This window comes from Catellatospora sp. NPDC049133, from assembly GCF_040648455.1.
Classification (GTDB): domain Bacteria; phylum Actinomycetota; class Actinomycetes; order Mycobacteriales; family Micromonosporaceae; genus Catellatospora; species Catellatospora aurea.
The window spans coordinates 160172-217442 of sequence record NZ_JBEZDT010000011.1 but is presented as its reverse complement, the minus strand read 5'-3'; the positions used below and the strand labels follow the sequence as shown (position 1 = coordinate 217442).

The 57271-nt window shown below is 71.4% G+C and carries 53 protein-coding genes and 2 riboswitches (2 of these 55 cut by a window edge); of the genes, 30 read left to right on the top strand and 23 right to left on the bottom strand.

The features are described from left to right. From nagA to AB0B35_RS15390, 3 genes are all read right to left on the bottom strand, one after another. Positions 1–853: the 5' portion of an N-acetylglucosamine-6-phosphate deacetylase gene (gene nagA, locus AB0B35_RS15400; protein WP_361045501.1), read on the bottom strand. Its footprint begins 233 nt before the window's first position; the window shows 853 of its 1086 coding nt (coding positions 1–853); it begins with the start codon at positions 851–853; the stop codon falls past the left edge of the window. Further along, the gene (locus AB0B35_RS15395) at positions 853–1794 is read right to left on the bottom strand and encodes an ROK family protein (protein WP_361045420.1); all 942 of its coding nucleotides are present in this window, start codon (positions 1792–1794) and stop codon (positions 853–855) included. Before AB0B35_RS15395 ends, nagA begins: the two co-directional genes overlap by 1 nt. A gap of 164 nt (positions 1795–1958) precedes the next feature. After that, a complete protein-coding gene (locus tag AB0B35_RS15390) occupies positions 1959–2870 on the bottom strand; it encodes a sugar isomerase (RefSeq protein ID WP_361045418.1) in 912 nt (303 codons plus the stop codon). Positions 2871–3058: 188 nt separating this feature from the next. On the opposite strand from AB0B35_RS15390, the gene AB0B35_RS15385 reads away from it, so the two are divergent. The 11 genes from AB0B35_RS15385 to AB0B35_RS15335 all read left to right on the top strand — a co-directional run bounded on the left by AB0B35_RS15385 (position 3059) and on the right by AB0B35_RS15335 (position 15561). Further along, positions 3059–3844 (top strand): DeoR/GlpR family DNA-binding transcription regulator, encoded by a 786-nt coding sequence (locus AB0B35_RS15385; protein ID WP_360531006.1) that lies wholly within the window; start codon positions 3059–3061, stop codon positions 3842–3844. Positions 3845–4063: 219 nt separating this feature from the next. Beyond that, a complete protein-coding gene (locus AB0B35_RS15380) occupies positions 4064–5056 on the top strand; it encodes an ABC transporter ATP-binding protein (RefSeq protein WP_360531009.1) in 993 nt (330 codons plus the stop codon). Between the two features lie 64 nt (positions 5057–5120). Next, positions 5121–6107, top strand: a complete 987-nt coding sequence (locus AB0B35_RS15375; protein WP_361045416.1) for an ABC transporter permease subunit — start codon at positions 5121–5123, stop codon at positions 6105–6107. A gap of 153 nt (positions 6108–6260) precedes the next feature. Beyond that, the gene (locus AB0B35_RS15370) at positions 6261–6659 is read left to right on the top strand and encodes a DUF3263 domain-containing protein (RefSeq protein ID WP_361045413.1); all 399 of its coding nucleotides are present in this window, start codon (positions 6261–6263) and stop codon (positions 6657–6659) included. 99 nt (positions 6660–6758) lie between these two features. After that, positions 6759–9590 carry an alpha/beta fold hydrolase gene (locus AB0B35_RS15365; protein ID WP_361045410.1) on the top strand — a complete coding sequence of 944 codons (2832 nt, stop codon included), beginning with the start codon at positions 6759–6761 and terminating at the stop codon, positions 9588–9590. A gap of 46 nt (positions 9591–9636) precedes the next feature. After that, positions 9637–10530, top strand: coding sequence for an ABC transporter permease subunit (locus AB0B35_RS15360; protein WP_361045407.1), 894 nt, complete (start codon positions 9637–9639; stop codon positions 10528–10530). Between the two features lie 252 nt (positions 10531–10782). After that, positions 10783–11067: a hypothetical protein gene (locus tag AB0B35_RS15355; RefSeq protein WP_361045404.1), complete on the top strand. Its 285-nt coding sequence runs from the start codon at positions 10783–10785 to the stop codon at positions 11065–11067. Position 11068: 1 nt separating this feature from the next. Continuing rightward, positions 11069–11806: a hypothetical protein gene (locus AB0B35_RS15350; protein WP_361045401.1), complete on the top strand. Its 738-nt coding sequence runs from the start codon at positions 11069–11071 to the stop codon at positions 11804–11806. A gap of 220 nt (positions 11807–12026) precedes the next feature. Continuing rightward, positions 12027–12140: riboswitch (SAM riboswitch) on the top strand. 10 nt (positions 12141–12150) lie between these two features. Continuing rightward, positions 12151–13431, top strand: a complete 1281-nt coding sequence (gene thrC, locus AB0B35_RS15345; protein ID WP_361045398.1) for a threonine synthase — start codon at positions 12151–12153, stop codon at positions 13429–13431. Positions 13432–13651: 220 nt separating this feature from the next. After that, positions 13652–14695 (top strand): GNAT family N-acetyltransferase, encoded by a 1044-nt coding sequence (locus AB0B35_RS15340; RefSeq protein ID WP_361045395.1) that lies wholly within the window; start codon positions 13652–13654, stop codon positions 14693–14695. 74 nt (positions 14696–14769) lie between these two features. Further along, complete coding sequence (locus AB0B35_RS15335) at positions 14770–15561, top strand: hypothetical protein (protein WP_361045392.1); 792 nt, start codon at positions 14770–14772, stop codon at positions 15559–15561. 4 nt (positions 15562–15565) lie between these two features. Here the strand turns inward: AB0B35_RS15335 and AB0B35_RS15330 are convergent, their stop codons facing one another. Further along, positions 15566–16294 carry a TetR family transcriptional regulator gene (locus AB0B35_RS15330; RefSeq protein ID WP_361045389.1) on the bottom strand — a complete coding sequence of 243 codons (729 nt, stop codon included), beginning with the start codon at positions 16292–16294 and terminating at the stop codon, positions 15566–15568. A 21-nt stretch (positions 16295–16315) separates the two neighbouring features. Beyond that, the gene (locus AB0B35_RS15325; RefSeq protein WP_361045386.1) at positions 16316–16765 is read right to left on the bottom strand and encodes a hypothetical protein; all 450 of its coding nucleotides are present in this window, start codon (positions 16763–16765) and stop codon (positions 16316–16318) included. A 98-nt stretch (positions 16766–16863) separates the two neighbouring features. Between AB0B35_RS15325 and paaN the strand changes: the two genes are divergently transcribed. Beyond that, on the top strand, positions 16864–18528 hold the full coding sequence (gene paaN / locus AB0B35_RS15320; protein WP_361045498.1) for a phenylacetic acid degradation protein PaaN: 1665 nt from the start codon (positions 16864–16866) through the stop codon (positions 18526–18528). A 90-nt stretch (positions 18529–18618) separates the two neighbouring features. Here paaN and AB0B35_RS15315 read toward each other — a convergent pair whose 3' ends face one another. Next, entirely contained in the window at positions 18619–19389 is a 771-nt protein-coding gene (locus AB0B35_RS15315) for a hypothetical protein (RefSeq protein ID WP_361045384.1), read from the bottom strand. 322 nt (positions 19390–19711) lie between these two features. Here AB0B35_RS15315 and AB0B35_RS15310 point away from each other — a divergent pair, with 322 nt between their 5' ends. From AB0B35_RS15310 to groL, 4 genes are all read left to right on the top strand, one after another. After that, the gene (locus tag AB0B35_RS15310) at positions 19712–19915 is read left to right on the top strand and encodes a cold-shock protein (protein WP_033342363.1); all 204 of its coding nucleotides are present in this window, start codon (positions 19712–19714) and stop codon (positions 19913–19915) included. 161 nt (positions 19916–20076) lie between these two features. Next, positions 20077–21066 carry a hypothetical protein gene (locus AB0B35_RS15305; protein ID WP_361045381.1) on the top strand — a complete coding sequence of 330 codons (990 nt, stop codon included), beginning with the start codon at positions 20077–20079 and terminating at the stop codon, positions 21064–21066. Then, positions 21063–21926 (top strand): hypothetical protein, encoded by an 864-nt coding sequence (locus AB0B35_RS15300; RefSeq protein WP_361045379.1) that lies wholly within the window; start codon positions 21063–21065, stop codon positions 21924–21926. The genes AB0B35_RS15305 and AB0B35_RS15300 overlap by 4 nt, the downstream gene beginning before the upstream one ends. Before the next feature lie 188 nt (positions 21927–22114). Next, complete coding sequence (groL, locus tag AB0B35_RS15295; protein ID WP_191843964.1) at positions 22115–23737, top strand: chaperonin GroEL; 1623 nt, start codon at positions 22115–22117, stop codon at positions 23735–23737. Between the two features lie 330 nt (positions 23738–24067). On the opposite strand, the gene AB0B35_RS15290 is transcribed toward groL, so the two are convergent. From AB0B35_RS15290 to AB0B35_RS15280, 3 genes are read right to left on the bottom strand one after another with little or no spacing between them, the layout of a single operon-like run. Next, positions 24068–25489: a sugar porter family MFS transporter gene (locus tag AB0B35_RS15290; protein ID WP_360531057.1), complete on the bottom strand. Its 1422-nt coding sequence runs from the start codon at positions 25487–25489 to the stop codon at positions 24068–24070. Between the two features lie 57 nt (positions 25490–25546). Next, positions 25547–26440: a GNAT family N-acetyltransferase gene (locus AB0B35_RS15285; protein ID WP_361045376.1), complete on the bottom strand. Its 894-nt coding sequence runs from the start codon at positions 26438–26440 to the stop codon at positions 25547–25549. Between the two features lie 11 nt (positions 26441–26451). Next, entirely contained in the window at positions 26452–29043 is a 2592-nt protein-coding gene (locus tag AB0B35_RS15280; protein WP_361045373.1) for a S8 family serine peptidase, read from the bottom strand. A 70-nt stretch (positions 29044–29113) separates the two neighbouring features. Between AB0B35_RS15280 and AB0B35_RS15275 the strand changes: the two genes are divergently transcribed. Then, positions 29114–30853, top strand: coding sequence for a glycerol-3-phosphate dehydrogenase/oxidase (locus AB0B35_RS15275; RefSeq protein ID WP_361045371.1), 1740 nt, complete (start codon positions 29114–29116; stop codon positions 30851–30853). A 241-nt stretch (positions 30854–31094) separates the two neighbouring features. Here AB0B35_RS15275 and AB0B35_RS15270 read toward each other — a convergent pair whose 3' ends face one another. Further along, a complete protein-coding gene (locus AB0B35_RS15270; protein ID WP_361045367.1) occupies positions 31095–32483 on the bottom strand; it encodes an FAD-linked oxidase C-terminal domain-containing protein in 1389 nt (462 codons plus the stop codon). A 22-nt stretch (positions 32484–32505) separates the two neighbouring features. Here AB0B35_RS15270 and AB0B35_RS15265 point away from each other — a divergent pair, with 22 nt between their 5' ends. After that, positions 32506–32775: a DUF4031 domain-containing protein gene (locus tag AB0B35_RS15265; RefSeq protein ID WP_361045365.1), complete on the top strand. Its 270-nt coding sequence runs from the start codon at positions 32506–32508 to the stop codon at positions 32773–32775. Positions 32776–32961: 186 nt separating this feature from the next. Here AB0B35_RS15265 and AB0B35_RS15260 read toward each other — a convergent pair whose 3' ends face one another. After that, positions 32962–33594: a metal-dependent phosphohydrolase gene (locus tag AB0B35_RS15260; RefSeq protein ID WP_361045362.1), complete on the bottom strand. Its 633-nt coding sequence runs from the start codon at positions 33592–33594 to the stop codon at positions 32962–32964. 57 nt (positions 33595–33651) lie between these two features. Here AB0B35_RS15260 and AB0B35_RS15255 point away from each other — a divergent pair, with 57 nt between their 5' ends. After that, positions 33652–34809 carry an FUSC family protein gene (locus AB0B35_RS15255; protein WP_361045359.1) on the top strand — a complete coding sequence of 386 codons (1158 nt, stop codon included), beginning with the start codon at positions 33652–33654 and terminating at the stop codon, positions 34807–34809. A gap of 47 nt (positions 34810–34856) precedes the next feature. Continuing rightward, positions 34857–36470 carry a hypothetical protein gene (locus tag AB0B35_RS15250; protein WP_361045356.1) on the top strand — a complete coding sequence of 538 codons (1614 nt, stop codon included), beginning with the start codon at positions 34857–34859 and terminating at the stop codon, positions 36468–36470. A 68-nt stretch (positions 36471–36538) separates the two neighbouring features. On the opposite strand, the gene AB0B35_RS15245 is transcribed toward AB0B35_RS15250, so the two are convergent. Then, positions 36539–37813: an aminotransferase class V-fold PLP-dependent enzyme gene (locus AB0B35_RS15245; RefSeq protein ID WP_361045353.1), complete on the bottom strand. Its 1275-nt coding sequence runs from the start codon at positions 37811–37813 to the stop codon at positions 36539–36541. 99 nt (positions 37814–37912) lie between these two features. Further along, a riboswitch (SAM riboswitch) is annotated at positions 37913–38029 on the bottom strand. A gap of 83 nt (positions 38030–38112) precedes the next feature. Here AB0B35_RS15245 and AB0B35_RS15240 point away from each other — a divergent pair. After that, positions 38113–39606 (top strand): PrsW family intramembrane metalloprotease, encoded by a 1494-nt coding sequence (locus AB0B35_RS15240; RefSeq protein ID WP_361045350.1) that lies wholly within the window; start codon positions 38113–38115, stop codon positions 39604–39606. 63 nt (positions 39607–39669) lie between these two features. On the opposite strand, the gene AB0B35_RS15235 is transcribed toward AB0B35_RS15240, so the two are convergent. Further along, a complete protein-coding gene (locus tag AB0B35_RS15235) occupies positions 39670–40929 on the bottom strand; it encodes an AI-2E family transporter (RefSeq protein WP_361045348.1) in 1260 nt (419 codons plus the stop codon). A gap of 87 nt (positions 40930–41016) precedes the next feature. Between AB0B35_RS15235 and AB0B35_RS15230 the strand changes: the two genes are divergently transcribed. After that, positions 41017–41352 (top strand): co-chaperone GroES, encoded by a 336-nt coding sequence (locus AB0B35_RS15230; protein ID WP_360531399.1) that lies wholly within the window; start codon positions 41017–41019, stop codon positions 41350–41352. A gap of 204 nt (positions 41353–41556) precedes the next feature. Next, a complete protein-coding gene (locus AB0B35_RS15225) occupies positions 41557–42744 on the top strand; it encodes a DUF5685 family protein (RefSeq protein WP_361045345.1) in 1188 nt (395 codons plus the stop codon). Between the two features lie 130 nt (positions 42745–42874). Here the strand turns inward: AB0B35_RS15225 and AB0B35_RS15220 are convergent, their stop codons facing one another. Next, positions 42875–44785 carry an ATP-dependent DNA helicase gene (locus tag AB0B35_RS15220; RefSeq protein ID WP_361045496.1) on the bottom strand — a complete coding sequence of 637 codons (1911 nt, stop codon included), beginning with the start codon at positions 44783–44785 and terminating at the stop codon, positions 42875–42877. A gap of 253 nt (positions 44786–45038) precedes the next feature. Here AB0B35_RS15220 and AB0B35_RS15215 point away from each other — a divergent pair, with 253 nt between their 5' ends. The 4 genes from AB0B35_RS15215 to AB0B35_RS15200 all read left to right on the top strand — a co-directional run bounded on the left by AB0B35_RS15215 (position 45039) and on the right by AB0B35_RS15200 (position 48631). Then, positions 45039–45530 (top strand): DUF402 domain-containing protein, encoded by a 492-nt coding sequence (locus tag AB0B35_RS15215; RefSeq protein WP_361045343.1) that lies wholly within the window; start codon positions 45039–45041, stop codon positions 45528–45530. Between the two features lie 455 nt (positions 45531–45985). After that, positions 45986–46801: a PPK2 family polyphosphate kinase gene (locus tag AB0B35_RS15210; protein ID WP_361045341.1), complete on the top strand. Its 816-nt coding sequence runs from the start codon at positions 45986–45988 to the stop codon at positions 46799–46801. A gap of 117 nt (positions 46802–46918) precedes the next feature. After that, positions 46919–47545 (top strand): DUF47 family protein, encoded by a 627-nt coding sequence (locus AB0B35_RS15205; protein ID WP_203697357.1) that lies wholly within the window; start codon positions 46919–46921, stop codon positions 47543–47545. A gap of 33 nt (positions 47546–47578) precedes the next feature. After that, positions 47579–48631: an inorganic phosphate transporter gene (locus AB0B35_RS15200; RefSeq protein WP_361045338.1), complete on the top strand. Its 1053-nt coding sequence runs from the start codon at positions 47579–47581 to the stop codon at positions 48629–48631. Positions 48632–48733: 102 nt separating this feature from the next. On the opposite strand, the gene AB0B35_RS15195 is transcribed toward AB0B35_RS15200, so the two are convergent. From AB0B35_RS15195 to mtfM, 3 genes are all read right to left on the bottom strand, one after another. Then, positions 48734–49699, bottom strand: coding sequence for a Gfo/Idh/MocA family oxidoreductase (locus AB0B35_RS15195; RefSeq protein WP_361045335.1), 966 nt, complete (start codon positions 49697–49699; stop codon positions 48734–48736). A gap of 117 nt (positions 49700–49816) precedes the next feature. Beyond that, a complete protein-coding gene (locus AB0B35_RS15190) occupies positions 49817–50410 on the bottom strand; it encodes an FABP family protein (protein WP_361045332.1) in 594 nt (197 codons plus the stop codon). Between the two features lie 61 nt (positions 50411–50471). After that, a complete protein-coding gene (gene mtfM / locus AB0B35_RS15185; protein ID WP_269059029.1) occupies positions 50472–50576 on the bottom strand; it encodes a small membrane protein MtfM in 105 nt (34 codons plus the stop codon). 40 nt (positions 50577–50616) lie between these two features. Between mtfM and AB0B35_RS15180 the strand changes: the two genes are divergently transcribed. Next, positions 50617–50988, top strand: coding sequence for a DsrE family protein (locus AB0B35_RS15180; protein ID WP_239167851.1), 372 nt, complete (start codon positions 50617–50619; stop codon positions 50986–50988). A gap of 101 nt (positions 50989–51089) precedes the next feature. Here AB0B35_RS15180 and AB0B35_RS15175 read toward each other — a convergent pair whose 3' ends face one another. From AB0B35_RS15175 to AB0B35_RS15150, 6 genes are all read right to left on the bottom strand, one after another. Beyond that, complete coding sequence (locus tag AB0B35_RS15175) at positions 51090–51608, bottom strand: hypothetical protein (protein ID WP_361045330.1); 519 nt, start codon at positions 51606–51608, stop codon at positions 51090–51092. Positions 51609–51817: 209 nt separating this feature from the next. Then, positions 51818–52150 (bottom strand): DUF1416 domain-containing protein, encoded by a 333-nt coding sequence (locus AB0B35_RS15170; RefSeq protein WP_203697347.1) that lies wholly within the window; start codon positions 52148–52150, stop codon positions 51818–51820. Between the two features lie 5 nt (positions 52151–52155). Next, on the bottom strand, positions 52156–53004 hold the full coding sequence (locus AB0B35_RS15165) for a sulfurtransferase (protein WP_361045327.1): 849 nt from the start codon (positions 53002–53004) through the stop codon (positions 52156–52158). 248 nt (positions 53005–53252) lie between these two features. Beyond that, a complete protein-coding gene (locus AB0B35_RS15160) occupies positions 53253–53330 on the bottom strand; it encodes an Ms5788A family Cys-rich leader peptide (RefSeq protein WP_330164811.1) in 78 nt (25 codons plus the stop codon). A 105-nt stretch (positions 53331–53435) separates the two neighbouring features. Then, entirely contained in the window at positions 53436–54143 is a 708-nt protein-coding gene (locus AB0B35_RS15155; protein ID WP_361045324.1) for a DUF2993 domain-containing protein, read from the bottom strand. Beyond that, complete coding sequence (locus tag AB0B35_RS15150; protein WP_361045321.1) at positions 54140–55126, bottom strand: hypothetical protein; 987 nt, start codon at positions 55124–55126, stop codon at positions 54140–54142. The genes AB0B35_RS15155 and AB0B35_RS15150 overlap by 4 nt, the downstream gene beginning before the upstream one ends. A 396-nt stretch (positions 55127–55522) precedes the next feature. On the opposite strand from AB0B35_RS15150, the gene AB0B35_RS15145 reads away from it, so the two are divergent. Together AB0B35_RS15145 and mshD are read left to right on the top strand one after the other, a co-directional pair. Next, the gene (locus tag AB0B35_RS15145; RefSeq protein WP_360531128.1) at positions 55523–56266 is read left to right on the top strand and encodes a response regulator transcription factor; all 744 of its coding nucleotides are present in this window, start codon (positions 55523–55525) and stop codon (positions 56264–56266) included. Between the two features lie 123 nt (positions 56267–56389). After that, on the top strand, positions 56390–57271 hold the 5' portion of the coding sequence (gene mshD, locus AB0B35_RS15140) for a mycothiol synthase (RefSeq protein ID WP_361045319.1). 60 nt of this gene lie beyond the right edge of the window; the window shows 882 of its 942 coding nt (coding positions 1–882); it begins with the start codon at positions 56390–56392; its stop codon lies off the right edge, out of view.

The following is a 57271-nucleotide window of genomic DNA, read 5'->3' as shown; positions in this document are numbered from 1 at the left end:
CCAGCCGGGCCACCCGCTCGGCGACGGTCACGGCCAGGCCGCCAAGGTCGTACTCGCCGTCGGGCATACCCGCCGCGGTCATCGCGTCGGTGATCAGCGCGGCCCGCGTGCTGCCCGCGCTGTGCGCGGCGAAGGCCAGGGTGCCGTCGTGCAGGTGTACGCCGTCGGCGACCAGTTCGCAGACGACCGTGGGGGAGTCCAGCAGCGCCACGATCGGGCCCGGCTCGCGGTGGTGCACCGGGCGCATGCCGTTGAACAGGTGCGTGCCGACCGTCGCGCCGGCCTCGACCGCGGCCATGACCTCGGCGTACGACCCGTCGGTGTGCCCGACCGCGGCGACCACGCCGTGCTCGGCCAGCAGCCGGATCGCGTCGAGCGCGCCCGGCCGCTCCGGTGCGATGGTGACCATGCGCAGCACGCCGTCGGCGAGCTTGATGATCTCGGTCAGCTCGTCGAGCGACGGGTCGCGCAGGAACTCGGGGTTCTGCGCGCCGCAGCGCGCGTGCGACAGGTACGGCCCCTCGAAGTGCACGCCGGCCAGTACGCCCTCGGCCACCAGCGGCGCGTACGCGAGAACCGCGTCGCGCATCAGCTCGAACGGCGACGAGACCAGGCTCGCCAGCAGCGTGGTCGTGCCATGGCCCAGGTGGAACGCGGCCGCCTTCCGGGCCGCCGCGGCGTCGCCGGTGGTGAAGGTGAACCCGCCGCCGCCGTGGTTGTGGATGTCCACGAACCCGGGCAGGATCCACCGGTCCGCGGCGGGTGTGCCGGCCTCGATGGAAGCGATGCGATCTCCGTCCAGGTGGAGGGCGCCCTCGACGACACCCTCGGGGGTGACGATCCGTCCGTTGATCACGGTTTCTCCTCGGTGCGCTCGATCAGGTCCAGGGCGATCAGGCCCGCGCCGAGGCAGCCGGACTCGTCGCCCAGTTCGGCGCGCACGATCTCCGGCACGCGGTGGAAGGTGACCTTCTTGCCCAGGGCGTCGCGCAGCGGGGCCAGCAGGGCCTCGCCGGACTCGGCCAGGCCGCCGCCGATGACGACCAGTTCCGGGTCATACAGGGCCTGGCCGGTGAGCAGCCCGTCGGCCAGCGCGTCGACGGTCTCCGCCCATACCTGGTCGGCGTGGGGGTCGGTGGTCAGCCGCGCGGCGACCTGCGCCGCGGTGGCGGGGCTGCCGGCGAGTTCGGTGTAGCGGCGCTCGACGGCGCTGGCCGAGGCGAGCGCCTCCAGGCAGCCGCGCAGGCCGCAGCCGCACAGCGGGCCGCCGGGGCGTACCACGATGTGGCCGATCTCCCCGGCCGCGCCGTGCGCGCCCGCCATGACCGTGCCGTCGACCACGTGCGCGGCGGCGATGCCGGTGCCGATCGGCACCACCAGCACGTGCCGGCGACCACGGCCCGCGCCCAGCCGGGCCTCGGCCAGGCCGCTGGCCCGCACGTCGTGGCCGACCGCGGTGGGCAAACCGGTCCGATCGGCGATCTCACGGCGCAGCGGCACGTCCCGGAAGCCGATGTTCGACGAGTAGGTCGCGATGCCGTTGGCCTCGTCGATGATGCCCGGCACGACCACGCCCGCGCCGACGGGCCGCCAGCCGCGCTCGGCGGCGGTCGCGGCCAGTCCCGCGGCGACGTCGAGGATGGTGCCGAGCACCGCCTGCGGCCCGCGCTCGCGGCCGGTGGCGTGGCGCTCGGTGTGGCGTACCCGGTGGGCGACGTCGACCAGGGCGCACTTCATGCCCGTGCCGCCCACGTCGATGGAGACGACGACGTCGTCAGGCTGGTGCGCGGTCATGCCTTCTCCTCGCTGCGCTCGTCGGCGGCATCGCCGATGCCCGCTGATTCGCTCGCAAGCTCGCTCATGCCTTCTCCTCGCTGCGCTCGTCGGCGGCATCGCCGATGCCTGCTGATTCGCTCGCAAGCTCGCTCATGCCTTACCCCCGGAGTCCGGACGCCCGCTCATGACAGCACTACCGAGCGGGTCAGGTGGCGCGGGGTGTCGGGGTTGAGGCCCTTGTGCTCGGCCAGGGCGACGGCGAAGCGCTGAGCGACGATCAGGTGCGCGACCGGGTCGATCGCCGGGTCGTGCACGAAGGTCGCGCCGGTCGCCTCGACGTCCTCGCGCAGGCCGGGCGGGACCTCGCCGAAGGCCCAGACCGCGCGACCGGTGGTGCTGATCGAGATGGGGCCGTGCCGGAAGTCCATCGCCGGGTACGCCTCGGTCCAGAACGTCGCCGCCTCGCGGCACTTGAGTGCGGCCTCCTGGGCCAGGCCGTTGGTCCAGCCCCGGCCGACGAAGGTGACCTGCTCGATGGTCGCCGGGTCGAGCGGCAGCGGCAGTTCGAGCGCGCGCTGCGCGTCGTCGGCGGCCTTGGCGAGATCCTCGCCGAGCGACGCGCGCAGCAGGGTGAGCGCGCTGGTCGCGAAGCGGGTCTGCACCACGGAGCGCTCGTCGGCCCAGGGCAGGGCGATCACGTCGCGGGCCAGGCCTACCGCCGGAGTGTCCACGTCGCCGACCAGCACCGTGGACCGGTCGCCGGCCTTGCGCAGGATGTCGAGGACCTCGGTGGTGGTGCCGGACCGGGTGATCGCGATGATCCGGTCGTACGGCCGGTCGATCGGACTGCCATTCCGGTTCCCGGCCAACCGAGTTGCCGGGAACTCGCTGCCCGCGAAGGCGTCGGTCTCGCCCTGTCCGGCGGCCTCGCGCAGCGCGGCGTACGCCATCGCCATGAACCAGGAGGTGCCGCAGCCGACGACGGCGACGCGCTCGCCCGGCCGGGGCAGTGCCCCGGTCGCCTCGGCGGCCTGTGCCGCGGCCCGTCGCCAGAGCTCAGGCTGGCTGTCGATCTCTTCGGCGACGTACGTCATGGGGTGGGCCCTCCAAGCAGGCGTGCGCGTAACGGCTCGAAAGTAAGGGTTTTCGCGCGCTATTCTGCGCGACGCCTCGGACGATGGCAACTCAAGCGTCACATACGCGCAGCACATCGCGTTGCATGGGCGGGTTTCGCGCACTAGTGTGCACGCATCCGCTCAGAAATCGCGCAAACGGAGGATCGGTGGACCGGTACGCCCGCTGGAACGCGCTGCTGGAACTGCTCACCGATTCCGGCCGGGTGACCGTCGAGGAGGCCGCCGAGCGGCTCGACGTCTCCCAGGCCACCATCCGCCGCGACTTCGACCAGCTCGCCCAGCAGCAGATGATCACGCGTACCCGGGGCGGGGCCGTCGCCAGCGGCGTATCCTACGACCTGCCGCTGCGCTACAAGACCGCCAAGCACTCGGCCGAGAAGCAGCGCATCGGCGCCGCCGCGGCCTCGCTGGTGCAGCCAGGCATGGTCGTCGGCCTCAACGGCGGCACGACCACCACCGAGGTCGCCCGTGCCCTGGCCGTGCGCCCCGAGTTGAACTCGGTCTCCGAGGGCGCGCAGCTCACCGTCGTCACCAACGCGCTCAACATCGCCAACGAGCTGCTGGTCCGCTCCCGCATGAAGATCGTGGTGACGGGGGGTGTGGTCCGTCCGCAGTCGTTCGAGCTGGTCGGCCCGCTCGGCGGCGGCATCCTGCGCGAGGTCACCCTCGACCTGGTGCTGCTCGGCGTCAACGCGATCGACGTGACCCTCGGCGCGGCCGCCCACCACGAGGGCGAGGCGGCGATGAACTCGCTGATGGTGGCCCGCGCCAAGCGCGTAGCGATCATCGCAGACTCGTCCAAGCTGGGCAGCCACGCGTTCGCCCGCATCTGCCCGGTCGAGCGCATCGAAACCCTGGTCACCGACTCCAACGCCGACCCGGCCGCCGTCTCCGCCTTCCGCGACGCCGGCCTCAACGTCATCGTCGCCTGACCCTCCCGCCCGCCCGCCGCGCCCCGTTGATCGTCGGACTTGCCTGGCAGGTGTGCGTATCTTGAGGCCGCATTCGCCCATGTGCCAGGCAAATCGGAGGACCTTCGGTGACCGTCGCGGCACGGGGTGGGGTTGTGAAGAATCGGGGGAGATCAGGGCTGCGTGGGGGGTGCATACGCCGTAGGGTGCGGGGGTCACTGAATACCTAGGAGGTCGCCCGTGACCGCTGTCTTGGAGATCCAAGGCCTGCGCAAGACGTACCGAGCCCGGGGTGGTCCCCGTCGGGCGCTGGACGGCTTCGAGATGTATGTGGAGGCCGGACAGGTACACGGCTTCCTGGGGCCTAACGGCTCCGGCAAGACCACCACCCTGCGCACGCTGCTCGGGCTGATCAAGCCGGACAGCGGCGAGATGCGCATCCTCGGTCACGAGCTGCCGCGGCACCTGCCGAGCGTGGTCGGCCAGGTCGGCGCGATCGTGGAGAGCCCGCAGTTCTTCGCCCACTTCACCGCGCGCGACACGCTCTCCCTGCTGGCCGACGCGGGCGGCCTGCCCAAGGAGCGCGTCGACTGGGCGCTGGAGCTGGTCGGCCTGCGCGAGCGGGCCAAGGAGCGCGTCAAGACGTACTCGCTGGGTATGAAGCAGCGGCTGGCCGTCGCGTCGGCGCTGCTCAAGCAGCCGAAGCTGCTGATCCTCGACGAGCCCGCCAACGGCCTGGACCCGGGCGGCATCCGCGAGATGCGCGACATGATGGCCACACTGTCGGCCGGTGGCATGACCGTGGTGCTGTCCAGCCACATCCTCGGCGAGATCCAGCTGATCTGCGACAGCGTCACCATCATCTCGCTGGGCCGCCGGGTCGCGGCGGGCCCGGTTGCCGAGGTGCTGCAGGCGCACTCGTCCGGTCAGGTGAAGGTCGCCCTGGAGACGCCCGCGGACCTGTCCGCGGCCGCCCAGGTGCTGATCGCGGCGGGCTTCCAGCTGCAGGCGAACGCGGACCACCTCACCCTGTCCGGGGTGGACAAGCCGGCCCTGATCGCACGGCTGCTGGCGGAGCGCCAGCTGTACGTCAGCGAGCTGACCCCGGTCACCGCGGACCTCGAAAGCGTGTTCCTGGAGCTGACCGGCACCGCCCCGGTGCCCGGCCAGGTCCGCTCGGTCGATCAGAGCGTGCGGCCGGAGCTCACGCCGCAGAACGGGGTGGGGGCATGAGCGAGCTCCGCGAGCGAATCAGTGGGCTCGGCGATGCCGCCGACGAGCGCAGCGAGGAGAAGGCATGAGCCTGGTACGTGCTGAGCGGCGGCGGTTCTTCAAGCGCCGGCTGACCCGCTGGGTGTTCCCGATCGGCCTGCTGCTGCTGGTGACGATCGCGTCGATCCTGTTCGCGTTCCACTCCAAGCCGACCGCCGAGGCCCGCGCCAAGGGCGAGGCGGCGGCCGAGGCGATGTACCAGGAGCAAGTGGGCCACTACGAGCAGTACAAGAGCCAGTGCGGCGAGAAGTGCCCCGACGACGGCTGGGCCGGACCGCAGCGGTCCGACTTCCGGGCCGAGGACTTCATGCCGCCGTCGTTCGACTTCAAGGCGATGTACGGCGAGCTGTTCCTGGTCTGGGCCGCCATCATGGCGATGATCGCGTTCCTGCTGGGGGCGTCGTTCGTCGGGGCGGAGTGGGCGTCCGGCTCGATGATGAACCTGCTCACCTGGCAGCCGAAACGGATGAAGGTGCTCGGCACCAAGCTGGGCGTGATGCTGCTGTCGGTGACCGCGCTGTCCATCCTGGCGCTGGGCGTCTGGACCGGCATCCTGTGGGCGGCCGGTGAACTGCGCGGCACCACGGAGGGTCTGACCCCGGGGGTCTGGCAGTCGTTCGGCCTGACCGCACTGCGCGGAATGGGCATGATCCTGGCGTTCGCGGCGCTCGGCTTCGGGCTGGCCTCGATCGGCCGGCACACCGGTCTCGCGCTGGGCGCGGCGCTGGCCGTGGTGATCGTCGGACAGGTCGGTCTGAGCATCCTGTTCCAGATGGTCCGGGTGCCGTTCTGGGAGCAGTACCTGGTGCCGGTGCACATCTTCGCGTGGATGAGCAAAGAGGTGAAGCTGACGGACTTCAGTTCGCCGGAGACCGTCTGCGACAACGCGGGCAACTGCAACCCGCCGGAGCTGCTGATCACCTGGCAGGACAGCGGTTCGATCGCGCTGGGCCTGGTCGTGGTGGTGCTGCTGCTCGCCTTCTGGCAGATGCGCCGCCGCGACATCAGCTGACCCGCGGAACGAGGCATACGGCCGGGCGGCCGGGGTATCGACACCCCAGCCGCCCGGTCACTTTTGTGGCACAGCAACCCTGATCACAGATCTTTCGTTGATCTCGACAGCGCACCTAGACTCGTGGGACGTGGCCCGCGGGGAGGGGACAAAATGGAGCAGATCAGACAGCGTTCGCGAGCCGACGGCAGCGACCTCGAAGAACTGCCCCTCATCCCGATTCCCCGGCGCGACCCGTCCGTCGACCTCACCTCGCCCGCCGAGCGCGACGACGAGATCGACTCCGACCTGCCCGCGGCGGCCCTGGTCACCGAGGAGGAGGCGCTCTCCGAGCGCGAGCGGCACATCCTCGCCTTCGAGCAGCGGTGGTGGCGGCACGCCGGGGCCAAGGAGCAGGCGATCCGCGACCAGTTCGAGGTCTCCGCGACGCGTTACTACCAGCTGCTGAACGCGCTGCTCGACAACCCGGCCGCGCTGGCGCACGACCCGGTGCTCGTCGGCCGCCTGCGGCGGCTGCGCGGCAGCCGGGCCCGCACCCGCAGCACACGGTAGAAGGCTGAACGCCACCCGCACGCCGGCTGAAAGAACTCTCAGCTTGTGTGGGGGTTGTCCCCGATGGGTCCCCGGGTGACTCGTCGTACTGTGGCGGTCATGCGCGCGCTCGCGGCCCGGGTACGGGCAAAGCTCAACAGACGGTGGATCGCCGGAGGCGTCGGCCTGGTGGTGCTCGCCGGGCTGGCGGCCTGGGCGGTGTCGCCCGCCGACCCCGCCTATCGCACGGTCGACGAGCGGGTGGCGGTGCGTACCGGCCCGCTCGGCGACTCCGACGTCACCCTCGACACCCGGCTCTACCTGCCCGACGGCGCGTCCGCCGGGAAGAAGGTGCCGGCACTGCTGCTGGCCCACGGGTTCGGCGGGACCAAGGAGAGCGTCGCCCTCGACGCGCAGGACCTGGCCGGGCTCGGGTACGCGGTGCTCACCTGGACCGCGCAGGGCTTCGGCGCGAGCACCGGGCAGATCCACCTGAACTCCCCGGACTACGAGGTCCGCGACGCCCAGCGGCTGCTGGACCACCTCGCCAAGCGCGACGACATCCAACTCGACGCCGCCGGCGACCCGCGGGTCGGCGTGCTCGGCGGCTCGTACGGCGGCGCGCTGTCGCTGCTGCTCGCGGCCCAGGACAAGCGGGTCGACGCGATCGTCCCGATGATCACGTGGAACGACCTCGGCAAGTCGCTGTTCGCGCAGTCAGCGGCGACCACCGACGACGGCGTGTTCAAGCAGGCGTGGGCCGGTGTCTTCTTCAGCTCCGGCCTGTCCGGCGGCCGCGGCGGCGGTGGCGCCGGCGCCCTTGACCTGGAGTCGCTCGGCGCGGGCGGCGGAGCGCAGGGCGACGGCGCGGGTGCACCGGCGAACGTCAACCCGCAGTGCGGCCGCTGGGCCGCCGACATCTGCGAGACCTACCTGCGGGTGGCCGCGGCCGGGCGGCTCGACGCGGCGTCGCGCGAGCAGCTCGCCCAGCGCAGCCCCGCCGGCGTGCTCAACCAGATCAAGGCTCCGACGCTGCTCATCCAGGGCCTGGCCGACTCGCTGTTCCCGCTGAGCGAGGCCGACGCCAACGCGCGCGGCATCGCCGCGAACGGCACGCCGGTCCGCGTCGCCTGGTTCACCGGCGGCCACGACGGCGGCGACGGCCCGCAGTCCGACTCCGACCGGCTGAAGTTCCTGACCGCGCAGTGGTTCGACCACTACCTCAAGGGAAACGGCGCGGCCCCGGCGAACAGCTTCACGTACTCGCGGATCACCGGGCTCGACGCGGTCGACCGGGGCACCATGGCCACCGGCTACCAGGTCACCGACTACCCGGGGCTGACCGGCGGCGGCACCGTGCAGGTGCCGGTGAGCGGCGGTCCGCGTACCGTCGCGAACCCGCCCAACGGCACCCCGGCCGCGCTGTCCTCACTACCCGGCACGGGTTCGGGCGCGCTGTCGAGCTTCGTCAACGGCGTGGTCAGCGACCTGCCCGGCCAGCACGCGCGCTTCGACTCCGCGCCCCTGGAGCAGTCGGTGAGCGTGGTCGGCACGCCGACCGTCACCATCCGGGCGGCGTCGCCGACGGGCGAGGCGGTGCTGTTCGTCAAGCTGTACGACGTCGACCCGAACGGCTCCGCGGCGCTGAGCATGGGGCTGATCGCGCCGGTGCGGCTCACCGGGCTGCCCAAGAGCATCGACCAGGCGCAGCCGGTGCAGGTGACCCTGCCGGGCATCGTGCGCGAGTTCGAGGCCGGGCACCGCGTGCGCGTCACCATCGCCACCGCCGACCAGTCCTACCTGGGCCTGGCCGCGCCGATGGACTACACGGTGGCCGTCGGACCGGCTTCCGGCGGCGGGGCGGTCACCCTGCCCACGGTTCCCGGCACCCCCATCGCGACCGCCGACGCGCTCTGGCTGTACGTGCTGCTCGGCCTGCTCGGGCTGCTGGCCGTCGGCCTGGCGATCGTGATCTTCGTGGCCCGGCGGCGGCACCGGAAGGTGGACCACTCGGTCTCCGCAGAGCACGCTGACACCCCGCTCTGGGTGCGCGGCCTGCGCAAGACGTACGGCGACTTCGTGGCCGTCGACAGCATCGACTTCACCGTCGAGCGCGGGCAGGTGGTCGGTCTGCTCGGCCCGAACGGCGCGGGCAAGACCACCAGCCTGCGCGTGCTGATGGGGCTCACCCAGGCCACCGCGGGCGAGGTGCTGATCTTCGGGCACCGGCTGGCCCCGGGCGCGCCGGTGCTGTCCCGGATCGGCGCGCTCGTCGAGGGCCCCGGCTTCCTGCCGCACCTGTCCGGCGAGCAGAACCTCGCCGCGTACTGGCGGGCCACCGGGCGGCCGTGGGAGGAGGCCCGGTTCGAGGAGGCGCTGGCCATCGCGGGTCTCGGCGACGCGGTCAAGCGCAAGGTCAAGAACTACAGCCACGGTATGAAGCAGCGCCTCGCCGTCGCCCAGGCCATGCTCGGTCTGCCGGAACTGCTGGTGCTCGACGAGCCCACGGACGGGCTCGACCCGCCGCAGATCGCCGAGATGCGCCGGGTGCTGCAGCGATACGCCTCCGACGGCCGGGCGGTGCTGGTCTCCAGCCACCTGCTCGCCGAGGTGGAGCAGACCTGCACCCACGCGGTCGTGGTGCACAAGGGACGGGTCGTTGCCTCCGGCCGGGTCGACGAGATCGTCGGGGACAGCCCGACGACGCTGCTCGACGTGACTGACATCGACCTGGCCAGCAAGACCCTCGACCGCATCGACGGCGTCACCGGGTACGCGGTCGACGGCGAGCGCACCCTCATCGTCGACCTCGGCGACGTCAGCCGCACCGATGCGGTGTCCGCGCTGGTCCGGGCCGGGGTCGGCATCGACCGGGTCACCCCCCGGCGACGCCTGGAGGACGCGTTCCTGGCCCTGGTCGGCGACTCGACAGCGGGAAGTGGTGACCGATGAGCGAGTTCGAGACCCGTGCCGCCGACGAGCGTAGCGAGGAGAAGGCATGAGTACGGAAGTCGTGGAGCGGGGTGCGGCACAGGCCGACGGGGCGGCTGCGGGATACCGCGCGGGTCGCACGCTGACCTATGCCACCGAGTTCGCGCGGCAGTGGCGGCGCAAGCGCACGCAGCTCGCGCTGGGTTTCATGGTGGTGCTGCCGATCATCCTGCTGGTCGCGTTCGAGCTGGGCGGGTCCGACGACGACGGCCGCTCGGGCCGGGGACAGTTCTCGCAGCTGTCCGACGCGGCGATCTCCGGCGGGTTGAACTTCGCCATGTTCGCGCTGTTCGTCTCGGCGAGCTTCCTGCTGGTCGTGGTCGTGGCGCTGTTCCACGGTGACACGGTCGCTGCCGAGGCGAGCTGGGGCAGCCTGCGCTACCTGCTGGCGGTGCCGGTGCCACGAGCCCGCCTGCTCGGCATCAAGCTGGCGGTCGCGCTGAGCTACTCGGCGCTGGCGATCCTGACCCTGCTCGGCACGGCCCTGCTGCTGGGCACGCTGCGCTACGGCTGGCACCCGCTCCAGTCGGGCATCGCCGCCGAGATCCCGCCCGGCGAGGGCATCCTGCGCCTGCTCGCCACCGCCGGCTTCCTCGGCATCAACATGCTGGTCGTAGCCGGCCTGGCCTTCCTGCTCTCGGTCCTCACCGACGCCCCGCTCGGCGCCGTCGGCGGCGCGGTCCTCCTGTACATCGTCTCCTCGATCCTGGACCAGATCACCGCCCTGGGCGAGCTGCGCAACTTCCTGCCGACGCACTTCGCCCAGGCATATCTGGGCCTGCTCACCACACCGATGCAGTTCGACGACATCATCAAGGGCACCATCTCGGCGGTCTGCTACTTCACCGCCTTCTGCGCCCTGGCCTTCTACCGCTTCTCCCGCAAGGACGTGGTCTCCTAGACCGGCTCCGCGCGTCGCCCTGCCCGTGCCGCAGGGCGGCTCGCGGGACGGGGCACGTCGATTTGTCATAGACGTTGGCCTATCTCATCGAAAATCCGTGCGCCGGAGTCGATGTGATAGGCCAACGTCCATTGAGCAAGGGGTTCGGGCGGGACGCGTGGCGCGCGTGGCGCGGCCTGCGCGGACGGATCCTGACGTTGCGCTTACATGGCGGGTGCGCCGGTCTGACGTGGCGTGGGCAGAGTGCCCCTCATGAGACGTGCCATCGCCATGACGGCCCTTGCGGTCGCCCTCGGGGTGGCGCTGACCGGGTGCCGCGGGGGCGGCAACCGGGACGCGCTGCCGCCGGCCGGGACGGACACCGGGAGCAGCACCGTCGCCACCACCCCCGCGCCCGCGCCGAAGACCGCCGCCCCGGTGGACGCGGCCGCCGCCGTGAACCAGGCCGACAAGGACCTGGCGGAACTCGACACGTTGCTGGCGGAACTGGACGGGCAGCTGAAGAAGGCAGAGGAGAGCCCGAACGATGAGGACTGACATGCTGATCCGACGCGGCCTGCTGTTCGCCGCCACCACCCTGACCGCCGCCGCGCTCGCCGCCGCCGCAGGGGTGCCCGCGCAGGGCGCGCCTGCCGTCGCCGGGGTTGCCGTGCAGGCGGCGGACCAGGCCGCGAACCTGGCCAACGCGAAGAAGCTGACGACCGTGCGCATCGACGGCCGGCTCGCCCTGCTGCGCGCCGAGGGGGTCGCGATCCGCAACGCGGCGCGCCTGACCGACGCCCACCAGGCGGCGCTGCAGAAGACCATCGACGCGGACATCGCCGGTCTCACCGAACTGCGCGCCAAGGTCGCTGCCGAGACGACGACCGAGGCCGTTCGCGCCGACGCGCGCAGCATGGTCGAGGACTACCGCGTGTACCTGCTGGTGCGCCCCCAGGTCCACCTGACCGTCGCGGCCGACGTGGAATCGGCCGCGCTGGCCCGCCTGCGTACCCTGCACGACAAGCTCGCCCAGGCCGTCGCGGCGGCCAAGTCCGCGGGCAAGGACGTCGGCGACGCCGAGGCGAAGCTGGCTCACCTGAAGTCCGAGCTCGACGCGACGGAGTCCGCCCTGTCCGGCCTCGCCGACGACCTGCTCGCCGTCCAGCCCGGCCCCGACGCCGCCGCCATCAAGGCCAAGACCGCCGCCGCCCGCGCCGACGTCCGCACGGCCCGCACCCACCTACGCGCCGCCGTAGCAGACGCCAAATCCCTCCGCACCCTCCTCCAGCCCTAGAACGAAGGAAGGGCACCTTCCCATCGCCATACGTAGAGGAAGGGCACCTTCTTAACCGCCGGAAGGCGGTGAGCTGGACTTCCGCGGGCCCGGACCGGTCTCCCCACCGGCTCGGGCCCGCGGCGTCTCGGCGGCGAGGGGGTGTGAGGCGTGCATCTCATCCGCTGGGAACGCTGGAAACGGCGATCTCGGTTCTGCTTAACTGCAAGGACAACTGAATACCTCATCCAGAGGAGCTGAGGGACACGGCCCGACGACGCTCCGGCAACCACCATCGATGGCAGGTGCCAACTCCGTCCGGCGGGCCAGATCGGTGACGCCGGGAAGATGAGAGGAAACATCTCATGACGTCTGCCGTCATCGCGCCCCTCGGTGTCGATTCCCCCGCTCGCGGCCTGGAGTGCCGCGGCTGTGGCGCCCGCTTCCCGCTCGCCGCCCAGCACGCCTGTTACGAGTGTTTCGGCCCGCTTGAGGTCTGGTACGACGCGGACTCGCTGGCCAAGGTCACCCGCGCCCAGATCGAGGCGGGCCCGCAGAACATCTGGCGATACGCCGGGCTGCTGCCGGTCGGCCAGCAGGCCGCCGACCGGGTCACCCTGAACCCGGGCCTGACCCCGCTGGTACGCGCCGACGCGCTCGCCGCCGAGATCGGCCTGCGGGCTCCGCTGTGGGTGAAGGACGACTCGGCCAACCCCACGCACTCGTTCAAGGACCGCGTGGTGTCGGTGGCGCTGACCGCCGCGAAGGCGCTCGGCTTCACCCGCTACGCCTGCGCCTCCACCGGAAACCTGGCCAACTCGGTCGCCGCGCACGCCGCCCGCGCCGGTGTGCCCTCGATCGTGTTCATCCCGCACGACCTGGAGCCGGGCAAGATCATCACCACCGCGGTGTACGGCGGTGACCTCGTCGCCATCGAGGGCTCCTATGACGACGTCAACCGGCTGTGCTCGGAGCTGGTGGAGACCGACGAGTTCGAGGACACGGCGTTCGTCAACGTCAACGTGCGGCCGTTCTACGCCGAGGGCTCCAAGACGCTGGGATACGAGGTCGCCGAGCAGCTCGGCTGGCGCATCCCGGCCCAGGTGGTCATCCCGATGGCCTCCGGCGAGCTGCTCACCAAGGTCGACAAGGCGTTCGAGGAGCTGGTCTCGGCGGGCCTGGCCGTCGCTCCCGAGGGCGGCTGGAAGGTGTTCGGCGCGCAGTCGCTGGGCTGCAACCCGATCGCGACCGCGCTGCACGCGGGCACCGACGTGATCACCCCCGTGAAGCCGACCGGCATCGCGAAGTCGCTGAACATCGGCGACCCGGCCGCCGGCCTGTACGCGCTGGAGGCGGTGCGCCGTACCGGCGGCTGGATGGACTACGCCTCCGACGACGAGATCCGTGACGCGATCCGGCTGCTGGCGCGTACCACCGGCGTCTTCGCCGAGACCGCGGGCGGCGTGACCACCGCGGTGACCGCGAAGCTGGTCGCCTCCGGCAAGCTCGACCCGGACCTGGAGACGGTCGTCTTCAACACCGGCGAGGGCCTGAAGACGCTGGACGCGGTCGCCGAACTGGTCGGCCCGACGTACCGGGTGAAGCCGTCGCTGAAGGCCGCCCGTGAGGCCGGTCTGCTGGGCTGATCCCCGACTCTCCGTCAAGGCGCCCCTGCTGCTCACGCGGCTGGGGCGCCTTTTCGCGTTCGCCGCCACGCCCGGCGCCCGGCCGCGTTCACGTTTGCGCAGGCCACGCCAAGTGTCGTGTTAAGAAGGTGCCCTTCCTCTACCGATAACGATGTGAAGGTGCCCTTCCTTCGGAAAAAAGGGGGTGCGGGAGGGGGTGGGGGAGGGGGACGCTGGCGGGATGAGTCTGCATATCGGTCCCGTCAGCGTTGACGATCCTGCGTCCGTCGATGCGTGGGTGCGGGTGATGGACGAGGTGCGGGTGCACGAGTTCGCGCATTTTCCGCGGGTGACGCGGCGAGCGGGGGAGGCGATGCTGCGGCACCCGTTCCCGGCGCGGGGGATCGAGCATCACGTGGCGTGGCTGGACGGGGAGCCGGTGGCGCGGCTGGAGACGTCGTGGATGACGGAGGAGAACCTCAAGGTTCTGTTCTTCACGTTGGAGGTCGTGCCGCGTTTTCGCCGGCGGGGCGTGGGGCGGGCGCTGTACGGCAGGGTGCTGGAGTGTGCGGCGGAGCAGGGGCGCACGGTGCTGCTGACCGGGAGTTCGCTGTCGAAGGACGGGCTGCCCGCGCCGGATGAGGCACCGGCGGGGTTCGCGGCGGCGCTCGGGTTCGCGAGCACGTTGCCGGAGGTGCAGCGGCGGCTGGTGGTCGCGAATGTCGACGAGGACGTGCTGACGGGCATGGCGGCGGCGGCGCGGGGCAAGGCGGCCGGATACCGGGTGGTGCAGTGGCGGGACGGCGCTCCGGCGGAGTTGGCCGAGCGGGTCGCCTATCTCGACTCGCGGCTGATATCCGACGCGCCGATGGGTGACATGCAGGTCGAGCCGGAGCAGCCGGACGTGGCGCGGATGCGCCAGATCGAGGCGGTGCTCGCGGGGCGCGGGCGGCGGCTGTACCACACCGGGGCGGTGCACGAGGACACCGGCGACCTGGTCGCGTGGACCACCATCTCCACGGGGACGGAGACGCCGGGGCACGCCTGGCAGCAGATCACCATCGTGGACCCGAAGCACCGGGGGCACCGGCTGGGCGCGCTGGTGAAGGTGGCGAACCTGCGCCACTTCCGGGCCGCGGAGCCCGAGGTGACCGTCATCGACACGTTCAACGCGGCGGAGAACAGTTTCATGATCTCCATCAACGAGCAGATGGGCTTCCGGCGGATCGCCGCTTTCCAGAACTGGCAGCGTGAGCTGGAGGGCTCGGCCGAACCGGCAGCCTAAAACGGGCCATTTGCCTAAAACGGACTGGCCGTATGCCCGGCACCCCGGGGGTGTCGTGATCGTTGATCAGGGACATGAGGCCCCGATTGCTCGTGTCCCTGATCGCAGCCCTCACCATCGTGCCGGCGACCCTGGTCGCCACCCCCGCCGTGGCGCTCGCTCCGCCGGGCGGCGGCACCCTCACCGCGAAGGTCTTCGCGACCCGGGAGGGCCTGGTCGGTTGGAAGACCGCCAACGGCCACAAAATCACCAAGCGGGACTGGTTCGCGGCACTGCCCTCGTGGCGCGGGCTGTCCGACCGCGGCGAGGGCGACAAGAGCGTACGGGTCTGCCACGACGGCAACGACCGGTGCGTGTTCCTGCCGGTGTGGGACGTCGGCCCGTGGAACACCAAGGACGACTACTGGGACGACGACCGGCACATGTGGGAGAAGCTGCCGCGCGGCAAGCCCCAGGCGCAGGCGGCGTACCAGGACGACCACAACGACGGCGAGGACGAGTTCGGCCGCGAGGTGCTCAACCCGGCCGGCATCGACATCGCCGACGGCGCGTTCTGGGACGGCCTCGACCTCGACGACAACGACTGGGTGCACGTCACCTTCCTGTGGACGGGCGAGGGCGACCGGGGCGTCGTCGACACCGACGACGGCGAGTGGCTGCGCGTGCGCTCGGCGCCGAAGGTCAAGGCCGCTCTGCGCGGCGGTGCGGGCGAATACGCCCAGGTGCCGATCCGGTGCCAGGTCAAGGGCGACAAGGTCAAGGGGACGGTACGCACCACCGACCTGTGGAACCGGGTCGGCGACGGCATCTACCTGTCCCACGCGTACGTCCGGCTGCTCGACGGGGCCAAGCCGCGCAAGTGCTGAAGCCTCAGCGGGCGGCGTGCGGCCAGAGGGTCTCCAACAGGGCCAGGCCGCGGGTGGTCAGCGGCTTGAAGATCTTCATACGGGACGCGCCGACCAGGTACTCCAGGTAGGGCACGGCCAGGTCCACCACGGCCCGGGTGCGGCGCTGGCCCGGCGTGGTGTCGTGCACCCAGTACACGACCAGGCCGAGCTGGGCCAGCCACAGCAGTTGCGGCAGCCGCGCCCGCAGCTGCGGGTCCATCTTCGTCTCCGTGCTGTCGACCAGCCGGTGGAAGATGCTGGTCGCCAGCTCGCGGGCCCGCGTCGACTCCTCGCTGAACGGGCTCACCGGCGAACCGGGCACCGCCGCGATGCCGATGAACCGGCCCGCGAACGCGTGGTGCGGAGCCCAGACCTCGATGCCCTCGCGCAGGATGGCGGCCAGCCGGTCGCCGAACGAGGTGCCGCTGCTCAGGATCGGTTCGACCCGGGCCAGGTGCTCGCGTTGGAGCTCCAGGTAGAACTCGGAGACCAGGGCCTCCTTGGCGGGGAAGTAGTAGTAGGCGTTGCCGACCGAGACCCCGGCGTCGGCGGCGATCGCCCGCATGGTCGTCTTCTCGTACCCGGCCTCGCCGAACAGGCGGATCGCGCTGGTCACGATGGCCTGGCGGGTCTGCTCGCCCCGGGACGTGTCAGCGGCCCGTCCCCGGGCCGCCGGAGCGGCGGGGGACGAGCCGTTGTCGGTGTGCGTCACGCTGCCCACGCTAGCGGCGGCTCAGGCGGCGGGGGTCAGATGGCGCGGGTCGGCCTGCCGGTCCGCCGGGGTGTCGGCGGGCTGCCGGGTCAGCGCGGCGGCGGGTACGGCGTACACCCTGGTCGGTTGCCCTTGCATCGGCCGGCGCAGTCGGCCGAGCAGCAGCACGGTGCCGAGGTGCACCAGTACCAGGGCGAGGGTGATGATGCCGATTTTGGTGGCGAGCGTCTCGACCGCGTCGACGGGGCCGGTCACCTCGTCGTAGGTCTTCATGGCGATCGCCATGTAGCCGAGGTTGAGCAGGTAGAAGCCGACGACCAGGAACTTCGTGACGGCGGCGGCGAGCTCCCCGGTGGGCAGCACGTCGCGCAGGAACGCCTGCCCGTGCCGCTGCAGGGTGTGGCCGACCCAGAGGGTCAGCGCGAGGGTGACGACCGCGTAGGCCAGGTATACGGCCAGCTTCGGGTCCATGTCCCAACTCCGATTTGAACGTGTTCAACTTTCGGACTTCCTCATGCTGACACAAGACTTGAACGTGTTCAACTGTGGCTCCGCTCACCCCGTCGGGCATGATGAGGGGCATGACTGTCACCATCACGGACCTCTTCGCCACCCATGAGGAGCTGCTGAACAGCGCGCTGCGGGCGATCACCGAGCGCGGCTACTGGTCGGCGTACCCGGAGTCGCCGAGCCCCAAGGTGTACGGCGAGACCGCCGCCGCCGACGGCAAGGCCGCCTTCACCGCCCTGCTGGGCAAGGACTTCCCGCTGGACCAGCCCGCCGACGAGTGGGTCAGCCCGGAGCGCTCGCCGTTCGGCATCCCGCTCGGGGTGCGATACCCCCGCACCGGCCCGGACGCCCTCATCGCCGCCGCCAAGGCCGCGCTGCCCTCGTGGCGCGACGCCGGGCCGCGCGTGCGCGCCGGGGTGTGCCTGGAGATCCTCGCCCGGCTGCACAAGCGCGTGTTCGAGCTGGCCAACGCGGTGCACGCGACCACCGGCCAGGCGTTCGTGATGGCCTTCCAGGCCGGCGGCCCGCACGCGCTCGACCGCGCGCTGGAGGCGGTCGCCTACGGCTACGCCGAGCAGACCCGGCAGGTCGGGTCCGTGGTGTGGACCAAGAAGGCCGACACGCTGGCCAAGACTTACCACCTGGTGCCGCGCGGCATCGGCCTGGTCATCGGCTGCAACACCTTCCCGACCTGGAACTCCTGGCCGGGCCTGTTCGCCTCGCTGATCACCGGCAACCCGGTGCTGGTCAAGCCGCACCCGGGCGCGGTGCTGCCGCTGGCCATCACCGTGCAGGTCGCCCGCGAGGTGCTCGCCGAGGCCGGGCTCGACCCGAACACGGTGCAGCTCGCCGTCGACACCCGCGAGGCGCCGATCGCCAAGGACCTGGCCCTGCGGCCCGAGATCCGGCTCATCGACTTCACCGGCTCCACCGCCTTCGGCGACTGGCTGGAGGCCAACGCCCGGCAGGCGCAGGTGTACACCGAGAAGGCCGGTGTGAACACCGTCGTCGTCGACTCGACCGACGACTTCGCCGGCATGTGCCGCAACCTGGGCTTCTCGCTCACCCTCTACAGCGGTCAGATGTGCACCACCCCGCAGAACCTCCTCATCCCGGCCGGCGGGATCGAGACCGAGGCCGGGCACAAGAGCTTCGACGAGGTCGTCGACGGCATCGCCGGCGCGGTCCGCGCGATCACCGCCGACCCGGCCAAGGCCGTCGAGTTCACCGGCGCGATCGTCAACGACGACGTGGTGGACCGCATCGCGGCCGCCCGCAAGATGGGCGACGTGGTGCTCGACTCGGCCGAGCTGGCCCACCCGGCGTACGCCGACGCGGTGGTCCGCACGCCGATGATCGTGAAGGTGACCGACGGTTACGGCAGCGAGTGCTTCGGCCCGGTGACCTTCGCGGTGCCGACCGAGTCGACCGCGCAGAGCATCGACATCTTCCGGGAGACCGTCGGCGAGAAGGGCGCCATCACCGCGGCGGTGTACAGCACCGACGAGTCCGTGCTCGACGCGGTCGAGCAGGCGGCGATGGAGGTGGGCGTGCACCTGTCGGCGAACCTGACCGGCGGCATCTTCGTCAACCAGTCGGCGGCGTTCTCCGACTTCCACGCCTCCGGCGCGAACCCGGCCGCCAACGCGGCGCTGACCGACGGCGCGTTCGTGGCGAGCCGCTTCCGCATCGTGCAGTCCCGCCGCCCGGTCGCCGCGGCCTAGCGCGCCGGACGCGCAGCTCAGCGCGCTGGACAGTTAAGAAGGGCACCTTCTACAACGCGGAGCGTTGTGAAGGTGCCCTTCCTTTCACTCTCAGGGGAGGGCGGGTTTGAGCTGTTCGGCGACGGACGCGCAGAGGTCGCGGCCGTGGTCGAAGCCGTAGCGGGCCGGGTAGCGCAGCAGCACGCTCATGCTCCAGTGGTCGGTGACCGCCAGGCAGGCCATGTGCCACAGCTTGTCCTCGGTGCGCAGCAGCCAGCCGTTCTTGATGGCGATGGTGGCCGCGACCTCCGGCGGGAACGCGGCCCGCGGCCCGAAGTCACCGACCCCGCGCACCAGGCGCATCTGGGTGAGCAGCCAGTCCGTCCAGTGCGGCCCCGCGGCTCGGCCGTCGGCCAGGCAGACCCCGAGCCGCGCCACGTCGCGCGCGGACACCTCGGTGTTCGACCAGTAGCCGTCGATCTTGTACGGCTTCGACTCGGTCAGCCCGCAGATCTGCACCATGCGCTCGATGCCCGCCCGGCCGCCGTTGCGCTCGTAGAACTCGTACGCGGCCTTGTTGTCCGAGTCGCGGATCATGATGATCAGCCGGTTCAGGCTGCGCTCGTCCGGGTAGTCGGTGCGGCGCAGGAAGTCGGCGGCGAGCCAGACCTTCACCAGGGACATGGTGTCGCTCGGGGCGTCCAGGTTGGAGGAGCCCGCGATCTCGCCGGTGCGCCGGTCCAGCATCGCCCAACTGGCGAAGCCCTCGGTGTCCAGCCGTACGGGGGGAAGTTCCAGCCGGGCGGGTGACGCTGATTCGCGGTCGCGGGAGGCTCCCGGACGCGGCGCCGCGTTCGTTCCGTAGTGCAGTGCCCATTGCATGACCGCACCCGTGACGAGTAAGGCGACGGCGCACAAGGAGGTGGCGATGACGGGCATGAAGGCGGCCGGAATGCGGCGCGAACGGATGCGGCGGCGGTTGTCCACGTTCCACCCAACCCCCGGGTGGCCCGCCCGGTCACGCGATAGAGCGCGCTCATGGTCAGATTGCCGACTGTCGAACTGTAATGGGAGCATTACAGGTCCGTTTTGGGGCTGTGCGAGGGTACCGGTGCTCGTGTAGCGTGCGAGGACGGCTGACAACACCAGCCGGGGGTGGCCCGCTACAGGACCGCCCAGCTTTACAGAAGTGAGGAAGTGCACCGTGGCACAGGGCACCGTCAAGTGGTTCAACAGCGAGAAGGGCTACGGCTTCATCGCGGTCGACGGAGGGCAGGACGTATTCGTCCACTTCTCCGCGATCGAGATGGACGGCTACAAGGCGCTCGACGACGGTCAGCGCGTTGAGTTCGAAATCGCCCAGGGCCAGAAGGGCCCCCAGGCTGAGAAGGTCCGGGTCATCGCCTGACCGCTTGGCCATCAAAGCTTGAGTAATACGGAAAGGGCTCTGATCCCACAGGATCGGGGCCCTTCCAGCTTTTCCGGATACGGCGTCGGGCCGCAGGGGACAGCGGCGTGGGCGCGGGCGTGCCACACTGGGCGGCCCCTCCCTCCGACCTGGAGCAGCACATGTCCGAGCCCACCCCGAACCCCTACGACGCCGGCGAGCCGCTGCCGTCCGAGCAGGGTTTCCGGCCGCCCGACGAGGCATACCGCGCGGCGACGCCGGACTTCGGTCCGGAGCACGACCCGCTGGTCAACCCGGCCGTGCAGGGGTTCAGCGGGTGGACCTACCGGGTGGGCGGCGTGCTGCGGCGCGGGTGGTCGCAGCTGCTCGTCATCTTCGCGCTGACCCACCTGCTGCCGACCGTCGTGTTCGGCGTGCTGCTGGTCGCCGGTGTGATCGCGGGCGGCGGCTTCGACCTGAGCATCCTCGGCCGCTCGGACATGGCCGAGGAGCTGATCGCCACGCTGCTGGCGACCGTGGCGGCGTACGTGGTGGTCGTGCTGCTGCTGCAGATGCTCGGCTACGCCGCGGCCACCCACCTGGCCGTCCGGCAGGCGGCCGGGCTGCCGGTGACGGTCGGCGAGGCGATGCGCTACGGGCTGCGCCGGATGCTCGGCCTCACCCTCTGGCACGTGCTGGCCTACCTGCTCGTCGGCCTCGGCGTCGTCGCCGTCGCCGCGTGCTGCGTCCAGATCGCCTCGCTGATCGGGGTGATCCCGGTGCTGCTCGTCGGCGGATACCTGATGCTGGTGATCGCACTGCTCGGCCCGGCGTTCCTGTTCGAGCGCGGCAGCCCGCTGCGCCGGTCCAGCACGCTGCTGCACAACGCGTTCTGGCCGACCACCGGACGGCTGCTACTGCTCGGCCTCACCCTGTTCGCCGGCTCTGTCATCGAGCGGATGCTCAGCGCGATCGGCACCGCGGTCGTGCCTCCGGGCGACACCGCCGTGGCCGTCGCGGTGACCGGCGGCGTCACCCTGCTCGCCGCCGTCATCGAGATCCCGCTGACGATGGTGCTGTTCAGTGGCATCCTCATCACGTACGCCGAGCGTCGCGGCGCAGAGGACACCGTCTCCACCCGACGCCTGGTCGACGAGCTGGCCGCGCGGTGATCGAGCAGACCCCGGCCCGGCCTTCCTGGCTTCGCGAGACGCTGGCCCTGCTGCGGGCCTGCTGGTGGCGAGTGCTCGCGATCAGCGTGGTCACCGAGGGGGTCGCCCTGCTCGCCGTCGGCGGGCTGCTGCTGTCCGGCACCTTCGGACCCAGCCCGGGGCTGGGTCTTGACGAACCCGTCTATATCGTCGGCGTCTACGTGCTGCCCGCCGTGCTGTCGGGTGTGTGCACCGCCTGGGCGTGGGCGGCGGGGGTCGAGGTGCTCCGCGGGGCCGGCGAGGGCCGCCGGGTGCGGGTCGGCGTGGCGCTGGGACTGGGGGTGCGGCGGGGCGGCCGACTGGCTCTGTGGCTGGCCGGAGTCGGCCTGATCCGTGCCGCGGCCAGCTTCTACGTTTTCTACGGGTTCACGGACTACCCGTACTCGATCTCGTCGGTCGAGACCCTTTCCACCGTGATGACCGTCGGCGGCTGGTATCTGTCCTTCGCCACCGCGCTGCTGCCGCTGGTCGTGCTTTTCGAACGGCGTGGGCCAATGCGGGCATGGCTGCTGGCGCACAGCCGCGCGGCCACGATCGGGCAGATCGTGGCGGTGCTGGCGTTCGGTTGGGCCGCCGACGAACTGGCCGACCTCGTGCTGACGCAGGCGCTCCAGGCCGACGTGCTGTACGCGTTGCCGTGGAGCCTGCAGCTGACGACGAATTCGGTTCTCGGCGTGCTGACGTCGGCCGTGACGATGACCGCGCTCACGGTCGCCTACCTGCACCGGGTGGCCGTGCCCGGCATGCCCGGCGGGCCGTCGGCCGATCCCGCGCCGGACGGCGCCGAGCCGGTGGTCATCGAACTCGGCCGCACCTGGTGAACCATCTGTGATCATCCCGTGTTCGCTTGCACTCGGGGGGCGAGAGTGCTAAACAGGTGATTGGCACTCTCCTCGTGTGAGTGCCAATACGAGACCAGAAGTCGGAGTTGCGGGGCTGCCGAATGGTGGCAGCCGGTCGTCGCGGGCCAGCTCTCCGACCTCGGATTGTCCAGGAGGACAACGCCGTTATGGCCAAGATTATCGCGTTCGACGAGGAGGCTCGCCGCGGCCTCGAGCGGGGAATGAACGTCCTCGCTGACGCCGTAAAGGTGACGCTCGGCCCCAAGGGCCGCAACGTCGTGCTCGAGAAGAAGTGGGGTGCCCCCACCATCACCAACGATGGTGTGAGCATCGCCAAGGAGATCGAGCTCGAGGACCCGTACGAGAAGATCGGCGCTGAGCTGGTCAAGGAGGTCGCCAAGAAGACCGACGACGTCGCCGGTGACGGCACGACGACGGCGACCGTCCTGGCCCAGGCGCTGGTTCGCGAGGGCCTGCGCAACGTTGCCGCCGGTGCGAACCCGATGGCCCTGAAGCGGGGCATCGAGGCCGCCGTCGCGTCGGTGGCGGAGGAGCTCTCCAAGCTGGCCAAGGACGTCGAGACGAAGGAGCAGATCGCCTCCACCGCCTCGATCTCCGCCGCTGACCCGACCGTCGGCGAGATCATCGCCGAGGCGATGGACAAGGTCGGCAAGGAAGGCGTCATCACCGTCGAGGAGAGCAACACCTTCGGGCTGGAGCTGGAGCTCACCGAGGGTATGCGCTTCGACAAGGGCTTCAACTCGGCCTACTTCATCACCGACCCTGAGCGCATGGAGGCGGTCCTGGAGGACCCCTACCTGCTCATCGTCAACGGCAAGATCAGCAACGTCAAGGACATGCTGCCGATCCTCGAGAAGGTCATGCAGAGCGGCAAGCCGCTGCTGATCATCGCCGAGGACGTCGAGGGCGAGGCCCTGGCGACCCTGATCGTCAACAAGATCCGTGGCACCTTCAAGTCCGTCGCCGTCAAGGCGCCGGGCTTCGGCGACCGCCGCAAGGCCATGCTGCAGGACATCGCGATCCTGACCGGTGGCCAGGTCGTGTCCGAGGAGGTCGGCCTCAAGCTCGACAGCACCGGTCTCGACATGCTGGGCCGCGCCCGCAAGGTCGTGGTCACCAAGGACGAGACCACGATCGTCGACGGCTCCGGTGACGCCGACCAGATCAACGGCCGGGTGAACCAGATCCGTGCCGAGATCGAGAAGTCGGACTCCGACTACGACCGTGAGAAGCTGCAGGAGCGCCTGGCCAAGCTGGCCGGCGGTGTCGCGGTCATCAAGGTCGGCGCGGCCACCGAGGTCGAGCTCAAGGAGCGCAAGCACCGCATCGAGGACGCCGTTCGCAACGCGAAGGCGGCCGTCGAGGAGGGCATCGTCGCCGGTGGCGGCGTCGCGCTCGTGCAGGCCGGCAAGACCGCGTTCGAGAAGCTGGACCTCTCGGGCGACGAGGCCACCGGTGCCAACATCGTCAAGGTCGCGCTCGACGCCCCGCTGCGGCAGATCGCCGTCAACGCGGGCCTCGAGGGTGGCGTCGTGGTGGAGAAGGTGCGCAACCTGGAGCCCGGCTGGGGCCTCAACGCTGCGACCGGCGAGTACGTCGACCTGCTGAAGGCCGGCATCCTCGACCCCGCCAAGGTGACCCGTTCGGCGCTGCAGAACGCGGCCTCGATCGCGGCCCTGTTCCTCACCACCGAGGCCGTCGTGGCCGACAAGCCGGAGAAGGCCGCCGCTGCGCCGGCCGGCCCCGGCGGTGGCGAGATGGACTTCTGATCCGTCAGGATCAGAAGCGGTATCAGGGCTGATCCGTCCGGATCAGATCCACCGCAACACCTGAACACGACGAAGGCCCCCGAGCTCCGGCTCGGGGGCCTTCCCGTCTCGCCCCGCCCCGCCCCGCCCCGCGCCCAGCCCCGCCGCCGCGCTGTGCCGCGCCCTCCCACGCGCTGTGCCGCGCTGTGCCGCGCTGTGCCGCGCCGCCATGATCGTTCAACTTGCCAGGCAGGTGGGCGAAAGCGGGCTCAAGATACGCACAGGTGCCAGGCAAGTCGAACGATCATGGTGAGTGGGCGGACCGAACCGGCCGCGCCGGCCGTGGGCGGGTCACATGGCTTCGAGTTCGCGGCCCTTGGTTTCGCGGACGGCCTTCCAGACGAAGACGAAGGCGAGCAGGGCGAACAGGGCGTACAGGCCGTAGGCGAAGGTCAGGCCGATGTTCGACAGGGCCGGGAACGTGGTGCTGATCAGCCAGTTCGCGATCCACTGCGCGGCGGCGGCGACGGCCAGCGCGGTGGCGCGGATCTTGTTGTTGAACATCTCGCCCAGCAGGACCCAGACCACCGGGCCCCAGCTCATGCCGAAGGCGACCACGTACAGGTTGGCGGCGACGAGGGCGACCTTGCCGATCGCGGGGCTGAGCGTGGTCAGCGTCTCGCCGTTGGGCCCGACCGTCTGGGCGGCGGTGGAGAAGCACCAGGCCATCGTGCCGAGGGTGAGCACCATGCCGGCCGCGCCGACGAGCAGCAGCGGCTTGCGGCCGACCTTGTCGACCAGGGCGATCGCGATGAGCGTGGTGACGATGTTGGTGATGCTGGTGATGACCGTGATCAGCAGTGCGTCGGACTCGCTGAAACCCACCGACGCCCACAGCGCCGACGAGTAGTAGAAGATCACGTTGATGCCGACGAACTGCTGGAACACCGAGAGCAGGATGCCGACCCAGACGATGGGCAGCAGCCCGAACTTGGGGCCCTTGAGCACGTTCAGATGGACCTTTTCGGTGGTGCCCGCCACCGTGCGCTTGATGTCGGTGATGCGTTTCTCGACGTCGCCGCCGATCAGCCGCTTGATCACGTCGCGGGCCTCGGCCAGGCGGCCGCGGCGTACCAGGTAGCGGGGTGACTCCGGAATCTGCAGCGCCAGCACCCCGTAGATCACCGCGGGCACGGCGGCCGAGGCGAACATCCAGCGCCAGGCCGCGCCGCCCCACGGCACCGCCTCCATCGCACCGCCCGCCACGTCGGCCAGCAGGTAGTCGACCAGCAGGGCGACGAAGATGCCGCTGACGATGGCGAGCTGTTGCAGCGAGCCGAGCCGGCCGCGGATGTGCGCGGGCGAGACCTCGGCGATGTACGCGGGCGCGATGACGCTGGCCGCGCCAACGCCGAGACCGCCGACGATCCGCCAGAACGTCAGGTCGACGGGGCTGAAGGCGAGGCCGGAGCCGATCGAGCTGGCGATGAAGAGCGCCGCGGCGATCAGCATCACCCGCACCCGGCCGAGCCGGTCGGCCAGGGGGCCGGCGAACCAGGCGCCGACGGCACAGCCCAGCAGAGCCGCCGACACGACGAAGCCGAGCGCCACCGAGCCCAGGTGGAAGGTGTTGCGCAGAGCGTCGACGGTGCCGTTGATGACCGCGGTGTCGTACCCGAAGAGGAAACCGCCCACCGCCGCCGCGGCGGCGACCATGATCGCCGCGCCCTTGGTCTCATGGGGTTCGGCTATGGGGCTGGTCGGGGCTGCCACATCCTCATGGTGCCCCGAAACCACCAGTTCTAATCTGAAATGCGAAAAAAGCCCAACTCATAGCGGTTTGTGAAAGAGGAAGAAGACCCGCTCGATAACGGCTGCGGCCGCTCCCGAGTAGAACGGGACCGGTCCCACCCAGCCGATCTGCGCCCGGGTGATGCCGCGGTCGGCCTGGTCGCGCAGGCACCGTCGCAGCAGGACGCCGCCGATGCCCAGGCCCGCCGCGGCGGGCAGGGTGCCCATCGGGCCGAACCAGCTCGGGCGGCAGCCGCCCCACGCGGCGAACGCGATCGGCTGCCCGTCGCGGATGGCGATGTGGCAGCCACCGGTCCCGCCGACGGCCCGTTCCACCTCGGCGACCCAGGCCGGGCCCCACTCGGCGGCGATCAGCGGCCGCAGCTCCCGCAGGTCGTCGGTCGTCGCCGCGCGTACGACGACGTGCGCGGCGGCGAGCCGTTCCTGCGCGGTCCGGGTCTCCCGCAGCGCCGGCGAGCCCTCGGCCAGGTCCACGGTCATGTTCCAGGCCGTACGGTCGTGGGCGTACCCGAGCGCCGTCAGCGCGCACACGGCCGGGGTGTACCGCACGTCCACGCCGGGCCACGCGTGCGTGGGCGGGTTGCCGGCGACCCGTACCGCAGTGAGCCCACGCGCCCGCAGCTGCCCCTCGACGGCGCCGACCAGCTCGCGGGCCAGGCCCTGCCGCCGGAACGCGGGGTCCACGACCAGCAGGTCCAGGTGGCCGACCGCCGGGTCCTTGCGGCCCGTCGACGCCAGCGCCACCCCCACGACGTCGCCGTCGATCGCGTCGCCGTCGATTGCGACGAAGCCCGCCGAGCCGCTCAGCAATTCGACGATGTCGGCCGCCTCGGCCGCGTCCTCGGGCAGCAGCGACCGGTCGAGAAGATCGACCACGGCGGCCCGGTGCAGCGGCTCGTAAGGGGTGATCATGGAGGGGAAGCCTACCTGGCGGAGGCGACGACCGCCTCCGCCGCGTTGACGATGCCCGCCCCCGCTTGGGCGGCCTCGGTGGCGCAGGCGGGCGCGGCGTTGGCCAGCAGCGCGGGCTGCGCGGTGTCGCGCAGCAGCTGCTGGGTGCGGGCCAGGTCGCCGACCAGCTCGGGCCGGGCCGACCACAGCAGCGCGATCACCCCGGCGACGTGCGGTGTCGCCATCGAGGTACCGCTGAGCTCGGCGTACGTGTCGCCGGGCATCGCCGACAGCACCGCCTCGCCGGGCCCGGCCAGGTCCGGTTTCGGGCCGACCGGTCCCCGGCTGGAGAACGAGGTGATCCGGCGGGTCCGGTCCACCGCGGCGATGGTGATCGCCGCCGGGTCCGTGGCCGGCGGGGTGTCCAGCGAACCGCACTGCGGCCCGGTGTTGCCGGCCGCCGCGACGAACGCGATCCCGGCCGCGGCCAGGGCGGACGTCGCGGGCTGCAGCACCGTGGCGTCGCAGCCCTCCAGCGGCGGGCAGCTCCAGGAGTTGCTGAGCACGTGCGGGGCGCGGGCCGGGCGGCCGTCGGTGAACGGGTTCCCGCCGTGCGGGTACGGCGCGAGCATGAACTGCATGCAGTCCAGGTAGAGGGACGGACTGCTCATGTTGCGTTCCAGGTTGACGCAGCCGATCCACTGGGCGTCCGGGGCCACGCCGACCAGGTCGCGCCCCACCGCGGTGGCGGTGGTGTGCGTGCCGTGGCCGTTGTGGTCGATCGGCGTGCGGCTGCCCGACCAGGGATCCAGCCAGGAGTCGTCGCCGCTGCGGAAGTTCGCCGCCAGCGCGGGATGCGAGCCGTCCACCCCGGAATCGGAAGACCCGACGACGATGCCCTTGCCCGTCACGCCGCGCTGCCACAGGTCCGGCGCGCCGACCATCTTCAGGTTCCACTGCGCGGTGGTCGGCGCCTGGCGCACGGGGCCGCGCTGGATGGGGATCTCGGCGGGCAGCGGGCGCAGCCGCTGGTCGGTCAGCACCCGGTCCACGTCGGACCGGGACTCCAGCCAGACCCGCGCCTCCGGGCCGCCGTTCACCAGGATCGCGTTGACCAGGTAGTACGGCTGGTAGGACAGGTTCCAGCGGTCCAGCTCGGTGCGCAGCGCGCCCTGGGTGCGGTCGGCGTGCTCGACGAGCCGCCGGTAGACGGCGTCCACCCGCTGATCGCGCCCGGTGCCGAGGCCGGTCGTGGTGGGCAGCCCGGCCAGCGGGGCCTGCTCCTTCATCACCACGAACAGCTGGTCGCCGAAGAAGCCCGGCTGACCCGCGGTCAGGTAGTAGACCCCCGCGCCGAGGGCGACCGCGGCGGCCAGCCCAGCCGCCAGCGCCCTTCCGCCGGTACGCGGCACGACCTGCGCGCGCTCGCGGACAACCGGGGCGGGAGTGCCCGGCCACGGCTGCTGCGCACCGGGCCAGGTGGTCCCGGCCGGCCGGGCGCCGGGCCACTGGTTCGGCGGGCCGAGTGTCTCCGGCGCGGCGGCCGGGTCGCGCACGGTGCGCAGCAGGCCGACGCCGTACGCGACGCCGAGCGCCAGCGCGACCAGCCAGGCGATCAGGGCGGCCAGCACGGCGTAGTACGGCACGTCGCGGCCGATCAGGCCGAGGTTCATCTCGTCGGGGTCGACGTAGCCCAGCGGCCCGAACGCGGCGAGCGCGACCATGATCAGCGTGGTCCAGCCGCGCGGCGAGCCGGGCACGAGCGCGGCGATCGCGAACCCGAGCGGCGGCAGCACCAGCAGGAGCAGCACCTGCGCCCCGGCCGCTCCGGCACCGCCCGCGAGCAGCGCCAGCACCACCCCGGCCACCAGGCCGCCGGACAGCACCAGGGTCGGCCGCCCGCGGTCGGTGAAGTGCCGCCACAGGCCCGGTCCCAGGATCGCCATGGCCAGCGCGCCCGTGGCGAGCGCCGCCAGCGCGGCGGCGATGGACTCGGTGAACCCGCCCAGCGCTCCCGCCCACAGGTACGGCACCAGTACCAGCACACCGGCGAGCACCGCCCAGCCGAGCGCCGCGGGGTCGCCCGCCGCGGGTGCCGCGCCACCGGGGCGGTCCGTGCCGGGGCTGTCCTCGCGGGGGCTCTCCTCGCTGGGGTCGTCCTCGCCGGCCGAGGCGTCTGCCACGGCGTCGGGTGCGGCGGTGGGTGCGGCTGGGCGGGTGGCGCGGCGGTAGAGCAGGAACGCGGCCGCGCCGGCGAGCACCGCGTACGACAGCAGGTAGAGCTCGTTGGCGGTGGCCGGGATCAGGCGCAGCGCGCTGCCCCCGCCGAGCGCCAGCGCGCCCAGGAAGAAGGCGCGGCCGGTCGCCCGTACCGGCTCGTGTTTGGGCAGCAGGGCCAGCAGCAGCGCAGGCAGGCCGACCAGCAGCGCGACGACGAGACCCGCCAGCGGCCAGAGGAAGCCGGGCAGCTGCATACCGAGCTGGAGCAGCACCTGCGCGGCGAGCACGAGGCCGTACTGGGAGAGCACGGCGACGACGACCGCCCACACTCCGACCAGGACGGCAGCGACGATCGCGCCGACCGGCGAGCGCGGTGCGGCATCCGCGTGCGCGGACGGGGGCACGGTCGGAACATGAGGTGGAACACCCTGGCTGTCACCGTGTGGGAGCACAGCCGCACGGTACCTTGGTGGAATGCGTGACCGCAGCGTGTCCCGCTTCGCCGCAGGTGCTCTGTCCCCGGAGCGCCGCGCAGCCGACCTGCGCAGGCTTCGCGACGAAGAGTTCGATGTCCTGGTCGTCGGGGGCGGGGTGACCGGCGTCGGCGCGGCGCTGGACGCCGCCTCGCGCGGCCTGCGCGTGGCCCTGATCGAGGCGAGCGACCTCGCCGCGGGCACGTCCTCGCGCTCGTCCAAGCTCATCCACGGTGGCCTGCGCTACCTGGAGCAGCTGGAGTTCCCGTTGGTGCACGAGGCGCTGCGGGAACGCGGCCTGCTCGCCACCCGGCTGGCCCCGCACCTGGTGCGGCCGGTGCCGTTCCTGGTGCCGCTGCCGGCCGAGACGCGCGGCGTCGCCGGGGTGGCCAAGCGGGCCTGGCACCGGCTCTACTACGGGGCCGGCGTGGCGCTGTACGACGCCTTCGCGGGCCTGGTCGGGGGCGGGCGGGGCATGCCGCTGCACAAGCACCTGACCCAGCACGGCGCGCGCCGGCTGTTCCCGTCGCTGCGCGAGGAAGGCCTGGCCGGGGCGATCCGCTACTACGACGGGCAGGTCGACGACGCCCGGTTCGTGGTGACGGTGGCCCGCACCGCGGCCAGCCTCGGCGCGGCCGTGGTGACCGGGGCCAAGGCCGTCGGCCTGCTGCGGCAGGCGCGCCAGGTGACGGGTGTACGGGTCAGCGCCGACGGCGAGGAGTTCGACGTACGCGCGAAGACCGTCGTCGCCGCGACCGGCGTGTGGAGCGACGACGTGTCGTCGTGGCTGCCCGACGCGCGGGTCGGCTTCCGGGTGCGGGCCTCCAAGGGCGTGCACCTGGTGGTGCCGCGCTCGGCGATCACCGGTGAGGTCGGCCTGATCCTGCGTACCGCGTCCAGCGTGCTGTTCGTCATCCCGTGGGGCGGGCACTGGATCATCGGCACCACCGACACCGACTGGGAACTGGACCGCGCCCACCCCGCCGCGTCGGCAAAGGACATCGACTACCTGCTGTCGCACGTCAACGAGGTGCTCGACCGGCCGCTGGCGCGCGGCGACATCGAGGGCGTGTACGCGGGACTGCGCCCGCTGCTGCGGGGCGAGTCCGACTCGACGTCGGCGCTGTCCCGCGAGCACGCCGTGGTCGAGCCGCTGCTCGGGCTGCTGCTCGTCGCGGGCGGCAAGTTCACCACGTACCGGGTGATGGCCCAGGACGTGATCGACAAGGCGGTGCGGCGGCTCGGCGACGTGCGGCACAGCGGCACCGCCGACCTGCCGCTGCTCGGCGCGGACGGCTACGAGGCGATGTGGCGCGACCGCGCCGACCTGGCCCGCCGCCACGAGCTGAGCGTCGGCGCGGTGGAGCACCTGCTGGAGCGCTACGGCACGCTCACCACCGAGCTGCTCGCCCTGATCGACGCGGACCGGTCGCTGGCCGACCCGCTGCCCGGCGCGCCCGAGCACCTGTCGGCCGAGGTCGTCTACGCGGCCCGCCACGAGGGCGCCCGGCACGTCGTGGACGTGCTCGCCCGGCGTACCCGCATCTCCATCGAGACCGCCCACCGCGGCGTCCAGACCGCCCGGCGTACCGCCGAACTCATGGCCCCCGCCCTCGGCTGGTCCCCCGCCACCACCGAAGCCGAGATCACCACCTACCTGGCCCGCGTGGACGCCGAACGCGAATCCCAGCGCATGCCCGACGACGCCGCCGCCAACACCACCCGCCTCACCGCCGTCTGAGGCGAAGGAAGGGCACCTTCCCATCGCTCTGGGTAGAGGAAGGGCACCTTCTTAACGTGGCACGGCCGCGAGCTGCGGTGCGTAGGAGCGCCGCACGGCCGCGGGGCGACAGCGGGCCATGATCACTGTTTCTGGTCATGATCTGCGGTGGGACCGCGGCTTCTGACCGGAAACGGCGATCATGGCACGCCGGGCCGCGGATCGCGATCTGAACACGGGACCCGCGGGCAGGTGTTCTGGGTCAGCGCAGGACCTTGCCTGGGTTCAGGAGGTTGGCGGGGTCCAGGGCGGACTTGACGGCACGCTGGACGTCGACACCGACCTCGCCCAGCTCGGTGGCGAGCCAGTCGCGTTTGAGCAGGCCGACGCCGTGCTCGCCGGTGCAGGTGCCGCCCAGGGCCAGGCCGCGTTCCATGATCTCGTCGAATACCCGCTGGCCCGCCGCGACACTGGCCGGGTCGGCGCGGTCGACGACGATGTTCGGGTGCAGGTTGCCGTCGCCCGCGTGGCCGACGACGCCGACCGGCACGTCGTGCTTGGCGGCGATCTCCACGATGTCGTCGAGCAGCTCCGCCAGCCGGGTACGCGGCACCGCGATGTCGTCGATGATCAGCCCGCCGTGCTCGTACAGCGAAAGGGCCAGGTGCTCCATCGCCGGGTGCGCGAGCCGCCGCGCCTGCAGCAGCTCGGCGGCCTCCATCGCGTCCGTGGCCTGCCACACCTCGCCCGCACCGGCCTGCCGGGCCAGCTCGGCGATCGCCTCCAGGTCGGCGACGGCCCGCGACCCGGTGTCCACCGCGGCCAGCAGCAGCGCGGCGGCGGTGGTGTCCAGCCCCATCGGCCGGTACGCCTCCAGCGCCTCCAGGTGCACCCGGTCCAGCAGCTCCAGCAGGCTCGGGGCGAGCCCCGCCGCGAAGATCCGGTTCACCGCGTCGCCGGCGGCGGCCGTGGTCGGGAAGACCGCGACCATGGTGAGCGACTCCTCGGCGGCCGGGCGCAGCGCCACGGTGATCTCGGTGATGATCCCGAGGGTGCCCTCGGAGCCGACGAAAAGCCTGGTCAGGTCGTATCCGGCGACCCCCTTCGGGGTGCGGCGACCGGTGCGCAGCACCCGGCCGTCGGCGAGCACGACCTCCAGGCCGAGCACGTACTCGGTGGTGACGCCGTACTTCACGCAGCACATGCCGCCCGCGTTGGTGGCGACGTTGCCGCCGATGGTGCTCGACTCCCACGAGCCCGGATCCGGCGGGTAGCGCAGGCCTTCGGCGAGCGCGGCGCGGGCCAGCACCGCGTTGACGACTCCCGGTTGGACGGTGGCGATCCGGTTGGCGGTGTCGAGGTCGACGATGCGGTTCATGGCCAGCATCGACACGACCAGGCAGCCGTCGATCGCGTTCGCGCCGCCGGCGAGCCCGGTCCGCGCGCCCTGCGGCACCACCGGCACCCCGTGCCGCGCGGCGATCGCGACCGCGGCGGCGACGTGCGCGGTCTCCTCCGGGCGTACGACCGCCAGCGGCGTACCCGCCTCGCAGAGGTCGGCCTCGTCACGCCGGTACGAGATCAGCAGGTCGTGATCGGTGATCACGCGGTCGGGGCCCAGAGCAGCCGTCAGCTCGTCGAGGAAGGTCACGTTCGCACGCTAGCGTGGACGCGTGATCCATGTCGACAGCCCGGTCTGGCCCGCGCACGGCCGGCTGTGGGCGCATCTGGTCAGCGACGTGTCCCTCGCGGAGCTGCACGCGTTCGCCGAACTGCTCGGCGCGCCCCGCCGCGGCTTCGACCGCGACCACTACGACATCCCCGCCGAGCGCGTCCCGGTTGCCCTCTGGCTAGGCGCCCACTACGCGACCTCCCGCGACATAGCCCGCCTGCTCCGCGCCGCCGGCCTCCGCATCCCCAAACACCTCACCCGCCCCCACTGACTCGCCCCACCGCCCCGCCCCACCAACGGGTTGATCATGAACTTATGGCACGGCTCGACGGCGTGTCCTTGCCTCAACTTCATGATCAAAGCGAGTCCCTCGCGCCTGCCGCCGCCTCGCCGGTCGGATGGGTGATCATGAGGTTGTGCCCATGACATGCCGGCGACCCGTGCCATAAGTTCATGATCAACCCGTTGGTGGGGGTGGAGTGGGGGTGAGGGAGGAGAGTTCGCGGTGGAGGTTGGTGCGGGCTGGGGATTCGAGGGCGGGGGTGTGGTGGTAGAGGGTGGGGAGGGCGAGCAGGGACTGGAGGACGGTGCTGCGGCCGATGCGCCAGAGGTCGTCGGGGACGTGGGAGTACTCGGCTCGGACGGCGGCCACGTAGCGGACGTAGTCGGGCCAGGGGGCGGCGAGGATGGCGAGGTCGGCGTCGGCCAGCAGGGCGCCGTTGCGGTCGCCGGGGGCGACGGCGTGGCCGGCGGTGAGGCGGATCAGGCGGCTGACCTCCTCGATGACCGCGACCGGCACCTCGCATTCGGTCAGCAGTTCGGCGGTCAGCACGGCGCTGCGTTCCTCGTTGTCGGCTGCCGTCGGATCGTAGACCGCGTCGTGGCCCCAGACCGCCAGCGCGACCACCGGCTCGTCGCCGACCAGTTCCAAGCAGGCCGCCAGGTGCTCCACCGTGTGGTAGTACCGCTGCGGCTCGGACCAGCGGCTGATCAGCTCGGTGCCGACCTCGGTCAGCACGCTGTCCGGGGCGGTGGCTCCGGCGGCCCGCGCGGCGGCGGCGAACCGGTCGGTGGTGAGCAGACTGGTCATGGCCAAATCTTGGCGCATCCGTCGGGCGCGCGGTGCCGGGTGCGCCACAGTTAGGTGGTGGACGCCGCCGAGCTGGGCCGACGCACGCGGATCACGCTGCGCGACCGGGTGCGGCGGGTGCGGGGCAGCCTCATCCTGTCCGTGCAGGCATCGGTCGCGGCGGGGCTCGCCTGGTACGTGGCGCACGTCCTGCTCGGCCACTACCAGCCTTTCTTCGCGCCCATCGCGGCAGTGGTCACGTTGGCGATCTCGGTGGGGCAGCGGATGCGGCGCGCGGCGGAGATCGTGGCCGGTAACGCGGTCGGCATCCTGCTCGGCGAGCTGCTCATCCTGGTCATCGGCCGGGGCGCCTGGCAGGTGTCGCTGGTGGTGCTGCTCGCCATCAACCTGGCCATCTTCATCGGCGGCTCGGCCTCGCTGGTGACCCAGGCGGCCTCGTCCGGCATCCTGGTCGCCACGCTGCTGCCGATCACCAGCGACTACTACCTGAGCCGCTTCGTCGACGCGGTCGTCGGCGGCGGTATCGCGCTGCTGGTGATGGCGCTGCTGCTGCCGCTGAACCCGCTGACCGAGGTGAAGCGGGCGGTCGGGCCGCTGATGGACTCGCTCGCCGACGGGCTGAACCACGCGGCCGACGCGCTGGCGCACGGTGACGCGACGGCGGCCCAGGACGCGCTGGACCGTCTGCGCGAGGCGGAGTCGCACCTGCGGGCGTTCGGCGAGTCGCTGAAGGCGAGCAAGGAGCTGGCGACGATCGCCCCGCTGCACTGGGGCAAGCACGGCCTGCTGCAGGCCTACATCGAGGCCGCGGACCATCTGGCGCGCTCGCTGCGCAACAGCCGGGTGCTGGTACGCCGCATCGTATCGATGATCCGCGACCGCGAAACGGTGCCCGCCTCCCTGGTCGAGGCCGTGCACGCGCTGGCGCAGTCGGTGTCGTCGCTGCGCCGGGAGCTGGCCGACGCGGTCGAGCCGGAGCAGGCGGTGGAGGCCGCCGCGCGGGCGGTGCGCGAGGCCCGCCAGGCGCACCAGGCAGGCCTGGACTTCTCCGGCGGGGTGGTGTTCGCGCAGGTGCGCTCGACGGCGACGGACCTGCTGCGGGCGGCCGGCTTGTCCCGTGAAGAGGCAGAACGGCAGGTCAGGCGCGCGGTTGGCCGGATCGACCAATCGGGTTCCACCCGTTCGGCTGGTGGAAGCTCGGAACAAGCTGGGTAGCGTCCCCCCGTTGATCGACTCCTCATCCATCCACGGGGGCAACACAAATGAAGATCCGCACCGCCCTGGCGGCGGGTGCCTCGCTGCTGTTCGCCGGCGGGCTCTCCGCTGTGCTGGGCACACCGGCCCACGCGGCCGCCGGAATCGACCTGGCCGTGAACGTCCCCGCCAGCAAGATCGCTGTCGAGGCCGAGGGCAAGGGCTTCCGAGTCGACCTGTCCAACGTCGGCACCGCTGCGTCCGGTGACGCCTTGCTGACCTACGACTTCAGTGGTCTGACCAGCTCCCTCGTCGCCGCCGACCTTTCCTTCCTGGAGGAGTCGGGTTGCGACATCACAGGGAAGATCGCGAAGTGCCAGCTCTACGGCTTCGCTCCCGGTGAGTCCTACATCGATGCGGTTTACCTGCGTAACGTCGGCAAGACGGCGGGCGCCGCAGGCTCGTTCTCGGTGTCGTTCACCGCAGCCGGCGATGTCGACACCGCCAACAACAGCGTCACCGTGCCGGTGCAGGTCGTCGACAGCGGCGCGGACCTGATGTCCTTCGCGTTCGACGTGGTCGCGGGTTACACCGCCGCCGGCAAGGTCATCCCCGTGAAGCCCGGCGAGAACGCGCCATTGGCGTGGGGCATCCACAACAACGGCGACCAGTACGTGCACGGCCTGGAATTCAGCATCACGCTGCCACCCCACGTCATCTACGACGGCGGCGGGGACTTCCCTGGGTGGTGCGGTGTCGAGCAGGACCTGTCCGTGATCAAATGCTCGGCTCCCGACCTGGTGATCCCGCCCGGCGGCGCTTTCACGCCCACGTCCCTCGCTTACCTCTATGTCCTGCCGGGCCTCGTCGACGGACCGCGGGCGCTGCCCGGCGGCCTGGTGAGCGCCAAGGCCATCAAGACGTCCGCCCAGGAGCCTGCCGGGCGGGTCGTGACGAAGGTCGAGGGGTTCGAGGTCGCAGACAAGGTGACCGAGGAGCAATTCGAGCAGCTCGTCGAAGGCCTGCTGAAGGATGCGGTGTCGAATGCGGGCGAGGCCGGCGACGTCGACCCGGCCGACGATGACGCCTCGTTCGCCGTGCACGTGGCCGCTCCGGTCGCGGTCGACCAGGCCATCAGCGTGACCACGGCATATGGCAAGGTCGGCGACACAGTGAAAATCAAGGTCTCGGTCAGCAACGTCGGCAAGGCGAGCACCGGACCGGGCTTCTCGATCAAGGCGCCCTCCGGCACCTCCTTTGTCGCGCCCGACTCGCTGCCGTCCGTCGGCTGGTGCGAGGGCAAGGGGCAGATCCCCGCGTACTACACCGGCGAGACCGAGATCGGCTGCGGATTCGAATCGGAGTTGCAGCCGGGCCGATCACTGACCCGTGAGCTGCTGGTGCACATCGATTCCGCGCCCATCGGCAGCGACGGCAGGGCACAGACGACCACGTCGGTGGGCAAGGACACCAACCCCAAGAACGACATCGCCAAGGTCGTCATCAAGATCGGAACTCCGCCGGCCGGCGGTGGCAACGGCGGCAACGGCGGCGGCCTGCCCGTGACCGGTGCCAACGTCGGCCTGATCGCCGGCATCGGCGGCGGCGTCGTGGTCCTCGGGGCGGTGCTGTTCCTGGTGACGCGCCGTCGCAAGGTCGTCGGAGACGACGCCCAGGCCTGATCGCCGAGGTAGCGCGCAGCGGCCGGTGACCCGTCGGGGGTCACCGGCCGCTGTCGTCGCTCGCGGGCTCAGACGACGGCGCGCAGCGCGCCGAGGAACGTGTCCACGTCGCTGTCCGTGGAGCCGATGCCGATGCTGGCGCGCAGCGCGGTGGCCGGCACGCCGTCCCAGCCCGCCCGCACCGACGCCTCACCGAGCAGGCGGCGGGCCAGCGGGTGGGCACAGAACAGGCCGTCGCGTACGCCGATGTGGTGCTCCCGGGCGAGCCGCTGGGCGATCTCGGCGGAGTCGCGGCCGCGTACGGCGAAGGACACCACGCCGATGCGGGCCGCGTCCGCGTCGAAGGTGCGCAGCTCGGCGACGTCGGGCAGTTCCGCCAGCCCCGCCCGCAGCTTCGCCAGCAGGCGCTGCTCCTCGGCGTGCAACGCATACCGGTCGGCGGCCTCCAGGGAGGCGCACACCGCCGCCAGCGCCACCGCGCCGAGCAGGTTGGGCGTGCCCGCCTCGTGCCGGGCCGGACCGGTGGTCCACCGTACGTCGTGGGTGGCGTCGCCGACCCCGCTCGTCGCCCCGCCGCCCGCCAGGTACGGCCGCGCGGCGTCGAGCCAGTCGCCCCGGCCGACGAGCACGCCCGCACCGAACGGGGCGTACAGCTTGTGCCCGGACAGCGCCACGTAGTCGACGTCGAGGGTGGACACGTCGACCGGCACGTGCGGGGCCAGCTGCGCGGCGTCGAGCACGACCCGCGCGTTGAACCGGTGCGCGATCAGCGCGAGCTGCGCGACCGGCCACAGCTCGCCGGTGACGTTGCTCGCGCCGGTGACGGCGACGAGGACCTCGCCGTCGGTGTTGCCCCGGCGCACCTCGGCCAGCGCGGCGGCCAGGTAGCGCACCGCGGCGTCGGGCGAACCCGGCACCGGCAGGCGCACCGCGTTGGGCCAGGGCAGCAGGTTGGCGTGGTGCTCCCCGGCGTACGTGATCACCGTGGTGCCCGCCGGCAGCGCGTGCGCCAGCAGGTTCAGCGCGTCGGTGGTGTTGCGGGTGAACACCACGTGGTCGCCCTCGCGTGCGCCGACGAAGTCGCCGACGGTCTGCCGGGCGCGCTCGTACTCCAGGGTGCAGCGCTGCGACAGCGCGCCCGCGCCCCGATGCACCGAGCCGTACCAGGGCAGCAGGGCGGTGACCGCGTCGGCGGCGGCCTTCAGGCAGGGCGCGGTGGCCGCGTAGTCCAGATTGATCTGGCCGGGCACGCCGAGCACGGACAGCTCGGCCTCGGCCACGCGGACGGGTGTCACGTCGGCGGTCTCGACGGCGCTACAGGGTCGTTGGGCGATTGCGGTCATGGGGCACCTCCGGGGTCAGGGGACCCCTGGACCGCTGGTGGGAGTCCTCGGAGCCGCCGTTCAGGCGGGTCGTCGGGACGAGCCACAAGCGGAGGCAAAGGTCCGCGCTTGCCCAGCACGACAACGGGCTGGGCCCGGTCATCACCCGGGGCACCCCACCGCGAACTACAGAGGGTTGCCGGTCAGCAAGCCGGGGCTTTGCTCCATCTTTCGACACTTTCGCCTACCTGCGCAGGCGAATGTGAGAGCGGCTGACACTCGTGACCTTTCGCCGAGCATAGCGGAGGTAGGCTGCGCCCATGTCCGACCTCCCGACTCCTGGGACCGAACCCGGCAGGGCCGACGCCGGCCCCTACAGCGCGCCGCCGCCCGCGCCGGCCCAGCCCTTGCCGGTGGGCACGGCCGAGCTCGGCCTGCCGCCCGCGCTGCCGGAGCCGTCGCTGCCGCTCAAGCGCCCCCGGCGCTGGCTGCCGCTGCTGCTCGCGATCGTCGTCGTCGGCGGCTCGGCCCTGGCCATGCTCGGCTACCTGGGCTGGCGGATCGGGCCGCTGGCGTTCGCGGTCGGCCTGTCCGCTGCGCTGCTGCCGGTGCCGGTGCTCGTCGCCGCGTTCCTCTGGCTCGACCGGTACGAGCCGGAACCGCCGCGACTGCTGGTGATCAGCTTCCTGTGGGGCGCGTTCCCGGCGACGCTGCTGGCGCTGGGCGTCAACTCGTTCTTCACCGGCTGGCTGAACGTGGTCACCCTGCCCGACGCGGTGGTGGCCACGGTCGTCGCGCCGTTCATCGAGGAGCTGGGCAAGGCGGCGTTCCCGCTGTGGATCCTGTGGCGGCGTCGCCGCGAGCTGTCGGGCATCACCGACGGCATCGTCTACTGCGGCCTGTCCGGGGTCGGCTTCGCGATGGTGGAGAACATCCTCTACCTGGGCGGGCACGGCTTCTACGCGGGCAACGAGCAGTGGGGGCCGTACTCCGGGGCGCAGCTGGTCTTCGGCATGTTCCTGGGCCGCATCCTGATCTCCGGGTTCGCCCACCCGCTGTTCACCTCGATGACGGGCATCGGCATCGGCATCGCCGCACGCTCGGCCAGCAGCTGGGTGCGCTGGTGCGCGCCGGTGGGCGGGCTGCTGCTGGCGATGATCCTGCACGGCTCGTGGAACCTGATGGCCACGCTGTCCGCCTCGATCAGCCCCTACTTCTTCCTGTACGGCTACATCGCCGTCATGGTGCCGGTGTTCCTGTCCATGATTGGCGTCGCGCTGTGGGTGCGCGCCCGCGAGGGCCGGCTGGCGTTGCAGGTGCTGCCCGCGTACGCCACGGCAGGCTGGCTCACCCCGCCCGAGGTGGCGGCGATGGGCACGCTCGCCCGCCGGCACGCCGCCCGGGTCTGGGCGAAGCGGGTCGCCGGGGAGCCGGGCCGCCGGGCGATGAAGGAGTTCCAGTTCGCCGCCACGCGGCTGGCGCTGGTACGCGACGGCATGAACCGCGGCCTCGACGAGTACGACGCCGATCGGGCTCGCAGCGCGACCGAGGAGCGTGACCTGCTGCAGGTGCTCAGCACCACGCGGGCGGTGTTCGTGGGCCGCGATCCGCAGGTGCCGCCGTCCTTCTTCGACGGGACCGCGTACCGGATGGCGTTCCCGGACGGGGTGACCCGCACGGTGCCCATGCCGGCCGAGCCGGTGGTGCCGGTGCCGGTGCTGCTGCCTCCGCCCGCACCCGCGTACCCGGCGTATCCCGCGCAGCCGGGGTACCCGTACCCGCCACAGCCGTACTACCCGCCGCAGGCGTCCTGACGCCGCCGTAACAGAAAGGGCTCCGCCGGTGCGACCGGCGGAGCCCTTTTTCCGTTTGGAAAGTCAGGCGGCGGGGGCCGGCGGCGCTTTGACGATCACCGAGTCCGGTTCCGGTTGCGGGCGTCCGGCCAGCTGCCGGATCGCCGTGTTGAGCACCGCGATCAGCGGTACGGCGATCAGCGCGCCCACGATCCCGGCCAGCACCACGCCCGCGGCGATGCCGAGGATCACGGCGAGCGGGTGGATGGCCACCGCCCGCCCCATGATCAGCGGCTGGAGCAGGTGGCCCTCGATCTGCTGGATGGCGATGACCGCGGCCAGCACCAGCAGCGCCGTCAGCGGGCCGTTGGTGACCAGGGCGACCAGCACCGCGACCGCGCCGGACAGGGTGGCGCCGACGATCGGGATGAACGCGCCGAGGAACACCAGCGCGGCCAGCGGCAGCGCGAACGGCACCCGCAGGGCCGCCAGCGCGATCCCGATGCCGACCGCGTCGATGAACGCGACCAGCACGGTGGCCCGCACATACGCCCCCAGCGAGGCCCAGGCGGCCAGCCCGGCCCGGTCGAGCGGCTCGCGGGCCTGGTTCGGCACCAGGCGCAGCAGGAAGCGCCAGATGACGCGGCCGTCACGCAGGAAGAAGAAGAGCGTGAAGATCACCAGGAACAGGCCGCTGAGCACCTCGAACACGGTCGTCGCGGTGGTGATCGCGCCGGTGGTGAGGGCTTCCTTGTTGGTGGTGATGGTCTTGGTGACCGAGTCGATCGCGCTGCCCATCTGCGCGTCGGTCAGGTGCAGCGGGCCGTTCTTGAGCCAGGCCTGGATCTGCTGCACGCCCTCGGCGGCGTTCTTGGTCAGGTCGGGCAGCCCGTTGACGAACTGGTTGATCACCAGGGTCAGCGTGCCGGCGACCCCGGCCAGACCCGTCACCACGACGATCGCGGTCGCCAATGAGCGGTGCACGTGGATGCGATTCAGCCAGCGCACCGCGGGCGCCAGCAGCGCGGCGAGCAGCATCGCGATCAGCACCGGCACGATGACGATGCTGATCTTCCCGAGGAACTGCAGCAGGTAGACGAGCACGAAGCCGAGCACGATGATGCGCCAGGCCCAGGCCCCGCCGATGCGCAGCGCGTACGGCACGTCCATGTCGTCGCGGCTGCTGGTCGAGTGGTGGGCCAGCTCCGGCTCGGCCACCTCGGGCATCGGCTGCTCGGCCTCCCGGCGCTCGCGTTCCTCCTGCTCACGCTTGGCGCGGGCGCTGGCACGGCTGGCCTCGTAGGCCCGCCGCACATTCGCCTTGAAGTTGTCCAAACGACCCACTGGTGTCCTCCCGTGGACAGGCAACGCCACCACGTTAGTCGCCTGCGGCCACCGCACCATCGGGGAAGTACCCTGACCGGCGTGACACTGAACGCAGACACCGCCGAGACCGGCCTGCCGATCCGCCTATTGCACGACCGGGTGCTGGTCAAGCAGGAGGCGTCCGAGGGGGAGCGGCGCTCGTCCGCGGGCCTGGTGATCCCAGCCACCGCCTCGGTCGGGACGCGGCTGTCCTGGGCCACCGCCGTCGGCGTCGGCCCGCATGTGCGCGCGATCCAGGTCGGCGACCGGGTGCTGTTCGATCCCGACGAGCGATCCGAGGTGGAGCTGCACGGCGAGGCGTACGTGCTGCTGCGCGAGCGCGACGTGCACGCGGTCGCCGCCTCCCGCGTCGAGCCGGACGCCACAGGCCTTTACCTCTGACCCTCGCGTGCGACTGACCCAGCCGCGCCGCCGCCTCGCTGTCGCGCCACGCGGTGGTGGCCTGCCCGGTTGACCCAGCCCGCCCTCGCCCCCGCCGAAGCGCCGGCGTGCCGTCAAGCGGCCGCCGGTGGCGGCCGGACGGGATCGGTCGGCTCGGCGACACGACCCGGGCACGGGATGACAGCGTGATCTAGGCTGCCGCGCGTGTTCGGCATCATCAGACCCTGCGCGCACAGCCTGTCCGAGCGGCTGCACAGTGAGTGGCTCGGCCACCTGTGCGGGCTGTGCCTTGCCCTGCGAGACGAGCACGGCCAGGCGGCCCGCATCGTCACCAACTACGACGGCCTGATCATCTCCGTGCTGACCCAGGCGCAGCAGGCGACCGTGCACCGGCGTACCGCCGGGCCGTGCCCGCTGCGCGGCATGCGCACCGCACCGGTGGCGCAAGGCGTGGGCGCGCGGCTGGCCGCGACGGTCTCCCTGGTGCTGGCGTCGGCCAAACTGTCCGACCACGCCGCCGACGGCGACGGCGCGTACGCCCGCCGCCCGGTAGCCGCCGGAGCCCGCCTGCTCGCGCGGCGCTGGGCCGCCCGGGCACACCGGTCCGGCCTGGACCTCGGCCTGGACACCGGTGTGCTGCTGACCGCCGTGCACGGCCAGCGCGAGGTGGAGCGGGCGATCACCCTGGGCGGATCCCTGCTCGCCGTCACCGAGCCGACCGAACTCGCCACCGCCGCCGCGTTCGCGCACACCGCGGTGCTGGCGGGTCGGCCCGGCAACGCCGAGCCGCTGGCCGAGGCGGGCCGCTTCTTCGGCCGGATCGCGCACCTGCTCGACGCGGTCGAGGACCTCGCCGCCGACCGGGCTACCGGGGCATGGAACCCGCTGCTCGCCACCGGGTCGTCGTTCGCACAGGCCGGGGCCCTGGCCCGGGACGCCGCGGCGGGCATCCGGCTGGCCCTGGACGAGGTGGCCTTCGACGACCGCAAGCTGGTGCACCGGCTGCTGGTGCACGAGGTCGAGCACGCCATCGAGCGCACCTTCGCCGGCTCCGACCCGGACTATTACCCGCCGGTCGTCCAGCCGGGCAAGAAGGGCCGCCAGCCGAAGGCACCCAAGCCCTCGGGTAGCGGCTCGTGCTGGTGGCCGCAGGTGGAGCTGCCGCCGGTCACCCGTGGGCCGATCTTCGGCTGCGCCGTCGCGAGCTGGATGTGCTGCACCTGCCAGGTCTGCTGCCGCGACCCCTACCCGGGCCCGTGGAGCGGCCTGCCCCACGAGGGCTGGTGCACCAACTGCGACTGCGGCAGCGACTGCGGGAGCTGCTGCGACGTCTGCAACTGCTGCAAGATCTGCAAGCACTGCGACTGCTGTGACTGCAGCTGCGACTGCTGACGCCGACCCTTCCCGGTCGCCCACCGCGCCTTGATCATCGGACTTGCCCGGCACTTGTGCGTATCTTGAGCAGCGATTCGCACAGGTGCCAGGCAAGTCGAGCGATCTTGACGCGACGGGGCGCGGCGGCTCAGCTCTCGCTGAGGCGTTTCAGGGACTTGAGGACGACTTCCTGCTTGGTGGTGTACCAGAAGGGCGGGAGGCTGGCGCGCAGGAACGAGCCGTAGCCGCGGGCGGTCTCCAGGCGGGAGTCGAGCACGGCGACCACGCCCTTGTCCGAGGTGGACCGGATCAGCCGGCCCACGCCCTGGGCCAGCCGGATGGCCGCGATCGGCACGCTCACCGCGGCGAAGCCCGAGCCGCCGCCCGCGTCGACCGCCGCCGAGCGGGCCGAGGCCAGGGGCTCGTCAGGGCGGGGGAACGGCAGCCGGTCGATGACGACCAGCTGGCACGCGTCACCGGGCACGTCCACGCCCTGCCACAGCGACATGACACCGAGCAGGCAACTGTTGCGGTCCTCGCGGAACTTGCGGACCAGCAGCGGCAGCGCCTCATCGCCCTGCAGCAGCACGGTCAGGTTCGTCTTGGCGCGCAGCAACTCCGCGGCCTGCTGCGCGGCCTTGCGGGAGGAGAAGAGCCCGAGGGTACGCCCGCCGAGCGCCTCGACCAGCGCCAGCAGCTCCGCCGCGGCGGCATCCGGCAGGCCGGACGCGGCGGGCCGGGGCAGGTGCGCCGCGACGTAGAGGATGCCCTGCTTCGGGTAGTCGAACGGGGAGCCGACGTCGAGCGACTTCCAGCCGGGCCCGGACGCGGGCTCCGGCTGCGTGCCCGGCTTGGCGGGAGCCTTGGTGCTCACCGGCAGGCCCAGCGAGCGGGCGAGGGTGTCGAAGTTGCCGCCGAGGGTCAGCGTGGCCGAGGTGGCGACGACGGTGCGGTCCTCGTAGAGCTTCTCGCCGAGCAGCCCGGCGACCGACAGCGGCGCGACCACCAGGGCCCGGCGCGGCTCGTGCTCCACCCAGACGACGTCGTGCTCGTTGTCCTCCAGCAGCCGCTGCGCGGTCTTGGACACCTCGTCGAGCAGTGCTTTGGCCTGCTGTTTGCGTACCGGATCGGGGTCCTCGGCCTTGATCTCGCCGATCCGGCTCAGGCCGCGGCGGGTCGCGCCGTCGAGCAGCGTGCACGCCTCGACGATGCCCGCCGGCAGCTTGCCGGTGATGCGCCCGGCCTGGGTCTCGGCCAGCCCGACGGTCAGCGCGTCGGCCGCCTCGACGAGGGACTGGTACTCCTCGCCCTCCACGAACGGGCGGGCGGCGCGGGCGGTGCGGTCCACCGCGTCCGGGGTCAGCTCGGCCTGGGCCGCGCTGGACACCCGGTCGGCGAGCTCATGCGCCTCGTCGATGATCAGCAGCTTGTGCTCGGGCACGATGTGCCGCCCGGCCATCATGTCGACCGAGAGCAGCGAGTGGTTGGTGACCACCACGTCGGCCTCGCGGGCGCGGGCGCGCGACAGCTCCGCGAAGCAGTCCGGCCCGTACGGGCAGCGAGCCGCGCCGACGCACTCGCGCGCCGGGGTCGACACCATGCGCCAGGCGGTGTCGTCGACGCCCGGGTCGAGCTCGTCGCGGTCGCCGGTGTCGCTCTCCATCGCCCAGTCGCGGATGCGCTCGATCTGCTTGCCCAGCCGGCCGGACTCGCCGAGCCACTTCACGCCGCTGCCGCTGCTGCCCGCGTCGAACAGCGAGTCCTGCGGGTCCTGCTCGTCGGAGTGCTCCAGCTTCGCCAGGCACACGTAGTGGTGACGGCCCTTGAGCAGGGCGAACGTCGGCTCACGGCCGAGCAGCGGGGAGATCGCCTTGCCGATGCGCGGCAGATCCTTCTCGACCAGCTGCGACTGGAGCGCGAGCGTGGCCGTCGAGATGACGACAGGTCCGTCCACCGTCAGCGCCGGGGCGAGGTAGGCCAGCGACTTTCCGGTGCCGGTCCCGGCCTGCACCAGCAGGTGGTCGCCGGACTCGATGGCCGTGCTGATGGCCGCGGTCATGGCCTGCTGGCCGGGCCGCGCCGAGCCGCCGGGCACCGCGCCTACAGCGGCCTCTAGCAGGTCGAGGGCGCTGTGGTCACGTGTTCGCTTCTTCTTCGGCGGCACCGGATGACCGTACCGGCTGGCACCGACGGTCTTCCACCGCGCCGCCGGATTTGGGACTATGGCGCATTGTGGGCGCGACCCGCGTCACCCCCGCATCGTTGCGCGGTGGTGCGAGGGTGTACGCCACCGCCGTGAAACGAGGTAGTCGATGGGCGTCGTACGGGTCGAGATCCGCAAGTTCGACGGCAGCGCGCACCGGGCCTTCCCGGCGACTCTGCTCGGCCGCGACGAGCACGGCACGTGGCTGGGCATCCCGAGCGGCACGGTGAGCGACACCGGCAAGGTGTACGAGATCCCCGGCGTGGTGCTCGTCCCGCACACCGGCTGGTGGACGGCCATGTTCAACGCCGCCCCCCGCAACACGTCGGTCTACTGCGACATCACCACCCCCGCCACCTGGAACGACGACACCGTCACGGTCACCGACCTCGACCTCGACGTACGCAAGATCCGCCTGACCGGTGAGGTCCAACTGGTCGACGAGGACGAGTTCGCCGCCCACCAGACCAAGTTCGGCTACCCCGAAGAGGTGGTCCAGCAGGCCCGCGCCGCCGCCCAGTGGCTCCTCGACGCCGTCCGCACCAACCAGGAACCCTTCACCACCCACTTCCACCGCTGGCTGGCCCACGTCTCCCCCTGACCCCGCCCCCACCTCCCCGCGTTGATCATGAACTTATGGCACGGCTCGACGGCGTGTCCCACGCCTAACCTCATGATCGATTGACCCGCGACGCCACACGCCAACGGTGTCGCCGGACCGCCGGACCGCCGGATCGCCGGATCGCCGGGCGGCCGGTCCGCGGGGGGCGGGCCACAGGGCGGCAGGGTCGCATGGGCGGCGGGTGGCACCGGAAGTGCCGACGAACGCCGGGCCATGCGACCGCCCCCTCAGATGATCATGAAGTTGTGGACACGACACGCCGCCGAGCCGTGCCATAAGTTCATGATCAACGGGTAGGGGTGGGCGGAAGTTGGGGATGGCCGGTGTGGGGGTGGGTTTTGGGCGATGATCGGGATGTGGCGGATGTGTCCGGATTGCTGCAGGTCGGGTCGGGGGTGGACCTTGGGGCGATCGATCCGGCGGGGACGCCTGGGTTGCCTGATCGCAAGGGTGTGCGGCGGGATCCGAAGGGGTGGGCGCGGGCCGAGCTGGTGACGCTGGGGCAGGAGTTGGCGCGTCAGCAGGAGATGCTGTTCGCGAACGCCAAGGTCAACCCGGCCGACCAGCGGCGGGTGCTGCTGGTGCTGCAGGCGATGGACTGCGGGGGCAAGGACGGCACCGTGAAGAAGGTGGCCGGCACGATGAACCCGGAGGGTCTGCGGATCACCGCGTTCGGGCCGCCGACGGCGGAGGAGCGGCAGCACGACTTCCTGTGGCGGATCCGCCGGGCGCTGCCGCTGCCGGGGTACCTGGGCATCTTCAACCGCTCGCACTATGAGGACGTGCTGGTGGTGCGGGTGCGCGAGCTGGCGCCGCCGCGGGTGTGGAAACCCCGGTACGAGAAGATCAACAGCTTCGAACGTGAGCTTGTCGACAGCGGATTCTCCCTGGTCAAAGTGATGCTGCACATCTCGTACGAGGAGCAGCGCCGCCGGTTGCTGGAACGCCTGCGGGACCCCACGAAGTACTGGAAGTACAACCCGGACGACGTCGACAACCGCGCCTACTGGCCCGCGTACCAGCAGGCTTATCAGGACGTGATCCAGCGGTGTGGGACTGATCACGCCCCCTGGCATGTGGTCCCGGCGGACCGGAAGTGGTACCGCGACTGGGCAGTGGCGCACCTCATCCTCGATGCCCTGAAACGCCTGGATCTGAGCTATCCACCGGCCGACTTCGACCCGCGAGCCGAGACGAAGCGGCTGGAACGTGAGGAAACGGGCAGCGCGGTGAAGGTGAACGGCAGGTGAACGGGCCATGAAGGGAAGAAGGCGCTGGGTGACCGGGTCACGAACGCCGGGTAACAGTGCTTAGCATTCCCCCGACCAGACCGTCCGGATGACACCACCAAACCAAAGGTGCTTGCGGTGAAGTTTTCACTCCGCCCCCAAGAGGGCGCCTTCTACGAGATGTTCTCCCGTGCCGCCCAGAACCTGGTGCGGGGCACGGAGCTGCTCTCCGAGCTGGCGCTGCCCGGCGCCGACGTGCAGTCGGTCAGCGAGCGGCTGGCCGAGGTCGAGCACGACAGCGACAAGATCACGCACGAGCTGTACAACAAGATCAACTCGACGTTCATCACGCCGTTCGACCGCGAGGACATCTACCGCCTCGGCTCCGGCCTCGACGACGTCATGGACCACCTGGAGGCCGTGGGCAACCTGGTCTACCTGTACGGCCTGACCAAGCTCCCGGCGCTGCCGCGCGAGATGATCGAGATGATCGACGTGCTGGACCAGCAGGCCAAGGTCACCGCGCTGGCCATGCCGCGGCTCAAGCAGATGAAGGGCCTCAAGGACTACTGGGTCGAGTGCAACCGCCTGGAGAACGACGGCGACCGCACCTACCGCATGCTGCTGGTCCGGCTGTTCAGCGGCGAGTACGACGCGCTGACCGTCCTGAAGATGAAGGAGGTCGCCGACGAGCTGGAGGCCGCCTGCGACGCCTTCGAGCACGTGGCGAACACCGTCGAGACCATCGCCGTCAAGGAGTCCTGATGCGCGGCATCGTCGCCGGCCGGGGAGCCTGACGTGAACGAACTCCTCATCCCGGTGCTCGCGGTCATCATCGCGGCCATGGTGTTCGACTACACCAACGGCTTCCACGATGCCGCGAACGCCATCGCCACCAGCGTCTCCACCCGGGCGCTGACCCCGCGGATCGCGCTGGGCATCGCCGCGCTGGGCAACTTCGTCGGCGCGCACTTCGGCGCCCAGGTGGCCAAGACCGTCGGCAGCGGCATCATCACCCCGCCCGAGGGTGAGGCCGGTCTGGGCATTGTGTTCGCCGGGGTCGTCGGGGCCATCGCCTGGAACTTGCTGACCTGGTATTTCGGCATCCCGTCATCGTCCTCCCACGCTCTGATCGGCGGCCTGGTCGGCGCGATGCTCGCCGCGATCGCGTTCGGCGTGCAGGGCGAGGTGCTCTGGGGCGGCATCGTGGAGAAGGTCGTCATCCCGATGATCGCGTCCCCGGCCACCGGCTTCATCCTCGGCGCGCTCCTGATGCTGGCCCTGCTCTGGGCGGTGTACCTGCTGGCCAAGGCGACCGCGAAGAAGAAGGCGGGGCGGTTCTTCCACCCCACCCCGCTCAACCGGTTCTTCCGCATCATGCAGTCGCTGTCGGCGGTCGCCATGTCCGTCGGCCACGGCATGCAGGACGCCGCGAAGACCATGGGCATCATCGTGCTGGCGCTCTACACGGGCGGCTTCCAGAGCTCGAACGAGCACATCCCCGAGTGGGTGTTCTGGACCTCGGCCACCGTGCTGGCGCTCGGCACGTACGCGGGCGGCTGGCGCATCATCCGCACCCTGGGCCGCCGGGTCATCCACCTGGACCCGATGGCCGGTTTCGCGGCCGAGAGCGTCGCCAGCGGTGTGCTCTTCACCGCCGCGGCCTACGGCCTGCCCATCTCCACCACCCACACGATCACCTCGGCGATCATGGGCGTCGGCGCCACCAAGAAGTTCTCGGCCGTCCGCTGGGGCGTCGCCGGCAACATCGTGATGGCCTGGGTCCTCACCTTCCCCGGCGCGGCCCTGGCCGCCATCATCGCCTACGTCCTGGTCCGCCCCATCTTCTGAGTTTCCCAGCCAAGATCGCGACGATCTTGCGCGAGCTGTTGGTGATACGCCCGGAAAGGGCGTGTCGTACCCGCAGTACGCGCAAGATCGTCGCTTTTGGTGTCAGTAGGTGACGCCGATCTGGGCGCGGACGGCGTCCAGGGTGCTCATGACGGAGAGGGTGGAGGACAGGGGGATCAGGTCGGATTCCAGCTTGCCCTCGCGCAGGCAGCGGGTCGCCTCGGCGGCCTCGAAGTGCAGGCCGGACGGGGCGGTCTCGAACTCCTGCGGGTCGGCGCCGTGGCGGTGCAGGACGAAGCGTTCGGCGGCGTGGAAGCCCCAGGGGAGTTCGATACGGCCCCGGGTGCCGACGATCGTGGCGTTGCGTACGTCGCCGTTGACACCGCAGTACAGCGACGCGACCGCGCCCGACGGGAAGCCCAGCGAGATGCTGGTGCGCTCGTCGGTTCCCTCCGGGAACAGGTGCGCCCAGGCGCGGACCTGGTTCGGCTCGCCGAGCAGGAGCTGTGCGAAGCCGATCGGGTAGACGCCCAGGTCGAGCAGCGCGCCGCCGCCCAGCTCCGGGTTGCGCAGGCGGTGCGAGGGGTCCGGGTCCAGGCCGATGCCGAACGCGGCCTGGACCGCGACCAGCTCACCGATCGCGCCGTCGGCGATCAGCTCCTGGATCTTCAGCGTGGACGGCAGGGTACGCGTCCAGAACGCCTCCATCAGGAACAGCTCGCGTTCCCGGGCGATGGTGACGAGGTCCTGGGCCGACGCGAGGTCGAGCGTGAAGGCCTTCTCCACCAGCAGCGGCTTGCCGGCCCGCAGGCACAGCGAAGCCGCCGCGTGGTGGTGGGAGTGCGGGGTCGCGATGTAGATGATGTCCACGTCCGGGTCGGCGGCCAGCGCCTCCCACGAGCCGTGGGACCGGGCCGCGCCGTGCTCGGCGGCGAAGGCCTGCGCGGACGACGCCGTCCGCGAGCCCACCGCCGCCAGTTCCGTGCCCGGCACCTGGCCCAGCTCACGTGCGAAGCGTGCGGCGATCCCGCCCGTGGCGAGAACGCCCCAACGAATCTGATCAGTCACGACCCGAAGCTACACCGGTTAAGGAGCCCGTCGGAGCGGCCGCCCGGTGTCCACCCGGAGCGCGGCGCAGGATGGACGACCGGTTAAGGCCGCGGAGCGGGCTCCGCGTGTTGCGGCTCAGCCGCCGACGCGGATCAGGCGGGCGCTGAGGTGCGGCGTCAGGCCCTCGCCGACCGCGGCCATGTCCTGGGCGTACAGCAGCGCGCCCTCGACGACGCCGTAGAGCCGGTGCCCTGCGGTGACCTCCTTGGCCGTGGACGTACGCGCCACGAAGTCGGTCACCATCTCGATCCGGGGCGGATTCGCCTCGACCTTGCCGAGGTACAGCTCCATGATCCCGGTCGGGTTCGTCATGATCGCTTCGAGCTCGTCGCCGTCCTTGCCCGCCGGACGCCACCAGCCGACCTCTCGCCCGCCCGGCCGCACCGGCTTGGACTCCGCGTCGAGGATCCAGGCCTTCGACTCGTAGAACAGGAACGGCCGGCCGTCATGGCTGATCCGGATCTCCTGCGCGTAGTCGAAGTCCTCGATCGACGGATAGCCGCCCCGGCCGCGGCCCCGCCACACCCCGACGAAGGGCAGCAGGTCCAGCAGGTCCGGGTGCAGGTCCGGTCCGGTGCGCAGGTCGTGGGTCTCCTCGTAGGGGTACGGGTCGACCGGCGGCGCGTTCAGCCACGGCGGCGGCTGCAGCGGATTCTCTTCAGTACTCACCGTTCAACCCTCTTCGTCGTTCACGACTACGGAACTCGCCGGCCCCGGCCTGGGTGCGCTCTCACCAGCGGCCGCGCGAGATTTTGACGGCCACATAGGCCAGGCCGCCGGCGAGCGCGCCGAACCCGGCGACCAGCAGGCTGACGAACCCGATCTCGGTGACCACGGGTAGATCCTATGAGGCGCGCCGGGCGGCCGTGCATAAGCTGTCGGACGTGGCACGCAAACTCATCGTGAAGACGACCGCCGGAGCCGACGCGCCGGAGCGGTGCGCGCAGGCGTTCACCGTGGCCGCGACCGCTGTGGCGGCCGGTGCGCAGGTGTCGCTGTGGCTGACCGGCGAGGCGAGCTGGTTCGCGCTGCCCGGCCGCGCCGCCGAGTTCGACCTGCCGCACTCGGCACCGCTGCCCGATCTGCTCGACGCGATCCTGGCCGCCGGCACCGTCACCCTGTGCACGCAGTGCGCCGCCCGCCGCGAGATCACCCCCGCCGACGTCCTCCCGGGCATCCGCATTGCCGGCGCCGCCGTCTTCGTCGAAGAAGCCCTCTCCGAAGACACCCAGGCCCTCGTCTACTGACAAAGGAAGGGCACCTTCTTGACGCTATGCGTTGTAGAAGGTGCCCTTCCCATCAGTGCATTGCCGGTGAGCTGCGTGGACGGCCAAAGCCCGTGGGCCGGTCAGGGGACGCGGCAGCCGGAGTTGAGGTCGACGGTCACGATGCCCTCGCCGGAGACCTTGCCGCGGACCGCCACGTAGTTGCCCGCGTCGTAGAAGAAGCCCTCCTTGGGGCCGTCAGCGGGCCGGGTGACGGCGTCGGGCAGCGCCGACGCGAGCGCCTCGATCATGGCGGACTCGCCGCCGGTGGGCCCGGAGACGATCAGCGTGCGGACCACCGAGACGCCGTCGCGGGCGGCGGACAGGCTGCAGGCCTTCTCGGCGTACCCCTTGTCCTGGATCGTCGCCCCGGCCGGGACGCGTGCCGTGACCTGGCCGACGACCTCCTCGATGGTGGCCTTGGCCGAGGCGGCGGTGGTCTGGTCGCGCAGCGACGGCGGGTCGTTGCGGGCGGACCAGACGGCGAGGACCAGCAGCAGCAGTGCCCAGCCGGTGACGAGGACCGTCCACAGGTGGCGGCGGGCCGCCGGCTTCGGCTGGGGCTGCGGGGCGGCCTCGGGTGCGGGCGCGTCGATGGTCACGCCGTTCATGCTGCCACGCGTACGCCGCCCGGCGTGTCGCGGTGGCCCGAGATCGCTGTTTCTGGGCAAAAGGTGAGGTCAGACCGCAGTTCCTGTCCCCAAACAGCGATCTTGCCTGCTCGCCGGGCCGCCCCGCCCGCGGCAGGCGTTAAGAAGGGCACCTTCCATAACGCATAGCGTTAAGAAGGTGCCCTTCCTTCGAGCAAAAGCTAGGCGACGGCGAGGGAGACCTCGTTGACGCCGCGGGCGGCGTCGACGGTGGCGTCGCCGTTGCCGAAGCGGGACAGGGCGCGCAGCTGCCAGGTGCCCGGCGCGGCGAAGAAGCGGAACTGGCCCGCCGGCGAGGTCACGACCTCAGCGGTGAACTCGCCGCTGCGGTCGAGCAGGCGCACGTACGCCCCGGCGACCGGGTCACCGGACGCCTGCACGACGCCGGTGATGACGGTCTCCTTCTCCAGGTCGACGCTGAGCGGCAGCGGGGCGGCCTGGTCGGGAGCGGCGCAACCGGCCGCGACAGTGGAAGCAGCAGTCTGTGCGGTCATGGTGATCACGCCTTCCCGGGCTCGTCGCCCAGTGCCACCGGCACGCCGACCAGCGAGCCGTACTCGGTCCAGGATCCGTCGTAGTTCTTCACGTTCGCCTTGCCGAGGATCTCCTGCAGCACGAACCAGGTGTGCGAGGAGCGCTCGCCGATGCGGCAGTACGCGATGGTGTCCAGGCTGTCGTCGATGCCGGCGGCCGCGTACAGCTCGGTCAGCTCGGCGTCGGACTTGAAGGTGCCGTCCTCGTTCGCGGCCTTGGACCACGGCACGCTGAGCGCGGTCGGGATGTGGCCGGCCCGCTGCGCCTGCTCCTGCGGCAGGTGGGCGGGGGCGAGCAGGCGGCCCGCGTACTCGTCGGGCGAGCGCACGTCGATGAGGTTCTGCACGCCGATCGCCTTGACGACGTCGTCGCGGAAGGCGCGGATGCTCAGGTCCTGGTCCTGGGCCACGTACTGGGTGGCGGGGCGCGAGACCGCGTCCTTGGACAGCGGGCGGGCGTCCAGCTCCCACTTCTTGCGGCCGCCGTCGAGCAGCTTCACGTCGCCGTGGCCGTAGAGCTTGAAGTACCAGTAGGCGTACGCGGCGAACCAGTTGTTGTTGCCGCCGTACAGCACGACGGTGTCGTCGTTGGCGATGCCGCGCGAGGACAGCAGCGCCTCGAACTGCTCCTTGTTGACGAAGTCACGGCGCACCGGGTCCTGCAGGTCCTGGCGCCAGTCCAGCTTGATCGCGCCGGCGATGTGGCCACCGTCGTAGGCGGTGGTGTCCTCGTCGACCTCGACGAACACGATGCCGGGTGCGGCGATGTTCTTCTCGGCCCAGTCGGCCGAGACGAGGGCGGATTCGCGACTCATGGAGTTCTCCCTTGAGATGTGGCTGGTGGATGAACGTCTGGTGCGGGTGACGCCACCGGGAGCGCGAGCGGGAGAAAGAAAAACGTCGCCGCGTACGGGTCCACAGGGGGTTCACCGGGTACAGGGCGACGGCGGCTGGCTGACTTGCGGGGGCGGCCGGCTCTGCGATGAGCGGGCGATGCGAGTCAGTTGACAGAGCTGCTAAACGATCACGGAAGCGCGATCGAGGTGCGCAAACTGTGCCGCCGTCAGAGGACGGGGCAACACAGGCACGTGGCCACGCGGCACAGGTCGACCGCGCGCCGCTTGGTAAGCAGCGGACTCATAGTTGGTGACCCTACCAGCAGCGCTGTGATTTCGGGAATGTGTCGTCCACCATCCGGGACCGGTGGATCACCCTCCGGGATCGCGGAAGGTGATCCACTCGGCCGTCAGGCCAGCTCGACGTCCTTGGCGGTGAAGGACACGACGAGGCCGGTCGGCTCGGTCTGGACGTCGGTCAGTTCCAGGTTGAAGGGCAGCTTCGGCAGGGTCAGCGTCACCGCGAGCCGGTCCTTGTAGGTGTTGAGGATCGTCTGGCTGATCGAGCCGGCGGCGCCCTTGAGCGAGGTGACGCGCAGCCGCACGTGGCTGCCGTCCACGACGGTGACCTCGGCGGTGCCGGTGACCTCGCCGATGAGCGGCACCTTGCCGCTGACCCGGACGTCGTTCGGGCCGGCCGAGGTCAGGGTGATCCCGGTCAGGCCGCTGGCCTCGACCAGGCTGGCGTACGACACCGTGGCGTCGCCGTCGACCCGGGCCGCCACCGGCCGCGCGGTGCCGTCCATGAGCTGAGACAGCTCCGCCTCGACGTCGTGGGCCGCCACGTTGAGCAGCGGCAGGGGCAGCGTGCCGCCCTTGAGGTCGCGCATCGTGATGTCGATCTGGGTGTACCGGCCCGCCGCGACCTGGGTCAGGAACGGGAAGCCCTGGATCTCGACCTCCGGTGGGGTCGAGGTGATGCCCTGGTCCTGCATCCGCGCGGAGACCCGCGCGGCGATCTCACGTTCCGCGAAGTGCGCGCCGGCCCGGTCGGCTACCGCGACGAGCACCCCCAGGACGACGAGCAGGACCGCGGTGACCGTGAGGAACTTCTTCATGCGGGCACCAGGAAGAACACGCTGATGACGTACGCGACCGGCGCGGCCAGCGCGAAGCCGGCCAGCGGGCCCTGCATGTGCCGGGCCAGCCACATGGTCGGCGCCTCGCCGGACTGCTCCCGCCCCGCCTCGGCGAAACCGATGGTGAGGTCGGCCAGCACGGCGGCCCCGGCCGCGGCCATGCCGATCATCGCCGCCTGGCTGGGCGTGAACGGCACCAGGTAGCGGCCGATCACGGCGGCCACGCCGGTGCCCAGCATCGCGCCGATGACGATGCCCGCGGAGCCGCGCGGCACCTGGTCGGCCAGGCGCGGGTACGGCGCGAACACGTCGGTCAGGCGGGCAACGCCCAGGGCGATGCCGCTGGCGATGAGACAGACCACAATGGCCTGTGTGCCCGCGGGAAGGCGGGTCAAAACAATGAGCGTGGCGAACGAGACCACGCCGAGCACGATGACCACCGTCGAGCCGAGCGACTCCGAGACGTGCATCCGCCCCTCGGGCCGCACCATCTGGCCCACGACGCCGGCGACCAGGCCGCCTGCCGCGATGAGGCCGAGCGGAGCCACCGAGGCCACGTCGCTCACGATCGCGGCGACGTCGGCGGCGAGCGCCGCGAGCACGCCGACCGTGGCGACCACCTTCACGCCGGGCGGGCGGATCGCCATGGTGGTGGCGAAGACGTAGAGCAGCTGCGCACCGAAGATCACGACGGCGTACGGGATGCGGCCCGTGCCCACGCCCGCGGTCTGCGCGCCCATCACCAGGCCCACGCCGAGCAGCAGCGCGAAGCCGGCCACGGCCGCCGACAGCAGCCGCCGCACCGGGACGATCTCGACCTCGGGGCCGTCCTGGCCGTCGTCCTCGGGTTCGGCGTCGTCACCGCGGGCGCGCCGCCGGTCCTTCGCCTTCACCGCCTCGTCCCGGCGCGAACGCGCGCCGGGCTCGGCACCCCGCTCGGCGGCGCCGCGGCTCGCGGGCACGGGAACGGGCGCAGGGCCACGGCCGGCCGGGCCAGGGCCGGGCCGGTGCGGCCCGTCGAACTGAGGGCCGGATGACCTGCGATTACGGACGCTGTCGTCGGGAGGGGAACCGAGCACGCAACGATCGTGCCACCTCACCCCCCAAGAGCGCACCTCACCGGGGTGGGAACCTGCGTGGCACGGGCGCGGCGCGCGAAACACGCGCGAAAACTGACCGAAACATTGCCCCGCGATCACGCCCGGTGAGTGACAAAGCCATGAGGTGCTGGTATTTCTATTGTTCTCGACTATGCTCATGCTTTACCCGCCCGTCAGCGACGCCGGGACCGACGTGAGGCCAGCCACGCCCCCCATGTGCTGCTCGCGCGGCCCTTGCCGCGAGGACGGAGGCGATCCGTGGAAATTCTGCTCCTGGTGACCGCACGCGCCGGCGAACCATCTGTCGTGCTTCCCGCGCTTGACCTGCTCCCACACACCGTGCGCACCGCACCCCGCGACGTGCGCACTCTGGTGTCGGCCCCCAGCCCTGACGCGGTGCTGGTCGACGCGCGCACCGAACTGTCCGAGGCGCGGGCCACCTGCCGCATGCTGCACGCGACCGGTCTCGGCGTGCCGCTGCTCGCGGTGGTCACCGAGGCCGGCCTGGTCGCGATGAACGCCGACTGGGGTGTGGACGACATCATCCTGGCCACCGCGGGTCCCGCCGAGGTCGAGGCGCGGCTGCGGGTGTCGGTCGGCCGGCTCAACTCCGCGACCGCCGCCGCCGGCGGCCTCATCCGCGGCGGCGAGCTGACCATCGACCCGGACACGTACGCGGCCAAGCTCAAGGGTCGCCCGCTGGACCTCACGTACAAGGAGTTCGAGCTGCTGAAGTTCCTGGCGCAGCACCCGGGCCGGGTCTTCACCCGCGACCAGCTGCTGCGCGAGGTGTGGGGCTACGACTATTTCGGCGGCACCCGCACCGTGGACGTGCACGTGCGGCGCCTGCGCGCCAAGCTCGGCTCGGAGTACGAAGCCATGATCGGCACGGTCCGCCAGGTCGGCTACAAGTTCGTGGTGCCGTCCTCGCGCCAGCAGCTGGCCGAGCGCCCGCTCACCGACGCGGCCGAGCAGCTGCTCGCCGATCTGCCCTCCATCTGACCCGCTCCGACATGTCGCGCCCGTGGCTCTCGCCACGGGCGCGATCTGCTGCCCGGCGCGGGCGCGACCCGATTCACAGCACGAGCGTGAAGCGTTTTGACGGCTCCCGGCTACGCTGACGCCATGATCGGGTATGCCGAGCGGCGCGACCGGCTCACACCGGACGAGGTCGCCGCCGTGGTCGAGCTGGCACGCGCGGCGGGGGACACCGACGGCGCATACCCGCTGTCCGAACACACCGTGCTGCACCTGCGGCACGGTGGCGAAGCCCCCGCGGTGCACCTCATCGCCCGCACGCCCGACGGCGAACTCGCCGGCTACGCCCACGTGGACATCACCGACGCGGTGGACGGACCCTCGGCGGAGCTGGTCGTGCACCCGCTGCGCCGGCGGCACGGCCTGGGCCGGGCCCTGGTCAAGGCGGCCATCGAGGCGGCGGCCGAGGCCGACCCGGCGGGCCGGCTGCGGCTGTGGGCGCACGGCGACCACCCGTCGGCCGGCGCGCTGGCGCTGTCGCTGGGCTTCCGCCGGGCCCGGGTGCTGTGGCAGATGCGGCGCTCGCTGTTCGCCGAGGTGCCCCAGCCCGACCTGCCCGCAGGCATCGTGCTGCGCCCGTTCCGGCCGGGCGAGGACGACGAGGCCTGGCTGGCACTCAACGCGCGCGCGTTCGCCGAGCACCCGGAACAGGGCCGGTGGACCCTGCGCGACCTGCACGTGCGGATGGCCGAGCCGTGGTTCGACCCGGCGGGTTTCCTCCTGGCCGAGCGCGACGGAGTGCTGGCCGGGTTCCACTGGACCAAGGTGCACGGCGAGGTGCGCCGCGATGCCGAGGACGCGCACCACCACGACCCGATCGGCGAGGTGTACGTGCTCGGCGTCGACCCGTCGGCGCACGGCTCCGGCCTCGGCCGCGCGCTGACCGCGGCCGGGCTGCGCCACCTGCGGGCCCAGGGACTCGACCAGGTGATGCTGTACGTCGACGAGTCGAACACCGCCGCGACGGCG

What these genes read in the sequence shown, in the direction of transcription:
- AB0B35_RS15395 (WP_361045420.1), bottom strand. Translation starts at nt 1,794, where the DNA reads ATGACCGCGCACCAGCCTGACGACGTCGTCGTCTCCATCGACGTGGGC.
- AB0B35_RS15390 (WP_361045418.1), bottom strand. Translation starts at nt 2,870, where the DNA reads ATGACGTACGTCGCCGAAGAGATCGACAGCCAGCCTGAGCTCTGGCGA.
- AB0B35_RS15375 (WP_361045416.1), top strand. Translation starts at nt 5,121, where the DNA reads ATGAGCCTGGTACGTGCTGAGCGGCGGCGGTTCTTCAAGCGCCGGCTG.
- AB0B35_RS15370 (WP_361045413.1), top strand. Translation starts at nt 6,261, where the DNA reads ATGGAGCAGATCAGACAGCGTTCGCGAGCCGACGGCAGCGACCTCGAA.
- AB0B35_RS15365 (WP_361045410.1), top strand. Translation starts at nt 6,759, where the DNA reads ATGCGCGCGCTCGCGGCCCGGGTACGGGCAAAGCTCAACAGACGGTGG.
- AB0B35_RS15360 (WP_361045407.1), top strand. Translation starts at nt 9,637, where the DNA reads ATGAGTACGGAAGTCGTGGAGCGGGGTGCGGCACAGGCCGACGGGGCG.
- AB0B35_RS15355 (WP_361045404.1), top strand. Translation starts at nt 10,783, where the DNA reads ATGAGACGTGCCATCGCCATGACGGCCCTTGCGGTCGCCCTCGGGGTG.
- AB0B35_RS15350 (WP_361045401.1), top strand. Translation starts at nt 11,069, where the DNA reads ATGCTGATCCGACGCGGCCTGCTGTTCGCCGCCACCACCCTGACCGCC.
- thrC (WP_361045398.1), top strand. Translation starts at nt 12,151, where the DNA reads ATGACGTCTGCCGTCATCGCGCCCCTCGGTGTCGATTCCCCCGCTCGC.
- AB0B35_RS15340 (WP_361045395.1), top strand. Translation starts at nt 13,652, where the DNA reads ATGAGTCTGCATATCGGTCCCGTCAGCGTTGACGATCCTGCGTCCGTC.
- AB0B35_RS15335 (WP_361045392.1), top strand. Translation starts at nt 14,770, where the DNA reads ATGAGGCCCCGATTGCTCGTGTCCCTGATCGCAGCCCTCACCATCGTG.
- AB0B35_RS15325 (WP_361045386.1), bottom strand. Translation starts at nt 16,765, where the DNA reads ATGGACCCGAAGCTGGCCGTATACCTGGCCTACGCGGTCGTCACCCTC.
- paaN (WP_361045498.1), top strand. Translation starts at nt 16,864, where the DNA reads ATGATGAGGGGCATGACTGTCACCATCACGGACCTCTTCGCCACCCAT.
- AB0B35_RS15315 (WP_361045384.1), bottom strand. Translation starts at nt 19,389, where the DNA reads ATGCAATGGGCACTGCACTACGGAACGAACGCGGCGCCGCGTCCGGGA.
- AB0B35_RS15305 (WP_361045381.1), top strand. Translation starts at nt 20,077, where the DNA reads ATGTCCGAGCCCACCCCGAACCCCTACGACGCCGGCGAGCCGCTGCCG.
- groL (WP_191843964.1), top strand. Translation starts at nt 22,115, where the DNA reads ATGGCCAAGATTATCGCGTTCGACGAGGAGGCTCGCCGCGGCCTCGAG.
- AB0B35_RS15285 (WP_361045376.1), bottom strand. Translation starts at nt 26,440, where the DNA reads ATGATCACCCCTTACGAGCCGCTGCACCGGGCCGCCGTGGTCGATCTT.
- AB0B35_RS15275 (WP_361045371.1), top strand. Translation starts at nt 29,114, where the DNA reads ATGCGTGACCGCAGCGTGTCCCGCTTCGCCGCAGGTGCTCTGTCCCCG.
- AB0B35_RS15260 (WP_361045362.1), bottom strand. Translation starts at nt 33,594, where the DNA reads ATGACCAGTCTGCTCACCACCGACCGGTTCGCCGCCGCCGCGCGGGCC.
- AB0B35_RS15250 (WP_361045356.1), top strand. Translation starts at nt 34,857, where the DNA reads ATGAAGATCCGCACCGCCCTGGCGGCGGGTGCCTCGCTGCTGTTCGCC.
- AB0B35_RS15245 (WP_361045353.1), bottom strand. Translation starts at nt 37,813, where the DNA reads ATGACCGCAATCGCCCAACGACCCTGTAGCGCCGTCGAGACCGCCGAC.
- AB0B35_RS15240 (WP_361045350.1), top strand. Translation starts at nt 38,113, where the DNA reads ATGTCCGACCTCCCGACTCCTGGGACCGAACCCGGCAGGGCCGACGCC.
- AB0B35_RS15220 (WP_361045496.1), bottom strand. Translation starts at nt 44,785, where the DNA reads ATGACCGCGGCCATCAGCACGGCCATCGAGTCCGGCGACCACCTGCTG.
- AB0B35_RS15215 (WP_361045343.1), top strand. Translation starts at nt 45,039, where the DNA reads ATGGGCGTCGTACGGGTCGAGATCCGCAAGTTCGACGGCAGCGCGCAC.
- AB0B35_RS15170 (WP_203697347.1), bottom strand. Translation starts at nt 52,150, where the DNA reads ATGACCGCACAGACTGCTGCTTCCACTGTCGCGGCCGGTTGCGCCGCT.
- AB0B35_RS15165 (WP_361045327.1), bottom strand. Translation starts at nt 53,004, where the DNA reads ATGAGTCGCGAATCCGCCCTCGTCTCGGCCGACTGGGCCGAGAAGAAC.
- AB0B35_RS15160 (WP_330164811.1), bottom strand. Translation starts at nt 53,330, where the DNA reads ATGAGTCCGCTGCTTACCAAGCGGCGCGCGGTCGACCTGTGCCGCGTG.
- AB0B35_RS15155 (WP_361045324.1), bottom strand. Translation starts at nt 54,143, where the DNA reads ATGAAGAAGTTCCTCACGGTCACCGCGGTCCTGCTCGTCGTCCTGGGG.